Source organism: Cysteiniphilum marinum (assembly GCF_014857925.1).
GTDB lineage: Bacteria > Pseudomonadota > Gammaproteobacteria > Francisellales > Francisellaceae > Caedibacter > Caedibacter marinus.
On the sequence record NZ_JACYVZ010000003.1, the window covers coordinates 1 to 57,671 of the forward strand.

At 38.7% G+C, this 57,671-nt stretch carries 49 protein-coding genes (1 of these 49 running past the window's edge); 33 read left to right on the forward strand and 16 right to left on the reverse strand.

What is annotated here, in order from left to right:
* Both IE867_RS02595 and IE867_RS02600 read left to right on the forward strand, forming a co-directional pair.
* Window positions 1-806: transposase (locus IE867_RS02595; RefSeq protein ID WP_192483226.1), on the forward strand; the 806-nt coding region annotated here is incomplete at its 5' end.
* A gap of 343 nt (window positions 807-1,149) precedes the next feature.
* Window positions 1,150-2,682, forward strand: a complete 1,533-nt coding sequence (locus IE867_RS02600; RefSeq protein WP_192483227.1) for an SGNH/GDSL hydrolase family protein — start codon at window positions 1,150-1,152, stop codon at window positions 2,680-2,682.
* A gap of 187 nt (window positions 2,683-2,869) precedes the next feature.
* Here IE867_RS02600 and IE867_RS02605 read toward each other — a convergent pair whose 3' ends face one another.
* Complete coding sequence (locus IE867_RS02605) at window positions 2,870-3,700, reverse strand: helix-turn-helix transcriptional regulator (RefSeq protein WP_192483228.1); 831 nt, start codon at window positions 3,698-3,700, stop codon at window positions 2,870-2,872.
* A 93-nt stretch (window positions 3,701-3,793) separates the two neighbouring features.
* Window positions 3,794-4,816 (reverse strand): helix-turn-helix transcriptional regulator, encoded by a 1,023-nt coding sequence (locus IE867_RS02610; RefSeq protein WP_192483229.1) that lies wholly within the window; start codon window positions 4,814-4,816, stop codon window positions 3,794-3,796.
* Between the two features lie 227 nt (window positions 4,817-5,043).
* Between IE867_RS02610 and IE867_RS02615 the strand changes: the two genes are divergently transcribed.
* Window positions 5,044-5,727: a 2OG-Fe dioxygenase family protein gene (locus tag IE867_RS02615; RefSeq protein WP_192483230.1), complete on the forward strand. Its 684-nt coding sequence runs from the start codon at window positions 5,044-5,046 to the stop codon at window positions 5,725-5,727.
* A gap of 15 nt (window positions 5,728-5,742) precedes the next feature.
* On the forward strand, window positions 5,743-7,008 hold the full coding sequence (locus IE867_RS02620) for a cysteine desulfurase-like protein (protein WP_192483231.1): 1,266 nt from the start codon (window positions 5,743-5,745) through the stop codon (window positions 7,006-7,008).
* Window positions 7,009-7,436: 428 nt separating this feature from the next.
* Here IE867_RS02620 and purN read toward each other — a convergent pair whose 3' ends face one another.
* Entirely contained in the window at window positions 7,437-8,054 is a 618-nt protein-coding gene (gene purN, locus IE867_RS02625; protein WP_192483232.1) for a phosphoribosylglycinamide formyltransferase, read from the reverse strand.
* The gene (purM, locus tag IE867_RS02630) at window positions 8,044-9,090 is read right to left on the reverse strand and encodes a phosphoribosylformylglycinamidine cyclo-ligase (RefSeq protein ID WP_192483233.1); all 1,047 of its coding nucleotides are present in this window, start codon (window positions 9,088-9,090) and stop codon (window positions 8,044-8,046) included. The genes purN and purM overlap by 11 nt, the downstream gene beginning before the upstream one ends.
* A 286-nt stretch (window positions 9,091-9,376) precedes the next feature.
* Between purM and IE867_RS02635 the strand changes: the two genes are divergently transcribed.
* Window positions 9,377-9,646: a hypothetical protein gene (locus IE867_RS02635; protein ID WP_192483234.1), complete on the forward strand. Its 270-nt coding sequence runs from the start codon at window positions 9,377-9,379 to the stop codon at window positions 9,644-9,646.
* Between the two features lie 14 nt (window positions 9,647-9,660).
* Here IE867_RS02635 and rsfS read toward each other — a convergent pair whose 3' ends face one another.
* Window positions 9,661-10,005, reverse strand: a complete 345-nt coding sequence (gene rsfS, locus IE867_RS02640) for a ribosome silencing factor (protein WP_192483235.1) — start codon at window positions 10,003-10,005, stop codon at window positions 9,661-9,663.
* A gap of 173 nt (window positions 10,006-10,178) precedes the next feature.
* Between rsfS and IE867_RS02645 the strand changes: the two genes are divergently transcribed.
* The 4 genes from IE867_RS02645 (at window position 10,179) to IE867_RS02660 (ending at window position 14,375) form a co-directional block, all read left to right on the forward strand.
* Window positions 10,179-10,523 (forward strand): hypothetical protein, encoded by a 345-nt coding sequence (locus IE867_RS02645; RefSeq protein ID WP_192483236.1) that lies wholly within the window; start codon window positions 10,179-10,181, stop codon window positions 10,521-10,523.
* A gap of 3 nt (window positions 10,524-10,526) precedes the next feature.
* Window positions 10,527-12,617: an ATP-dependent helicase gene (locus tag IE867_RS02650; protein ID WP_192483237.1), complete on the forward strand. Its 2,091-nt coding sequence runs from the start codon at window positions 10,527-10,529 to the stop codon at window positions 12,615-12,617.
* 85 nt (window positions 12,618-12,702) lie between these two features.
* Window positions 12,703-13,380 carry a helix-turn-helix domain-containing protein gene (locus tag IE867_RS02655; protein WP_192483238.1) on the forward strand — a complete coding sequence of 226 codons (678 nt, stop codon included), beginning with the start codon at window positions 12,703-12,705 and terminating at the stop codon, window positions 13,378-13,380.
* Window positions 13,377-14,375 (forward strand): queuosine precursor transporter, encoded by a 999-nt coding sequence (locus IE867_RS02660; protein ID WP_192483239.1) that lies wholly within the window; start codon window positions 13,377-13,379, stop codon window positions 14,373-14,375. Before IE867_RS02655 ends, IE867_RS02660 begins: the two co-directional genes overlap by 4 nt.
* Here IE867_RS02660 and IE867_RS02665 read toward each other — a convergent pair.
* The gene (locus IE867_RS02665; protein WP_192483240.1) at window positions 14,361-15,182 is read right to left on the reverse strand and encodes a class I SAM-dependent methyltransferase; all 822 of its coding nucleotides are present in this window, start codon (window positions 15,180-15,182) and stop codon (window positions 14,361-14,363) included. The two genes, IE867_RS02660 and IE867_RS02665, sit on opposite strands and share 15 nt — an antisense overlap.
* A gap of 349 nt (window positions 15,183-15,531) precedes the next feature.
* On the opposite strand from IE867_RS02665, the gene metH reads away from it, so the two are divergent.
* The gene (gene metH, locus IE867_RS02670) at window positions 15,532-19,179 is read left to right on the forward strand and encodes a methionine synthase (protein WP_192483241.1); all 3,648 of its coding nucleotides are present in this window, start codon (window positions 15,532-15,534) and stop codon (window positions 19,177-19,179) included.
* On the opposite strand, the gene IE867_RS02675 is transcribed toward metH, so the two are convergent.
* The gene (locus IE867_RS02675; protein ID WP_192483242.1) at window positions 19,171-19,533 is read right to left on the reverse strand and encodes a DUF4870 family protein; all 363 of its coding nucleotides are present in this window, start codon (window positions 19,531-19,533) and stop codon (window positions 19,171-19,173) included. The two genes, metH and IE867_RS02675, sit on opposite strands and share 9 nt — an antisense overlap.
* Before the next feature lie 454 nt (window positions 19,534-19,987).
* Between IE867_RS02675 and IE867_RS02680 the strand changes: the two genes are divergently transcribed.
* From IE867_RS02680 to IE867_RS02700, 5 genes are all read left to right on the forward strand, one after another.
* Window positions 19,988-22,090 carry a helix-hairpin-helix domain-containing protein gene (locus IE867_RS02680; RefSeq protein WP_192483243.1) on the forward strand — a complete coding sequence of 701 codons (2,103 nt, stop codon included), beginning with the start codon at window positions 19,988-19,990 and terminating at the stop codon, window positions 22,088-22,090.
* A 44-nt stretch (window positions 22,091-22,134) separates the two neighbouring features.
* Window positions 22,135-23,337, forward strand: coding sequence for a trans-sulfuration enzyme family protein (locus tag IE867_RS02685; protein WP_192483244.1), 1,203 nt, complete (start codon window positions 22,135-22,137; stop codon window positions 23,335-23,337).
* Window positions 23,255-23,989, forward strand: a complete 735-nt coding sequence (locus IE867_RS02690; protein WP_192483245.1) for a BON domain-containing protein — start codon at window positions 23,255-23,257, stop codon at window positions 23,987-23,989. The genes IE867_RS02685 and IE867_RS02690 overlap by 83 nt, the downstream gene beginning before the upstream one ends.
* Window positions 23,986-25,095: a bifunctional nicotinamide-nucleotide adenylyltransferase/Nudix hydroxylase gene (locus tag IE867_RS02695; RefSeq protein WP_225629938.1), complete on the forward strand. Its 1,110-nt coding sequence runs from the start codon at window positions 23,986-23,988 to the stop codon at window positions 25,093-25,095. The genes IE867_RS02690 and IE867_RS02695 overlap by 4 nt, the downstream gene beginning before the upstream one ends.
* A 106-nt stretch (window positions 25,096-25,201) precedes the next feature.
* Window positions 25,202-25,384, forward strand: coding sequence for a hypothetical protein (locus IE867_RS02700; protein WP_192483246.1), 183 nt, complete (start codon window positions 25,202-25,204; stop codon window positions 25,382-25,384).
* A 375-nt stretch (window positions 25,385-25,759) separates the two neighbouring features.
* Here the strand turns inward: IE867_RS02700 and IE867_RS02705 are convergent, their stop codons facing one another.
* On the reverse strand, window positions 25,760-26,356 hold the full coding sequence (locus IE867_RS02705; protein WP_192483247.1) for a hypothetical protein: 597 nt from the start codon (window positions 26,354-26,356) through the stop codon (window positions 25,760-25,762).
* A 271-nt stretch (window positions 26,357-26,627) separates the two neighbouring features.
* On the opposite strand from IE867_RS02705, the gene IE867_RS14625 reads away from it, so the two are divergent.
* The 4 genes from IE867_RS14625 (at window position 26,628) to dnaJ (ending at window position 31,596) form a co-directional block, all read left to right on the forward strand.
* Window positions 26,628-27,458 carry a hypothetical protein gene (locus IE867_RS14625; protein WP_203249623.1) on the forward strand — a complete coding sequence of 277 codons (831 nt, stop codon included), beginning with the start codon at window positions 26,628-26,630 and terminating at the stop codon, window positions 27,456-27,458.
* Window positions 27,459-27,646: 188 nt separating this feature from the next.
* Window positions 27,647-28,234 carry a nucleotide exchange factor GrpE gene (gene grpE / locus IE867_RS02715; protein ID WP_192483248.1) on the forward strand — a complete coding sequence of 196 codons (588 nt, stop codon included), beginning with the start codon at window positions 27,647-27,649 and terminating at the stop codon, window positions 28,232-28,234.
* Between the two features lie 194 nt (window positions 28,235-28,428).
* Window positions 28,429-30,369, forward strand: a complete 1,941-nt coding sequence (gene dnaK / locus IE867_RS02720) for a molecular chaperone DnaK (protein WP_192483249.1) — start codon at window positions 28,429-28,431, stop codon at window positions 30,367-30,369.
* Between the two features lie 96 nt (window positions 30,370-30,465).
* Window positions 30,466-31,596 carry a molecular chaperone DnaJ gene (dnaJ, locus tag IE867_RS02725; protein ID WP_192483250.1) on the forward strand — a complete coding sequence of 377 codons (1,131 nt, stop codon included), beginning with the start codon at window positions 30,466-30,468 and terminating at the stop codon, window positions 31,594-31,596.
* Window positions 31,597-31,617: 21 nt separating this feature from the next.
* Here dnaJ and IE867_RS02730 read toward each other — a convergent pair whose 3' ends face one another.
* Together IE867_RS02730 and lepA are read right to left on the reverse strand one after the other, a co-directional pair.
* A complete protein-coding gene (locus tag IE867_RS02730) occupies window positions 31,618-32,580 on the reverse strand; it encodes a YheT family hydrolase (protein WP_192483251.1) in 963 nt (320 codons plus the stop codon).
* A 46-nt stretch (window positions 32,581-32,626) separates the two neighbouring features.
* Entirely contained in the window at window positions 32,627-34,414 is a 1,788-nt protein-coding gene (lepA, locus tag IE867_RS02735; protein ID WP_192483252.1) for a translation elongation factor 4, read from the reverse strand.
* A 249-nt stretch (window positions 34,415-34,663) separates the two neighbouring features.
* On the opposite strand from lepA, the gene hfq reads away from it, so the two are divergent.
* The 6 genes from hfq (at window position 34,664) to IE867_RS02765 (ending at window position 41,062) form a co-directional block, all read left to right on the forward strand.
* Window positions 34,664-35,032, forward strand: a complete 369-nt coding sequence (gene hfq / locus IE867_RS02740; RefSeq protein WP_192483253.1) for an RNA chaperone Hfq — start codon at window positions 34,664-34,666, stop codon at window positions 35,030-35,032.
* 35 nt (window positions 35,033-35,067) lie between these two features.
* Window positions 35,068-36,366 (forward strand): ribosome rescue GTPase HflX, encoded by a 1,299-nt coding sequence (hflX, locus tag IE867_RS02745; RefSeq protein WP_192483254.1) that lies wholly within the window; start codon window positions 35,068-35,070, stop codon window positions 36,364-36,366.
* 33 nt (window positions 36,367-36,399) lie between these two features.
* Complete coding sequence (gene hflK / locus IE867_RS02750; protein WP_192483255.1) at window positions 36,400-37,539, forward strand: FtsH protease activity modulator HflK; 1,140 nt, start codon at window positions 36,400-36,402, stop codon at window positions 37,537-37,539.
* Window positions 37,536-38,468: a protease modulator HflC gene (gene hflC / locus IE867_RS02755; RefSeq protein WP_192483256.1), complete on the forward strand. Its 933-nt coding sequence runs from the start codon at window positions 37,536-37,538 to the stop codon at window positions 38,466-38,468. The genes hflK and hflC overlap by 4 nt, the downstream gene beginning before the upstream one ends.
* Before the next feature lie 490 nt (window positions 38,469-38,958).
* Window positions 38,959-40,206 (forward strand): hypothetical protein, encoded by a 1,248-nt coding sequence (locus IE867_RS02760; RefSeq protein ID WP_192483257.1) that lies wholly within the window; start codon window positions 38,959-38,961, stop codon window positions 40,204-40,206.
* A 283-nt stretch (window positions 40,207-40,489) separates the two neighbouring features.
* Window positions 40,490-41,062: a hypothetical protein gene (locus IE867_RS02765; protein WP_192483258.1), complete on the forward strand. Its 573-nt coding sequence runs from the start codon at window positions 40,490-40,492 to the stop codon at window positions 41,060-41,062.
* A gap of 318 nt (window positions 41,063-41,380) precedes the next feature.
* Here the strand turns inward: IE867_RS02765 and rplY are convergent, their stop codons facing one another.
* The 4 genes from rplY to ttcA all read right to left on the reverse strand — a co-directional run bounded on the left by rplY (window position 41,381) and on the right by ttcA (window position 45,136).
* Window positions 41,381-41,671 (reverse strand): 50S ribosomal protein L25, encoded by a 291-nt coding sequence (gene rplY, locus IE867_RS02770; protein WP_192483259.1) that lies wholly within the window; start codon window positions 41,669-41,671, stop codon window positions 41,381-41,383.
* 118 nt (window positions 41,672-41,789) lie between these two features.
* Entirely contained in the window at window positions 41,790-42,740 is a 951-nt protein-coding gene (locus IE867_RS02775) for a ribose-phosphate pyrophosphokinase (RefSeq protein WP_192483260.1), read from the reverse strand.
* A 140-nt stretch (window positions 42,741-42,880) separates the two neighbouring features.
* Window positions 42,881-44,083 carry a sensor histidine kinase gene (locus IE867_RS02780; RefSeq protein ID WP_192483261.1) on the reverse strand — a complete coding sequence of 401 codons (1,203 nt, stop codon included), beginning with the start codon at window positions 44,081-44,083 and terminating at the stop codon, window positions 42,881-42,883.
* 237 nt (window positions 44,084-44,320) lie between these two features.
* On the reverse strand, window positions 44,321-45,136 hold the full coding sequence (gene ttcA / locus IE867_RS02785; RefSeq protein WP_192483262.1) for a tRNA 2-thiocytidine(32) synthetase TtcA: 816 nt from the start codon (window positions 45,134-45,136) through the stop codon (window positions 44,321-44,323).
* Between the two features lie 132 nt (window positions 45,137-45,268).
* Here ttcA and IE867_RS02790 point away from each other — a divergent pair, with 132 nt between their 5' ends.
* A complete protein-coding gene (locus IE867_RS02790) occupies window positions 45,269-45,736 on the forward strand; it encodes an RCC1 domain-containing protein (RefSeq protein ID WP_192483263.1) in 468 nt (155 codons plus the stop codon).
* A gap of 185 nt (window positions 45,737-45,921) precedes the next feature.
* Here IE867_RS02790 and IE867_RS02795 read toward each other — a convergent pair whose 3' ends face one another.
* Together IE867_RS02795 and IE867_RS02800 are read right to left on the reverse strand one after the other, a co-directional pair.
* On the reverse strand, window positions 45,922-47,496 hold the full coding sequence (locus IE867_RS02795) for an ATP-binding protein (RefSeq protein ID WP_192483264.1): 1,575 nt from the start codon (window positions 47,494-47,496) through the stop codon (window positions 45,922-45,924).
* Window positions 47,497-47,610: 114 nt separating this feature from the next.
* The gene (locus IE867_RS02800; protein WP_192483265.1) at window positions 47,611-48,222 is read right to left on the reverse strand and encodes an outer membrane protein; all 612 of its coding nucleotides are present in this window, start codon (window positions 48,220-48,222) and stop codon (window positions 47,611-47,613) included.
* A 38-nt stretch (window positions 48,223-48,260) separates the two neighbouring features.
* Between IE867_RS02800 and IE867_RS02805 the strand changes: the two genes are divergently transcribed.
* The 7 genes from IE867_RS02805 to polA all read left to right on the forward strand — a co-directional run.
* Window positions 48,261-48,515 (forward strand): hypothetical protein, encoded by a 255-nt coding sequence (locus IE867_RS02805; RefSeq protein ID WP_192483266.1) that lies wholly within the window; start codon window positions 48,261-48,263, stop codon window positions 48,513-48,515.
* A gap of 282 nt (window positions 48,516-48,797) precedes the next feature.
* On the forward strand, window positions 48,798-49,706 hold the full coding sequence (locus tag IE867_RS02810) for a D-alanine--D-alanine ligase (RefSeq protein ID WP_192483267.1): 909 nt from the start codon (window positions 48,798-48,800) through the stop codon (window positions 49,704-49,706).
* Entirely contained in the window at window positions 49,703-50,422 is a 720-nt protein-coding gene (locus IE867_RS02815) for a cell division protein FtsQ/DivIB (RefSeq protein ID WP_192483268.1), read from the forward strand. The genes IE867_RS02810 and IE867_RS02815 overlap by 4 nt, the downstream gene beginning before the upstream one ends.
* Before the next feature lie 216 nt (window positions 50,423-50,638).
* Window positions 50,639-51,874 (forward strand): cell division protein FtsA, encoded by a 1,236-nt coding sequence (gene ftsA, locus IE867_RS02820; protein WP_192483269.1) that lies wholly within the window; start codon window positions 50,639-50,641, stop codon window positions 51,872-51,874.
* 75 nt (window positions 51,875-51,949) lie between these two features.
* Window positions 51,950-53,140, forward strand: coding sequence for a cell division protein FtsZ (gene ftsZ, locus IE867_RS02825; protein ID WP_192483270.1), 1,191 nt, complete (start codon window positions 51,950-51,952; stop codon window positions 53,138-53,140).
* Between the two features lie 164 nt (window positions 53,141-53,304).
* Complete coding sequence (locus tag IE867_RS02830; RefSeq protein WP_192483271.1) at window positions 53,305-57,159, forward strand: RCC1 domain-containing protein; 3,855 nt, start codon at window positions 53,305-53,307, stop codon at window positions 57,157-57,159.
* A gap of 98 nt (window positions 57,160-57,257) precedes the next feature.
* Window positions 57,258-57,671, forward strand: the beginning of a protein-coding gene (gene polA / locus IE867_RS02835) for a DNA polymerase I (protein WP_192483272.1). The gene runs 2,307 nt beyond the window's last position; the window shows 414 of its 2,721 coding nt (coding positions 1-414); its start codon is at window positions 57,258-57,260; its stop codon lies off the right edge, out of view.

The window sequence follows — 57,671 nt, forward strand, 5'->3', positions numbered from 1 at the left end:
AACACGCACTTTTAAGGCAAATCAAGGGTAGTATTCGTAAAGATGATATTGTGATGGGAGATCGCTATTTTCCTTGTTTTTTTGTGATGGCTGATCTGCAGTCAATCGGTGCTGATGGCATTTTTAAAGCACAATCACAGAGGAAGTATGACTTCCGCAAAGGCAAGCGCTTGGGTGCCAAAGATCACCTGGTTAGTTGGGTGAAACCACGTAAACCCCAATGGATGGAGCAAGCGACATATGATAATTATCCCGATCAAATAATCATAAGAGAATTCAAAGTCAAGGGGGAGATTTATGTAACAACTTTCCGAGATCATAAACGATATCACAAGATGGAATTGGCAAAGCATTACAAACAAAGATGGCAGGTTGAAGTCAATTTCAACAGTTTGAAAACCATTATGTCAATGGACCATTTGAGAAGCAAGACGCCTGATATGGTGCATAAAGAAATTGCTGTACATTTTTTAGCATACAACCTGATCAGAACGCTTATTGCGGAAGCTTGTCGTAAAAGTGAATGCCTGCCTGTACAAGTTAGTTTCAAAGGGACAATGCAATTGTTTAACAGTTTTGTATCATGGTTAAGTTTCGCAGCAAACTCAGATAAAGCTCATGACATATTGCTGCAGGCGATCATAAAAAACAAGGTGGGGAATAGACCAGGACGGATTGAGCCTCGAGCTGTTAAAAAGCACCCCAAAGCATTTAGGCGACTTAATAAAAGCAGGGAGTTGGAAAGAGCTGAAATAATTAACAGGATGCAGAAAAATGCCAATAAAAAAGATTCATCTGCCGCTTAAGGTAGTGCCATTAGGTTAATACCCCTCACCCGCACTGCAAATGCAGTGCGAGCGATCCCGCAAGGGGAGAGGTTAAAAATATGCAAATACTTTCCAAGCAATAATACTGTTCGTCCCCTTAGCAAAGTCGAAGCGATGCACTGAGCATCAGTCGAAGTGGGTATACTTGTGTAATTATGGCTTCGACTAACGCTCAGCCAACGGCTGCATGGAAGAAAGGTAAAAAGGGAAAAAAAGCAAAAAATAGCAAAAAATAGCAAATAGGGTAGTCATTACCCTATGCACAAGCTGTGGATTTATGGATATTGTATTGTGTGAAAATAATCCAATATAAGGTTTTATTATGCTAGGAAGTAGGAAAGTAAAATATGCAATGATATGTGGGCTTGCAAGCTTAAGTGGCATGGGGTTTGCAAGTAGTGAGACGATTTTAGGCAATAATCCTAATATCATGTATTTAGGGCGCAGTAATCACGAGCTTATTGATGATAGAGTTGCAATGAACTGGTCAGGAAGCACGGTATCTTTTAATATTAAAGCGCTTAAGCATGACGCCAATATAGTGATAAAGCTTGCCAAAGTTACCCCAAGTAATAGCAATGAAACATGGTTTAATGTCTATGTTGATAATAAGCTAGCGAACATTGCACGCACCTCGATAGTAGGAGCACCTGCTAGCGCTATTAAGCTTGATAATACATTAACGACGGATGTGGATATTGATTTAAGTCTAGATCCAACACTAGATTTATCCAAAACGCATAATATCAAGTTGGTGCAATTAAATGAGTCAGATGCAAAGCAGGCGCCATTTTTCTACTCACCGTTTTATGTGCAATCGATGATGCTGAATGATACCGAGTTAGTTGAGAAATATAGTGATTTAAAGAAAATTGTATTTTATGGTGACTCGATCACCGCAGGACTACAAGATGGCAATAATGATGGTGGAGCAAGTGGCAATATTGGCTATGCTAATATTGCGATCTCTTATGCCTTTCAAAGTGTTGAGCGATTAAATGCGCAAGATTGGCACATTGACCCAAGCTTTATTGCGCTATCAGGAATATCGTTAACACCCGGCTCATATTGGGGTAGTTCGACCATGTTCACATACTATGACAGTAGTAGCTATAACACGGATCAACACAATCAGCCAATAATGAGTGAAAACGCCGATATTGTGGTGATTAACCTTGGCACCAATGATACCTTTATTGCCAATCAAAGCACATATCAGCAAGCGTTGCAGAAATTTGTTGATAAAGTGCAAGTATTAAATCCAAAGGCTAAAATCGTTTTGGATTTATGGGGTTTTCGTCCTGATTATGTGCCAATGTATCAGCGGTATTGGCAAGCAGAGGAAAATATCGCAGGCCAGGTGTGTGCTACATCACAAAATCCACACTTTAACGGCAATACAGTAAGCTGCTTCGTTGATGCACGCTTGCCAAGTGATAGCTCAGGTAGCGGGCATCCAACCAAGGCTTATGCTTATCAACATGCACAAGCCTTAGAAGATTATCTAAACAATATTCTTAAGGCTGAAAAACCTGTGGATGTATCGCTTAAATATAACTGTCCGCACTCTTTGCATATTGGGGCTTATATTCTTGATCATAATAGTAAGCCATATATGGGGTGGGGTGCCTATCTTGGTGGACTTGCTGTCAGCAAAAAGGCGCTATCTTGTAGCACTACAGCAAAAGAAGGTGTCAAAGCATGTATTGCTAGTGATCTAACTTATCCAAAATTGGTATGTTATGATCAGATTCATGATACCTACTATCAGGCGGCAGGCTATTTAAACAAAAGTTGTAGCGCTGATCAAAATGGCTTATCAGGCGATAACTGTATACTAAACTACGCTCAATGACGGTTAGTAATGATGTATAAATAAGTTGCATTAGCTATCACCTCGCCCCTTGTGGGATTGCTCGTGCAGCTTAAGCTGCACGGGTGAGGGGAAATTAAGGCTCAATTATTCCTAGCTCATTACTTGGTCTTTATGGTTGTATGCTTTCGAGAAAACTATGTTATCGGACTAACAAAAGTGCGTAATCTCAGCGAGTTATACACTCTGAAGTCAAGTTGATGTAATAACATTGTAGCAATGTGCACAGCTCATGCTTTGAGTGTAAATTGAGCTTTAGTTTGATGGCATCAATTACTTTTTCAACTGTGCGTTCAGAGCGACATAAATGCGTCGCAATGCGCTTACTTTCCCAAGAAAACACTAAATATTTCAGATATTGCCCTTGTGTGGGTGTTAGATCGTGCATGGCAATGAAGTCGTGGAAAAGATCATCCTGCCTAAGCTCTGTCATTGTACTTCGGGTATCATAGCTTGGGAAGTTTGGTGTGAGCTGTGGCGAATAAAAGTTGTAAAATGCGATAACCATCTGCAGAAACGTTGCAAACCATGCCCCAGTAATAAAGTCCTTATTGCTAGGGTTGGCAATTTGAAAGCAAAACGCATCTTTATAGAAATCCAGATCATGCTCAATAACAACAGGTGTTGATAACTCGTTTGGTGAGGTCAGTTGAATAAATGCCTTCTGGTAAGCGGGGCTCATTAATTCAACACGGTTATAGAATGGATTGATGCGGTTGCGATCGAGCATATGATCGTCAATATGTAAGTTTTGACGGTAAAACTTTAGTGCCAACATCGGCTCTAATGTGACGATATTACGCTTTAAATCATTATGTGTGCGAATAAATGTAAAATTTAGAAGTTGCTCATTAGGCAATGTTAAATGAAACATACGTTTAATCGGTTGGCTATACTTAACCGAAAGCTGACCGATTTCTTTAAATGTTTTTGCCTCAGTAATCCATTTTTCAAAGTTTTTAATCAGGGGTGTATTCCGACTGGCGCTAAACAAAGTCATTTTTTCATCTAATCACAGCGGTTAATAGCAATGATATTAATCATACCTTTGATTGATCGGTTTATAAATAAGTTCAGTCTGATAAATAGTAATTTAATAGAAAAAAGAGGGTGGCTTGCCATGCGTGAATTTCTTAAAGGTGCTAATAAAAGCGCTATCACTATCATAACCTAATGCTCGGGCAACGACGGATGTGCTTTGATGTTGTGGTAACAGTACCAAAGCATAGAGCATTTTGTATTGCTGTAGCCAATAGGAGAATGACAGTCCCGTTTCTTTCTTGAAAATACGTGATAAGTGGCGAGCACTCAGATGTGCTTTTTGAGCAATGACCTCGATGGATACTGGTTGTGATAGCTGATGATTAATATAAGTGATTAAGTCACGTAGCAAAGGATGTGTTGGAAAGCTTAAAGCGTAGTTAGACTCAGATTTATCATCATGCATTGCTTGCAATAGTGCCTGGGTAAAAACAGCTGGCACCTGTTGATCTTGCTGATGGATTTTTAGTATCAATTGCTTGATTAACTCGTCTGGCTTACTAATAGTAACCGCAGTGGGTAATAGCGGCAGATTTTGGTCAAAGTACAGCATGATGCCATCAAAATCCTGTCCGCATTCAATGCCATGTGTGATCTTTGGTGGGATATAAATCGCAAAGCCCGCGGGCACGATATAGACTTTATGGGCGACGATCACCTTTAGCACGCCTTTTTGTATATAGCTTAATTGAGCTTCATCATGCTCATGTAATTTAGCCGTTGGAAAATGGCTAATATCAATGCTTAAAAGGTGAGAAAGATCTTTATCAATCGCAGCAACAAGTAAGATATTGGCAAGATTAAAAACAATACCACCAATAAGCGCAAGCAGAATCATACTGGTATTTGCTTGCGCTAGATCTGTAAAAAATCCACGTCCAATGTCACCGGTGTTACCCAAAGTGATGGCAAGAATAAAGCTAATCAAAAGCACGCCAATGGCATAATCCCAATAGAAATATTGAAATGCCCATTGTTTGCCTGTTGCTTTTTGAATATTTGCCCAAGATCCCCAGCAGAGCATTGTGATAATACAAAATAAAATCGCCAGTCCATAAGATTGCGCGAAAAACATAAGAAAACTCCTGTTAAATGATTGCTAAAACGCGCCAATGGTAGAAAAAATTAAATTAAAAAGATAGTGTTCTGTAAATTAAATACTGAAATGCTTGCACTTGGTATCAAAAAAAGGTGTAGTAAGTAACGACGTTTGGTAAAGCACAGAGTTTTGCTTTATTTATATACCGTTCGAAAAATAGTTTATGGGCGGTATAATATATAACTAGGTTAAGGAGGGTTTAGATGTATCAAGTGGAATTAGATATGCCAAAAGGATCAAATAGAAAAGTCAAAGAAATGTTGTATCAGATTGCACTGATTGGTGACTTAAAACCGATATTTGCTCAGTCTTTTAATAAGCTCAAGCGCGACCCAAATATGAAATCAGGGGACAATTATCGCCATCGTGCGTTTGCTGTGGGTGATATTTTGCAGGGTGAGATTAGTGTGAGTCCGCATAGCGAAGTGTTTCACCAGTCAAAGAAGCTTAATAAATACCAAGGCGGGATTGACCGAAGTTTCCCATTGATCGAGATGAATGTCGCCAAGAAAGTGGCTAGCGACATTATTATGGCGCATATCTATCCTAAATTGCCAGCACATGACTATCATTTTGGTATTCATCAGATTCGCATATATACCAATGATGAGGTAACAGGAAAGCCAGCTCCTGAGGGAGTGCATCAAGATGGCTTTGATTATGTCACTGTGGTTTGTGTTGATATGCAAAATATCACAGGTGGCAATTCGCTATTGGTTGATATTAATAATCATCAACATATTCACGTTAATCAAGTGCTACAAGAGGGCGAGATGTTTCTTTTTAATGATCGCAAATATGCGCATTATGCTTCACCAATTGTTCCTTTGTTACCAGGCTCGGGATATCGCGATGTATTTGTGATTACTATGCAGATTAAAATATAAGAGGATAAGTTGTTTATGTTTGATGTAGATAAAATACGTCAAGGCTTTCCAGCGTTGATTAAACTTAATCCGGCGGTTTATTTTGATGGACCAGGCGGCACACAGGTAAGTTTTGAAGCAATAAGAGCAATGACAGAGTTTATGGCAGATGGTGTTGCTAATTTAGGTGGCTTTTATCAAAGTAGCATTAGCGCACAACAGCAAATGGATCGGGCTCGAGAGGCAATGGCAGCCCTCATTAATGCAAAGCATGCTAAAGAGATCAGCTTTGGGCAAAACATGACAACGATTACATGGGCATTATCACATGCAATTGCTAATACTTGGCTGCCTAAGGATAACATTATTGTTAGTGCGCTTGATCATGAGGCAAATATCAGCCCTTGGCTTATCAAGGCACAGGAGAAGGGAGTTAATGCTGAGATATTACCATTGAATCAAGATAGTTATACACTTGATCTTGATCGACTTGAAGAGATATTGAAACAAGGACGGACAAAACTCATTGCGATAACGTTGGCATCTAATATTTGCGGCAGTATTACTGATATTGCGCGTGTTTGTGATTTGGCAAAACAATATCAGGTCAAGCTGTTTGTTGATGCAGTGCATTTTATTGCTCATCATAAGGTTGACGTGCAAGAGATTGATTGTGATTGGTTGGTATGCTCAGGTTATAAGTTCTCAGCACCTCATATCGGTATTTTGTATAGTAAATTACAAACAATGGCATCCATTAAACCCTATAAAATAGCGCCAGTACCCGATATTTTGCCTTATGCACTAGAGACTGGAACACAAAACTTTGAAGCATTGGCAGGCTTAGAGGCAGCTATTTATCACAAGGCAACTTTGGTCGATGAGCAAATAGCAAAAACGGATTTAAAGGCAGCTTTGAAATTAAGTATGTCAGCAATAGAGGCCCATGAATTAATGCTTAAATCTCACTTTCTGAAAAAACTTGAGGCATATCCGTACATCACGGTGCATGGTATAGCTTCTCAGGATAAGCTAAGCAAGCGTACGCCAACATTTGCAATAACTATTGACGGTATTAATAACAGAGATTTAGCACAAGCTTTGGCCCAACATAATATTTGTGTCGGGTTTGGACATTTTTATGTGCCGCGATTTATTGAAAAACTAGGTTTGGATAGAAGTGATGGTGTGTTGCGCATCGGTTTTGCTTATTATAATACGGTAGCTGAAATTGATTATTTATTTAATGTTTTAGCTGAGGAGATTAAGTTCAAATCAAGTAATGCAATTGCTTTGAAGTGATTTACGAGCGGTATATAAGGCTGTACTATAACTTTGTGAGATATCTGCCATAGAGAAAACAGTAATATCTTAAGTAAATTTCAGAGATCACCCCTATCTTACAGCCAGAGTATTTGAGAGAATAATTTTCGTGGCAGGACGCTACGACTCAATAACACTCCCTCCCCTTTGTTACTAAGAGTTAATCACAAGGATGTAAAACCCCAGGGATATTTCAATAAGTAATAAGCTTTATTGATATATAAGAGATCTTTATTCTTAGCGATAGATTTTTTACATTGATGTTTAATATTTGCAGTAAGTAATAATGCACAAATAAGTTGAGTTTCAATTTCCCCTCACCCGCACAGCTTAAGCTGCACGACCTCTCCCGCAAGGGGAGAGGTATTAGTTGGCGCAACTTATTCTTGATTCATTACTAAGTCGACTTAATTATCTTTATTTGCAGGTGTTAAGCTAGCGTCGTTACGCGCCTTAGCAACAAGCTTATGAATCGTTGCTGGATAAAAAACATGTTCAAGCGATTTGATGGCTTGTTCTAGAGTTTCAGCTGTGTCAAAAGGTAAAACATCGATGCGCTTTTGTGCGATGATTTTGCCACCATCAAGATGTTCATTAACGTAGTGGATGGTGGTGCCATGGGTTTTATCTTTGGCATCGATTACACGTTGATGGGTATTTAAGCCTTTGTGTTTAGGCAGTAGTGATGGGTGGATATTAATGATTTGTTGCGGAAACTTTTGGATAAAGTCAGGTGATAGAATACGCATAAACCCCGCTAAAATGATCAAGTCAGGACTAAAGGGTTTAAGTAGCTCAGAAAGTAGCTGATCATATTCCTCGCGCGTTTGATATTGCTGCTTTGGCAGATATAAACAGGGAATATTGTGATTAAGTGCGCGTGTGATGGATTCAGACACTTTATCGGAAATGATTGCACTGATCTTTATATCATCTTCATTATGTAGCTGATCAATGATCGCTTGTAAGTTTGAGCCGTATCCTGACGATAGAACGACAAGTTTAAATATCGATTTATTTGCCATGGAAGTAGCTAACATGTGCTTGTTGTTGCTGTGACTGGCTTAAGTGACCAATTTCCCAAGCAGTTTCACCAAGTGCTTTAAGTGTATCAAGGATTGCTTCTTTATCACTTTGTGCTACTGCCATTACAAGGCCTGCACCACAGTTAAATGTTTTAAGCATCTCGCTTTGGCTAATATTGCCATTTTGTTGTAACCACTGGAAGATTGCAGGAAATTGCCAGCTATCTAAGTTGATATTTGCACACGTGAAATCTGGTAATACGCGTGGAATGTTCTCAGTAAAACCACCACCGGTAATATGGCTGATCGCATGAACGTCATATTGCTCAAGCAGTTTTAAGATCGTTTTGACATAAATGCGCGTTGGCGTTAATAACGTTTTGCCTAACGTAGTTTGTTCAAAAGGCATATTTAAGTCAGCATTGACATGCTCAATGATCTTACGCACCAATGAGTAACCATTGGAATGCACACCTGATGAAGCGATTGCAATTAATGCATCATCGGCTTTGACCTTGTCACTTGAAATGATTTTATCTTTTTCAACAATACCAACACAGAATCCCGCAAGATCATACTCTTCACCTTGGTACATGCCAGGCATTTCAGCAGTTTCCCCTCCAACAAGCGCAGCCCCCGATTGGCGACAACCCTCAGCAATGCCTGATATTACATCAGCTGCTTGATGCGCATTAAGCTTACCAGTGGCATAATAATCAAGGAAAAACAATGGCTCCGCACCGCCAACAATGAGATCATTAACACACATCGCAACCAAATCAATACCAATGGCTGTGTGATCGTTTAATTCAAAAGCAAGTTTCAATTTGGTGCCAACACCATCTGTACCTGAGACTAATACGGGTTTTTGGTAACGATCCAAGGGGATTTCAAACAAAGCACCAAAACCACCTAAGCCGCCTAATACTTCTTTGCGCATGGTTGATTTAGCTAAAGGTTTGATTTTCTCGACAAGCAAGTTGCCTTCATCGATGCTCACTCCAGCATCCTGATAACTTAATGATTGATCACTCATGACTATGCGTAACTATTAACCGCTGCAGTGGGCAAAGTATATACTGATCAAGATTTATTTTATAGGATTTTTTGCTGTGCATTTTGCGTTTGAATTAAACCTTTTGCTGCTCTTAGATCACTGTTGTCAGCAGATGATCTTCTTTGCTACGATTACTCTAGAAAGCATTGTGTGTTTATCATTCATAATTTCAGTGATTAATTTGCTGATAAATCTTGAAAATTTAAAAGCTTCAAGCCATTATTTAAACGGATATAAACTCTCAAGGATCAAGTAAGGAGTCAGAATGTTAAAAGGAAAATTTTTATTCACTTTTGATTGGGTTGTTAATTATTTTAAATCATTCAATCAAGCTGAAACCAAAGATAAAAAGACCCTTGAACGTTTGCGTTATATTATGAAGTTAGCAGCAGAACGAGGATGCAAATCAAGTGCCATGTTTTTAGACAGACTATGCCATACGGTGTTACCAGTGGCGGAGATTCGCAAAGGTGCCAAGCGTCTAGCGGGTTTTGTTTCACCAGAGGAGATGAAACTGTTACTTAGCAGTGTGTAACTTAACAATAGAGCTTAAACTGCTTTAGGTGAGTTTGGTTTGATATCCCATAACTTTTCTAACTGATAGAACTCTCTGGTTTCTGCTTTCATAATATGAACAACAATATCTGCAAGATCGACAAGAACCCAGTCGCTCTTAGCTTCACCTTCGATACCCAAAATAGTGACATTATTTTTCTTAGCAGTCATCTCAAGATTGTTGGCTAAGGCTTTGGCATGTGTGCCTGAGTTTGCTGTACAAACGACAACATAGCTCATTAGTTCAGTTAAGTGCTCTACATTCATAACAGTGATGTCTTCAGCTTTGACATCTTCTAAAGCGTTAACAGCTAGATCTAGAATTTCTTTTGTTTCCATGATTTTGATAGGATATTTTGTCTATTTTCAAAGCATAGCAGTTTAGTCGAAGTTGAAAAGACAAGCAAGGAGTATATATCCATCACAAACACCGTAAAATGATTTACAATGGGTATATCTCATTGCTAAAAACTTAGCTACAATGTAAGCCTTTGTTGTTAGGAGCTCCATCTGTGACCATTGTTAAGAATGTAGTTGTTTTACTGATATTGTTGGCGATTACATATTTATGCTATATCTATATGGGGGCATATCGTATTGCATTTGCTTATTTTATCAGTTGGGCTTTAGCTATCTTTGTTTTTTGTCTCATGTTGTATGCTATGCGCTCTTTTGTAAAAGAGCAAAAAACCTTAACGTTAGCAAGTTATTTGGGCTGTTTACTCAATGATATTTCTATGGCAATAAAACATATCGTTGCATTCTTGTTGATATCATTTAAGGCCTTTGCTTTCTTAATAACAGGTAAGTTGATTAGCAAAAATAGCGTGAAAGATAACAAGCGAAAGAAGTACTAACTAATGAACAAGACGGCAACCATTTGCTATACCCCTGAACAACAAGCGATTATTGAGCATAACTTATCTCAGCATGCATTAGTCTCTGCCGTTGCAGGTAGTGGTAAAACACAAACCTTAATTGCTCGAATTGAGTTTTTACTAAAAAATGCGGTGAATCCAAGTGAGATTTTGGTGTTGATGTTTAACAAATCTGCAGCGAATGACTTCACGCGAAGATTAAGCGCGCTCAACATTAATGCAGTAATAGATACTAAGACCTTTCATGCATTGGGTCTTAAAACAGTGAGTTTCTTAGAGAAGAAAGGACTATTGCCAGCAGCGCAATTAATCGACAGGAAAAGTACACTTGAAAAGTTAGTGCGCGAAGCACTACAAAAAACCAATCAGCTACTTAATGAAAAGGAACCAATAACGCCGGAGGTTATTGATCGTTATCAACAATATATCGGGCTTCTGAAATCAAGCTTGGATCTTAAAAAGGTGCTTAAGCAGATAGAGCAGTCTGAGCAAGGTAAAGTGGAAAGCTTTTTTCGTTTCTATGAACAGCTAAGAGCGCATTATCGCGGGCGGACATTTGATGATTTACTATATGAGCCTATGAAAGTCTTGAGTGCTAATAAAATGCTAGCGGCGCGCTTTGGTAACCGCTACCGTTATGTCATAGTTGACGAATATCAAGATATTAATGATGTGCAGCAATCATTGCTTAAATTGATTTCAAATAATGCGCAATCGGTAATGGCAGTTGGTGATATCGATCAAACAATTTATGAATGGCGTGGTTCGCGACCCTTTTATATGCTTAAGGGTTTTGCGCAAGATTTTAAACATGCTAAAACATATACTTTGTCATTAACCTTTCGTTATGGGCACTTGTTGTCAGTGATGGCAAATGAAGTGATTCAACACAATAAACAACGGTTAAAAACATTATGCTTCTCAGCACCTGAAGCGGCGAAGAAAACCGATGTAAATATCATCAGTAAAAATAAATTGAAGTTACTGATTCAAGAGGTTGCAAAAAGCATTCGTGATGGTGAATATCAGCTGCAAGATATTACGGTTTTAGTCAGAAAATATAGCTCAGGCGTGCTGCTAGAGCTATCTTGTTTGCAAGAAGGTTTAGATTACCATATTGCTGGTGGTCAAAGCGTGTTTAAACTACCATTAACACAATCGATTTTTGGCTATTTATCTTTAGTGGATAAGGGGAAATATTTTCAGCAATTGCCGGAGCAGGTACGCAAAGACAAGATTATGCAAATGCTATCGTTTCCAAGTCTGTATCTAAATATCTCGCAACTGGAGTGTTTAAGTGAGTTACTTAGTGTAAATGCATTAAAACCAATGGTCGCATTGCAAAGCTTCAAACAACAATATGATCTGCCGTTTTATCAAGTATCGCGCATTAAAGAGCGTCTTGAGCTTTGGCAAAGCATGCTTGATGTTAAGCCAAAAACGCCAGCATCGACGGTGGTTAAGATGCTATATACATTACTGGATCTTTCAACCTACTTGGCAAAAAAAGCGGCAGTGAGTCCTGTCTATACTGATAGCGATGTTGCCGATGCGTGGCTTAATTTTAGCTTGGAAGCCAAGCAGACAATCACTGAATTCTTAGATCATTTTAATGCCTTACAGATGCAGGCAAATCTATCAAAGCATGATAAAAATGGATTGCTTATAAGCTCAATTCATAAAGCAAAAGGTTTGCAATGGCAGCATGTCATTCTATGTGACATGACAGAGCAAAGCTTTTTTAGTAATGCTAAAGACAAGCCGCCTACAAACGATGAAATAGAAAGTGAACGTCGTTTGTTTTATGTGGCAATCACGCGTGCGATTTCAAAGCTTAGTATTGTCGCGGGCAATGATGTTGCTAAACTTAATAAATGGTTTGTTGAAGGCATCAGTGGCGCACCACAGGGTTTGCGTAAAACCAATTCAGTACGCTTTTTATATGAGAGTCATCTGCATCAATGTGAGATGTTGCTAAAAGCGCATTTAGATCAAGATGAAATCGCATTAAAACAAAAATCAAAACACAGCACCCCAATGGCAAATTATCTTAAGAAATTAGCGACAGTGTAAAGTTGTGGTTATTTCTAAATGCGAGGTTCTTTGCTACACTTCTCAACTGTAATTGTAGAGAATGATATAACAGACGGGGCAATAAATGTTTTTTTTGGGAGAGTATTTCTTAAAGCGCAAGGTATTAGAAAATGCGTCAAAAGAGGATGACTTAGGTACTTTAGGTGGACGCCTAAAATATGCATTACAATTAAAAGCGCTTAGGCAGGTTGATATTGCTCAAAACCTAAATATCCCAGCACAAACCATACAAGCCATTTGCTCGGGGAAAATTAAAAAATCAAAGTATACGCTAGAAATTGCGGCAGTTTTAGATATTAATCCAGTATGGCTATCAACAGGCAAGGGATCGATGCTATTAAAAGATGGTATTAGTAACGAGAGCTGCATTGAGTTGCCTATTTTAACTATGACGCAGATCGAGGCTTATCTTAACAATGGTGAGTGTGTAGTCGATCGTTACTTAAGCTTGCCGTTTAATATTAACAATCATATCAAGCAGCCGTTTGTTATTCAGATTACTGATAAAGAAGAGCGCTTTGGCTTTGTACAAGGTAGTATTTTGATTTTTTCTGAACTGCAGACATATGATCAAAGTGCATATTATCTCTTTAACTTGCATGATACCTTAACATTAGGAAAGTTAGCTTTGAGGGATGGTGAGTTCTGTTATCAGCTAAATATAAATAAGCATGTAATTAGGGCGTCCGAGATAAAGGGTCAGTTAATTGAGGCGCGTTTAAATTATGGAGAGTCAGTATGAGCTGGATAAAATCATTGTCTAATCATTTACTAGGTCTTTTCTCAGCCATTACTGAATTGTATGGTAATCGCTTTAGTTACATTTTTCATGAGGTGATTTACAAAGCAGATGAATATTATGTTGCATATTCAGTCAGAGGGAATAGGAAAATTTTCCATCGCAAGTTTGTTGATATTTTGAGCAATGATGAGGAAATTAAAAAATATTCACCAACTTGTGTAAAACAAATGCTTTTATGTTATAGCAACTTATCAGATACCCCGCTAGTAACTGATGTGGATCAAAGAGCTACAGCTACCCGCAATATCAAAAGAGCGAATGTAACGACGAATACCTGCCTAATTCCTTTGTGCTGTATTTACGTCGCATTTTTGATTACAGCAATTTATTTGTCTCCGAATATTATTAAGCTGGGCGATTTTATTGAACCACGTGGTATTTTGATTTTTCCAGCAACGTATATTATTGCAGATATTATTTCCGAGGTTTACCGGATTAAGTATGTAATGCGTTTAATATATACCACTATGTTTATTCTAGTGACGCTTGCAATTGCTATTTGGTTTTCAATGCAATTGACTCCAGTTGTTAATGGTTCGCAAACGGCTGCCTACCACCAAGTGTTTGATAATATCCCCAAGCTGTTATTTGCAAATATTATTGCGATTTTGCTGTCGGATTTTATTAACGCTAAGCTGTTTGATAAAATTCGCAAGATAACAAACTCGCAGTATTTATGGCTACGTGTGTTGGGGGCATCAACTGTTGCTGAGTTGATTTTTACATACACATGGGTGTTTATGTTTTTTTATTTTATGGGCGGAGGTTCAAACCAATCCATTTGGCAGTTGTCTATATTTGCATTGAATAATTTTGCATTTAAGATGTTTTATGGCGTTTTCTCCATTCCGATTACTTACTTGGTGGTGCCATTAGTTAAGCGCGTAGATGCATATTTTGATAGACCGCGTAAGCTTCGCCTATCTACACAGTAGTAAATAACCGCGATTAAAAGCAATATCTAATGTATCGCTTCCTGTTTGATTAATACCATTTGAGATTTCCTCTTCAAGGATAATTAAAAAATTATTCTTAAAGTTATCCGGCAGCTTAATGGTGTAGTTATCGGGATTAAAGTAAGCTGCAGCAGCCCCTGAGTTAAACATCCGTAAAAGATCCGTTAAAGTACGGCCTTCGTGCATATAACAAATATCCTCTTGATAGACTAAATCATAGCTTAAAGCAAGGATGTCGTTATAAAGTTCAATGCTGCTTTCTTTGTGAAACCAAGGGTTTTGATAATGTTTCATTATCTTATTTAGCAAATCGTGCTCTATTGTATTGTTAATGCATCTGGTTAAAAAGGGGCACCAGTCTTTGAGTGGAGTTTGGATTGCTAGAACACCATTTTTCACTAAATGATCTGCTAACTTCTGAAAGGTTTGTGTAGGTTGTTTAAACCAATGAATAACCGAGTTGCAAAGCATCAAATGGAATGATTGCCTTAAGGAGTATTGTTCAATATCACCTAAGATAAACTCAATATTTTGCGCTTTATAGTTGTCGTAAGCTGTCTTAATCATATTTTCTGAAGCATCAATTGCGGTTATTTGACCATCAAAAACTTCTTGAATAAGTTGGGTGTTTTTGCCATTGCCGCAGCCAATATCTAAAGCGTGTCCTTTAAGTGCTTCAGGGGAATGTGTCTGGATTAATACAAGAAGCTGCAAAAAACCTTGATATTGTGAGAATGCATTCTGCTGATAATTAATGTAAGAGCTTGTCGTGTCATAAAAGTTCATTAAAAACGCCATGGGATATGATGATGGTGGTTAGTTTAGCTGAAGCGGTTACTATTAAGATATGAAAATTTAGAGTATTCCAATTGACGAAAAGATAAAAACAATTTAAATTGTTTACTGTTTTCAAAATTGAACATTTTAAATTTTATTTTAGTGTTTCGTGGGGGCGGCAACCAATCAGTGACTGTAAGGTTAAGTTACTGATTGTTTGCAATTTTCTGTGCCATTTTGAATATAAAAATCTATGGTGATGCCATATCAAAAAATCTTGGCGAAATAGCCTACTCATCCCTAAGCAATCGTGTTACTTTTATTCATTACCGATTACTTAAACAAAGAACCTTTATTTATGTCTATTTACGAGCGGTTACAATCGTTATTGAAAACGCGCATTTTACTTCTTGATGGTGCGATGGGCACGATGATTCAAGCCTATGATTTAACTGAAATGGACTATAGAGGGCGAATGTTTAAGGAAGTGGCATCAGAGCAAAAGGGTAATAATGATTTATTAAACTTAACGCAACCTGAGATTATTCAAACGATTCATGAAAAGTACTTGGCAGCTGGCGCTGATATTATTGAAACCAATACGTTTAATAGTACATCTATTTCTATGGCGGATTACGTGCTTGAAGATCATGTCTATGAGATTGCCAAAGCCGGTGCCGAAATCGCTAAAAAAGCGACACTAAAATACACGACAACAGATAAGCCACGGTTTGTTGCCGGTGTGTTGGGGCCAACAAATCGTACTTTATCTATCTCGCCAGATGTTAGTGACCCAGGCTTTAGAAACATTACTTTTATGCAATTGGTGAGCGCCTATCAAGAGAATTTGCGCGGTGTGATTGATGGGGGTGCCGATATTATCTTGGTTGAGACGATCTTTGATACCCTAAATGCTAAAGCGGCGATTTATGCAATTGAAGATTATTTTGAGATACACAATATATCTATGCCTGTGATGCTGTCAGGAACCATTACCGATCAAAGTGGGCGAACCTTATCTGGGCAAACGGTGGATGCTTTCTACTATAGTTTACAACATGCCAAAGCCTTATCGATTGGGCTTAATTGTGCTTTGGGGGCAGATGATTTATACCCACATATTGAGGCCTTGGCAAAGACTGCCGAAGGGTTTGTTAGCATGCATCCAAATGCAGGATTGCCTAATGCCTTTGGTGGTTATGATGAAACGCCTGAGATTATGGCAGAGAAACTTAAGCCATTTGTTGAGCACCGTTTGGTTAATATTTTAGGGGGGTGCTGTGGCACAACACCTGAGCATATTGAGGCGATGGCAAAGCTTATTGAAAATGTAGCGCCAAGAGAGATTAAACAAAAAGCTAAAACACTCTGTTTATCAGGTTTAGAAAGTTTAGTGGTGACACCTGAGAGTAACTTTATCAATATCGGTGAGCGCACCAATGTTTCAGGGTCGTTAAAGTTTGCCAAACTCATTCGTGATCAGGACTTTGAAGCAGCCCTTCATGTCGCACAAGAGCAAGTTGAAAATGGCGCGCAAATCGTTGATGTCAATATGGATGATGGCATGCTAGATGCACGAGCTTGTATGGAGCGCTTCTTAAAGCTTATTGCCACTGAACCTGACATCTCCAAAGTGCCGATGATGATAGATTCCTCTAAATGGGAGGTGATTGAAACGGGCTTGCAACAGATTCAAGGCAAGGGGGTGATTAACTCCATTAGTCTTAAAGAAGGAGAAGACGAATTTATCAAGCATGCTAAGCTTGCCATGCGCTATGGTGCCGCGATTGTTGTGATGGCGTTTGATGAACAAGGACAAGCAGACACTTTACAAAAGAGAGTAGATATTTGCCAACGAGCATATGATCTTTTAGTGCAAAAGATAGGGTTTCCGCCTGAGGATATTATTTTTGACCCGAATATCTTTGCTGTTGCTACAGGTATTGAGGCGCATCACAGTTATGGTATTGATTTTATTGAAGCAACAAGAGAGATTAAAAAGCGCTGTCCACATGCGCGCATCTCTGGCGGGGTTAGCAATGTCTCATTTTCATTTCGTGGCAATAATTTGGTGCGTGAAGCTATTCATTCGATCTTTTTATATCATGCGATTAAAGCCGGTATGGATATGGGGATTGTTAATGCTGGACAAATTACGATTTATGAAGATATTGATCCCAAACTTAAACAGCTTATTGAAGAGGTGATTCTAAATACACGTAAAGCCGCGGCTGACGAGCTTGTCGAATATGCGCAAACCTTATCTGGCACAAAAACAGACAAAAAAGAAGATCTTTCTTGGCGCAAGCAGCCGGTGACTGAGCGTTTAAGCTATGCCTTAGTGAAGGGTATTAATCAATATATTATCGAAGATACTGAAGCAGCAAGAGTGGAACTTGGTAATCCCCTAAGTGTGATTGAAGGCCCTTTGATGCAGGGCATGGATACCGTTGGTGATTTGTTTGGTTCAGGTAAGATGTTTCTGCCACAAGTGGTCAAATCAGCACGTGTCATGAAGCAGGCAGTTGCTTATCTTGAGCCATTTTTGCAACAAGAGAAATCTCAAGCGCAAAAAGCCAAAGGTAAAATCGTGCTAGCAACAGTCAAAGGCGATGTGCATGATATCGGTAAGAATATTGTGGGTGTGGTGCTGCAATGTAATAACTATGAAGTCATTGACTTGGGTGTGATGACACCCTATCAGAAAATTATTGAGACTGCCAAAAAAGAAAATGCCGATATGATTGGTCTAAGTGGGCTGATTACGCCATCACTGGATGAGATGATTACGGTTGCCAGTGAGATGAAGGCGCAAAATGTCCATTTGCCCCTTTTAATCGGTGGTGCGACCACGTCAAAGATCCATACTGCCATGAAGATATTGCCAAAACACGACTGGCCAACGGTGCATGTATTGGATGCATCGCGTGCGGTGTCAACGATGGCGAATCTTTTGGGTGATAATAAAGACGTGTATTATCAAAAGATCAAGACTGAATATGAATACTTGGTCGAGCATTACCAAAAGAGCAAACAAGCGCGTGAAATTTATGCTTATGAGAAGTGCAATAATCAAAATTTAAAGTTGGTATTTGATCAACAGACGATTCAAAAGCCCAAGCAGTTAGGGCGATTTGTATTAAAGGATTATCCATTGCAAAAGTTGGTTGATCGGATTGACTGGAGTCCATTTTTTCATGCGTGGGAGCTAAAGGGTAGTTATCCTAAGATTTTGCATGATCCGCACAAGGGGCAAGAAGCGCAGAAACTGTTTAATGATGCTAAAGAGATGCTAAAGCAAATTATTAATGGGAAATGGCTTAAGGCCAATGCCGTGTATGGCTTGTATCAGGCCAATCGTGTTGATAATGATATTGAAGTGTATGATATAAATGGTTCAACCTTAGCAAGATTTCAGACATTGCGTCAGCAAACGGGTAATCCAAATAAAGCGTTTGTTGCATTAAGTGATTATATCGCGCCAAAAGACCTTGATATCGATGATTATATTGGGGCATTTGCTGTCACCACAGGGATTGAAACCTCTGATCAACTTAAAACATTTGAGGAAAATCATGATCAGTATAATGCGATTATGTTTAAAGTATTAGCTGATCGCTTGGCTGAGAGCTTTGCTGAGCACTTACATGAGCGTATTCGTAAAGAGTTCTGGGGGTATGCTTCAGATGAGTCTTTTGATAATGAGGCACTGATCAAAGGTAAATATCGTGGCATTCGTCCAGCATTTGGCTATCCGGCTTGTCCAGATCACACTGAAAAAGAAACGCTATTTAAGTTATTAAATGCGCCTGAAATGGGGATGCATTTGACTGAGTCAATGGCAGTAACACCTGCGGCAAGTGTTAGTGGGCTTTATTTTGCTCATCCTGAGAGTAAGTATTTTGGTGTAGGTAAGATTGCCGAAGATCAACTTCAAGATTATGCCAAGCGTAAAGGTATGAGTGTTACTGAAGCTGAGAAATGGTTACGTCCTAATTTATTTTGAGATGCTAAGATTAAACTCACCTAATCCCCAAAACCCATCTTTACCTGTGACGGCTTTGTCACTATCTAATGCCATAAAGCCTTTGATGGTGCGCACGACAAGCCAAATCACCCACCAGATATACAAAAGATAGCCAACGATAACCAAAGCCAAAACAATCGATAGAATCAGATAAATCAGACCATACCAAAAGGTTTTAATCTGAAAATCAAAATGCGTCTTAAGCGCGGGTGTTACATCATGCTCATTTCTTTTGACATACGCCATGATGAGTCCAATTAGCGCGGTAATACCGGTAAATAGGCCGACGATATAGAGGATATAGATTATTTTGGCATAGGTTTCGTTTTTCATAGATGTCCTTGTTTTCTTTACTGTATGTAATCAATAAGAATTAAGTTGAGTTTTAATTATTCCCCTCACCCGCGCAGCTCAAGCTGCACGAACTCTCCCGTAGGGGGAGAGGTGAGAAATAACGTAACTTATTTCTTCATCATTACTCTATTGTTGACGACAGCTTGCCTTAAGCTTGCTAAATCTGCAAGTGTGTCAGTGTGATCAGGTATAGCTATACCCATTGTAAATCATTTTGCGGTGTTTAATGTTGAGGAAGTTTTTGATGATTTTGGGTGGTTGGATTGAAGGTAATAGCTAGGACTATTAGCAAAAGCCAATCACCCAAAAGTGCGAGAAATTCAATAGCAGAAATACTGTAAGATGGTTTGTGATGGGTATATAACAATAATGATGGACATTGGCAATGAAATCGCTGAAGATAGCAAGCATAATTAGCATGCCTTAATGTTCCATGAATTTACAGCAACTTGCGACACAAAGTGGATTGTCAGTTAAAGCCACTGAGAATATTGTTTCACTGTTAAGTGAAGGGGCAACCATCCCTTTTATCGCGCGTTATCGCAAAGAAATGACAGGAGGAGCAAGTGATACAGACCTTCGAAATTTTTATGAGCATTATCAATATTTACAAAAGTTTAACACGCGCAAAGAGGAGATTATTAACACCTTAACCGAGCGTGGTGTATATGATGAGTCATTAAAAAAAGCGCTTAATGAAGCCAATACATTAAATGATTTAGAAGATGTCTATCAACCCTTTAAGCAAAAACGTAATACGCGAGCGCAAGTAGCGATTGAGAAAGGACTGCAACCGTTAGCAGATATTCTACTTAAAGCCTATGATAGTGAGACTGCATTTTATGATCGTGCTAAGTCATTTGTCAGAAATGGTATAAAAACCGTTGACGAAGCAGTGCAAGGTGCGATGGATATTGTCGCTGAAATTTATGCTGATAATGCCAAAGAGCGCGCCTATGTGCGCGATCAGGTATCGCGTTTTGGTAGCTTACAGGTCAAAGCAAGCAAAACATGCAATGCCCAAGGTAACTTTGCGCAGTTTGATCAATATCAATCTAATGTTAATAAAATACCTGGGCATCGCTTGTTAGCGATCTTTCGTGGCGTGGCTGAGAAAGAGCTTAGTATCAAGATTGAGATAGACCATGAGCGTTATAAAGAAACGATCACACGTTTTAAACTGCCAAGACACGCTGTGGGCGTGTCATCGTTGTTGATAGATGCTTACTATGATGGTTACAAGCGGTTGTTATATCCATCAATTGAACGTGAGGTAATCAATACTTTAAAAGAAAAAGCAGAAAGCTCAGCAATACATGTTTTTGCTGATAACTTGAGCCATTTACTTATGGTGCCACCGGTTAAAGCGCATGCTGTGTTGGGTGTTGATCCTGGCTTTAAAACGGGTGCTAAGTTAGCAGTCATTGATGAAAAGGGCATGTACTTGGCGGAAGCCGTTATATATCCAGCTCCACCGCATAACAAAACAATAGAGGCTAAAAAGATCGTTAATGACTTAGTCAAAAAATACCACATTGATACTGTGGCAATTGGCAATGGTACGGCATCGCGTGAGTTACAAGATTTCTTTGCTGATTATAATAAACAAACAGAACATCAGCTGCGCTATACCGTTGTCTCTGAAGCTGGCGCTTCGGTTTATTCAGCCTCTAAAGTGGCTGATGAGGAGTATCCGCAGTTAGATGTTACGGTAAGAGGGGCGATTTCAATTGCGCAACGCTTACAAAATCCGATGGCAGCATTGGTGAAAATTGACCCTAAAGCATTAGGTGTTGGTCAATATCAGCATGATGTGGATCAAAAGAAACTGGTGCAAAAATTAAGTGATGTTACCGAAGCGGTTGTGAATAATGTTGGTGTTAATGTAAATACCGCCTCAGCGCAGTTATTGGCATATGTTGCAGGCTTAAGTCCACGCTTAGCAAAAGAAGTCGTAGCATATCGCAATAAAGTGGGTGGTTTTAAAAAAATAGCGGAGCTTAAGAAAGTCAAGGGTTTGGGAGATAAGGCCTTTGAGCAGTGCTCAGGCTTTATGCGTATTCCTGAGGCACATGATCTTTTGGATAATACCGGTGTGCATCCTGATCATTATGCGATTGCCAGAGGACTATTAACAAAATCAACTGATGAGCTAAAGCAGATCGATATTGTAAGTTTTGCCAGAATGTATAAGATTGGCGAGCCAACCTTAAGAGATATTATCAAAGAGCTGCAAAAGCCTGGGTTTGATCCACGTGATGAATTGCCCAAGGTGAGCTTTAGTGCTGAAGCCTTAGATATAGATTCGCTTAAAGTCGGTATGGTGGTTTCAGGTGTTGTGCGCAACATCACAGATTTTGGGGTTTTTGTCGATATAGGCTTAAAAAATGATGGTATGATTCATATTTCTAAATTAAGCACTAAGCGCGTCAGTCATCCCAATGAAGTGGTCAGTTTGAATGAGCAATTGCCACAGATTAAAGTCATTAGTATTGACCTTGAACGCCAACGAGTTGGATTGAGTCTTGTCGGCTAATATAAAAAACATAAAGAATATAAAAAATAAATGATTTAGAAATTATGAGTAATAGTAGAATAACGCGCTTATTGCACCTTGAAAATGATGATGCATATCACGCGATGAGCATGCCAATTTATCAAGTCAGCACTTTTGATCAACACAATAGTAATGCATTTGAATACTCACGCGTACAGAATCCAACACGTCGCTATTTAGAAGCGCAGCTGGCTATATTGGATGAAGCGCATGCGGCATTTGCGGTTAGCAGTGGTTTGTCAGCACTTAATATTGTCTTGAAGATGTTAAAAGCAGGTGATGAGCTTATTGTTGGTTGTGATTTTTACGCAGGGTTATCGTTTATCTTGGAAGAGATGTGTGAAGATCGTGGTATTGTGATTACGCAGATTGACTTACAAGAGCCTGATCATTTGGTTAAAGCAATAAGTGCAAAAACCAAGATGGTGTTATGCGAGACGATGTCTAATCCATTGCAAAAAATAACCCCTGTTGCTGATTTGGCAAAGATCACCAAAGAGCACAATATTTGTTTAGTGATTGATAACTCATTGATGTCATCATACGGTTTTATGCCGCTTAAGTTTGGTGCGGATATTGCTTTGCAATCATCTACTAAGTATCTCGTAGGGCATGCTGATGTTACCTCGGGAGTAATTGCGACCAATACACGGTTTAAAGATAAAATTGCGAAGATTATCCGTCAAACAGGCTATGCACTGGATCCATTTCAAGCGTGGCTGTTATCAAGAAGTCTAAAAACAGTGCATCTGCGCATGGCTGAGATTACTAAAAATGCAGCAGCTGTTTATACACTATTAAAAGCAAGTAAATGCTTTAAAAGTATTTATTATGTTGGTGATTTGGCGCAAAAACATGCACGTTGGCTTAATGAAAATTGTGAGTCTTTAGGTGGACTGTTAGCGGTTGAGTGTGTTGATCAAGCTCAGTTTGAGCAGTTTTATCAGAAATTAAAATCCTATTTTCCAAAAACAGTGAGCTTTGGTGCGGTACACTCCTCTTTAAGTCATCCAGCAAGCATGTCACATAAAGATGTTCAAAAACTGCAACAAATTCAATTACAAGTTTCACCATGGTTGTTAAGATTATCCATCGGTTGTGAGGTGTTAGCAGATACACTCACGATATTTCAGGAGTTTATCGATGAATATAATCAGGCAACAAAAACAGAAGAAACAGCAAAAGCAGAAAACACAAAAAACACAAAAAACGCAAAAAGAGCTTGAAAGAAAAGCATTAGTTAATATTAAAGTCATATCCTCTGTTATTTTAGGTATTAGTCTATCTGCTTTGTTAAGTGCTTGTGCACCAGTTGTAATCGCAGGTGCCGGCGCTGCTGTTGTTGGTAGCAATGTTGCCGGCAGTAGCGTTGATGGTAAAACCAATGCCTCGGATAAATCGATTCAATTTAAAGCGATTTCATTATTAAATGATTATCCTGCACTTAAAGGCAATTCTAATGTCGAGCCGGTAGTCTTTAACCATATTATGCTGCTATTGGGGCAAGTCCCAAGTGAGATGCTTAAAACAGAGCTTGCCAATCGCATGGCTAAAATTCCCGGCGTTAAGGTGGTCTATAATCAGCTAACCATTGGTGATCCCGTTGATATAGGCGACTATTTGTCGGATGGCTGGATTACCTCTAAAGTGGTTTCATCGATGGTTTCAAGTGGTATCAATAGCTTGAAGTTTAAAGTGGTTACTGAGAAAGGTGTGGTTTATCTCATGGGTGTTGTAACTCAGAAAGAGGGTAATCAAGCGTCAAGTATTGCCGCGAATGTTTCTGGGGTGAAGAAAGTCATTGAGGTATATGATTATGTCTCTTATCCAGTTGAAGCACCAAAAACAGATAAACAAGCAATAGGAAAAGAAGGATGATTCGTCTAATGCAAGAAAATGATGGGATAAAGACAGAAGAAGCTAAGGGAAAGAACAAGGCTTGCTATGACTATGGTGTGTTTATCGGGCGTTTTCAGCCATTTCATGTTGGACACCTGCACAATATACGCTACGGATTGTTGCATGCAAAAAAAATTATTATTTTAATTGGCTCAGCTTTTAGAGCGCCAAGTATAAAAAACCCTTTCTCTTATGAAGAGCGTCGCGCAATGATTCTATCAGATTTGCAAGCTTCGGGTATTGATCTAAAGCGTATTATTATCGAACCTGTCAATGATTGGTTTTATAACGAAGCAGGTTGGCGCAATGAAGCACAAGAGCGAGTTGAGCAATACGCAGATAAAGATAGTCACATCGCGATTATAGGTCATCAAAAAGATGCCAGTAGTTATTACTTGAAATGCTTCCCAACATGGCATCATATTGATGTTACTAATTTCAATGACTTTAATGCCACAGATTTTCGTGTGAAGCTATTTAAAGATCATATATTAGATTCAGATTATCTTATTGACAATGAGGATGACAAGGGTAGTTTAAAAACCTTGCAAGGGTATATGCAAACAGCCAGTTATCAAGCATTGTGTGATGAATTTAACTATATCACGAATTATAAAGCTTCTTGGCAGGATGCTCCATTTAAGCCAGTCTTTGTCACCACTGATGCCATGGTGCTGTGCAACAAGCATTTATTGCTTATTCAACGAAAACAAGCACCGGGCAAAAATCTATGGGCATTACCTGGCGGTTTTCTAGATCAAGATGAGCGTGTTGTCGATGGTATACTGCGTGAATTAGAAGAGGAAACAACGCTATCCATCTCTCCAGAAAAAACACCTCAAACACTTATAGAACAAGAGGTTTTCGATCATCCGGATCGCTCATTACGCGGGCGTGTTATCACGCATTTGGGGTTGATTATGTTGCAACAAAAAGCGTTGCCACAGGTTACTGCGCAAGATGATGCCAAGGCGGTAAAATGGGTTAAGTTAGATGATGTGCTTGAGAAAATGTCCGATTGCCTTATGGATGATCACTATCAGATTATTAAGTTTATGACATCTAAGTATAAGCTGATCACCTGATTAGTGTGCGATATTGCTGGTTTTTAGATCAAGCATTTTATTTTTTGAAATCTCTTACTAGACTTGAAACTGACTAAGATGTGTTTGAACCTAAAGGAGATTAGTTATGAAAAAGATGCTATCAATTATCGTTATGGGAATGTTTTTAAGTGGTAATATGGCTTTTGCAGCAGGTACCGACTTCACCTCTAATTCGGTCATGGGTAATAAAATGATGAATAAAGATTTCAAGTCGACATCTGTTCAGCGCCAAAATGCAACCGTGTATTTTCAAGAAACCGATCTATAAATCTTATAATGCATGAGATGTTTCTCCTCGTAGTTGCTTGGGTGTGTAGTGACAGAGTGGTTCTTCAGCTAAATAATCGCCCTTCATAAAATGCGCCCGAGCTCTGCAGCCTCCGCAGATTTTAATGTACTCACAATTACCATATTTCCCTTTGTACTTTTTAAAGTCGCGTAAATTCTTGAAGATCTCAGAATTCTGCCAAATATCTTGTAGTGATGATTCAAAAATATTCTCGGGTGGTCTCCCATGCGATCCATTTGGGTTCAAAGTTCATAAATAGCTCAGAATAAAAAGTTTGTCGTATGGTAAACGAAGCTTACTCAAGATTCCTTGAGATAGATCAATTTTTGATGCGTTAAGTCAGCCTTAAGTGCCTTATTGTATTGTTAATGCATTGCTACAACCTTCAAACTGCCAGTATATAAAAGGGAAATTACTGGGGTTTTCATTTTGGCTTTGAGTACTTTTTTGCTTAGCACTGGCTTGTAGAATACGTGGGTAGGAAGAGTTATTGACTGTATATGGCGTGAGTATAATTGTACCTTTTGGGTTGTCCAAAGTAATGCTTAAAGGGGTATATACGACTGTAGCGTTAAATGTCATTGAAAAATCAGATGAAATGAATTGCTTACCGTTATGATCATCATCTGTGGCACTTTGAAAACAAATTTTTCCACTACTGCAATCTTCTTGACCATTGTTATAAACACCTTCTATGGCATTTGAGTGAATGCTTTCCATAATTGCTTTTGACTGGCTAATATCAAGATAGAGTGTCGCCTGTGAAACATCAAAGCTAATACTACCATTTTTAGCATTTCCTGGATCAAGGGTTGTGCTTTTCCAAATCGATACTTGATTGTCTGCACATAAACTTACGATGCCTCCTTGTGCTTCTGCGTTAGCATGATTTATTTGGATAAAGGCTAAGCAAATCAGTGATAAAGGGGTGAATTTTGTTGTTATAGCCATAGATATATTCCTTTGAGTTAGTTGATCATTGTTAGGTATAGCAAAGGACGATGGATATATCAAATATCATGCAACTATGTGCCGATTGATCCCTGCTGTAACGAAACTAAGTGAAGTGATAGTGCGATTGAAAATAATGTTTTTGTTCAAAATTTATTTAAGTTTTATTTGACTGAATGTGTTTTATGCGTTAATTTGTTGCGCGAAAATAAGACAAATTATTTTCAGCATCTCCCCCTGGATAATCAAATAAATAGGAAAAAATGTATTTATGACATTCCATAAAAAAGCAATTTTTAAAACACTTCCATTATTAAGCATATCTGTTGCGGCCTTGGCACTAACTGCTTGTGGTGGTGGCGGCTCTGATGCTGGCACCGGTGGTTCTGCTGCTTCTGTTACCCCTTTAACTATAAATCTAGATGCGGCATTGGCGCCTGGTGAGTCAGGACAAATTAGTCTGCAAACTTCATCTGATGTGTCAAAAGTTGGTGTTAATTATCAGCCTGTGAATATCGCACAAGTTATATCAAGCATCAAAACCTTAGCAGGCTCGGACTTTACGCATCACTTTACAATTAGTAATGGTAATTGTGGTACTGAATTGCAAGCACAAGGTGGTCAGTGTCAATTGCAAATTACAAGAAATAATATTCCTAATAAAGACATTAACAGATATGAGAGCGCTAGTACAATTACCATAGATGGTGTTAAGCAAAGCGTGAGTGTTAAATATGCATTAATTGATACGCGGTTTAGCATTGAAGGTGGTAATAATCTAACAGTGAAACCTTATATCAACTTAGAGCAAGCAAATACCCCGATGTATTTTGCAGTAAATAATACGACAACACAGCTGACTTTATCACAAGGAAGTCAATCTTTTTGTTCATTGTCAAATGTAAGTCAATCAGGTAACCCTGTATACAAGCTGGTTAATAATGCGCAGGATTTTTCGTTGTGTACTGTAGTAGTAACAAATGCACCAAATGGCACACACATGCAAGCGTATTGGCAGTATCAAAATAACACGCCAACCAGTCCAGTGGTTAATGGCAAGTTTGTCATCAACAATAATGTCTTAACACAAGAGACAAATTAAGCTTTCTCTCGCAAAAATACCATGGATAAATCAGGATATGGATGTCTATACCGTTTGTAAAATGGTTTGTGAGCGGTATATCAATCGTTAGATGATAATTTATTAAAATAATCTCTTGAAAAGCACAAAAGCGCCCGCAATTGTTACGCCGTAATAAAAAACTTAAAAAGATAATTTAAGGTGTATCAATGTCACATAAACATCCAAAACAGCACGAAGAAGATTTTGAGTTGATGGCAGGGGAAGCTGCTGATCAGGAAGACACTGAATCTCAAGATATGATTGATGAAGTTATTGCACTTCGCAAAGAAAATGAGTCGCTTAAAACAACGATTGACAATATGCAAGATACCGTTGCCACTGCTGATGATAAAGTATTACGTGCTCATGCCGAGATGGAAAATATTCGTCGCCGCGCCCAAAAAGACGTTGAGAATGCACATAAGTTTGCTTTGGAAAAGTTCGCTAATGCACTATTACCCGTGCTTGACAGCATGGAAAAGGCTGCTGAAGTCTCAGCTGAGTCTGAGGAAGCTAAAGCGATGTCTGAAGGTGTCATTTTAACAATGAAGATGTTAGTCGATACACTTGAGAAATTTGGTGTGACACAGCTTGATCCAGAGGGTGAGGTCTTTGATCCAAATAAACATGAAGCGATGGCAATGTCACCTAATCCTGAGATGGATGATAATATGGTGATGAATGTCTTTCAGAAGGGGTATGAGCTTAATAATCGTGTTATTCGTCCGGCGCGCGTTTTGGTTGTTAAAAACTAAGGTTTTATATTTTTTTATCATTTTGCAGATGGTATCGATGTAGGGGCGTATTGTATACGCCCAGATGTGGCAAGTCGTTAAATATAAAAACTAGGCTGATAGAACGAGAAAGTTAAAGAAATAAATAAAATAAAAACTTGAAAAATAAAAACGCGTCAACATATTTTGGAGCGTTGAAATAAAAGGAGATCATAATGGGTAAAATTATTGGTATAGATTTAGGTACAACCAACTCTTGCGTTGCGGTAATGGATGGCAAAACTGCTCGTGTTATCGAAAATGCAGAAGGTGCGCGTACAACGCCTTCAATCGTAGCATATACTGAAGGTGGTGAGATTTTAGTAGGGCAAGCAGCTAAGCGCCAAGCAGTAACGAATCCACATAATACATTATTTGCGGTTAAGCGTTTAATCGGTCGCAAATTTGATGAGAAAGTCGTTCAAGACGATATCGTTAAAAAAGTTCCTTACAAGGTGATCAAAGCAGACAATGGTGATGCTTGGGTTGAAGTATTAAAAGATAAAAAAATGGCGCCACCGCAAGTATCTGCTGAAGTATTGCGTAAAATGAAAAAAACCGCAGAAGATTTCTTAGGTGAAACGGTAACAGAAGCGGTAATTACTGTTCCTGCTTATTTTAATGATGCGCAACGTCAAGCAACAAAAGACGCAGGTCGTATTGCTGGCTTAGATGTTAAGCGTATTATTAACGAGCCAACAGCAGCAGCACTTGCTTATGGTATGGATAAGCAAAAAGCAGATCAAACGATTGCTGTTTATGACTTAGGTGGTGGTACATTTGACGTATCTATCATTGAGATTGCTAACGTTGATGGCGATAGCCAAATCGAAGTATTAGCAACTAATGGTGATACTTTCCTAGGTGGTGAAGATTTTGACGTCGCGTTAATGAACTATTTAATTGATGAGTTCAAGAAAGAAAGTGGTATTGATTTACATAATGATGCGTTAGCACTGCAGCGTTTACGTGAAGCAGCTGAGAAAGCGAAGATTGAATTGTCATCAGCACAACAAACAGATGTTAACTTGCCATATATCACAGCTGATGCAACTGGTCCTAAGCATTTAAATATCAAAGTAACGCGTGCTAAATTTGAATCATTGGTTGAAGATCTAGTCAAGCGCTCAATTGAGCCATGTAAAAAAGCCTTACAAGATGCCGGTCTTAAAGTCTCTGAAATCACTGATGTATTATTGGTTGGTGGTCAAACACGTATGCCTAAAGTGCAAGAAGAAGTTAAAGCATTCTTTAATAAAGAGCCACGTCGTGATGTAAACCCTGATGAAGCGGTTGCAATGGGTGCAGCTATCCAAGGTGGTGTATTAGCAGGTGATGTGAAAGATGTGTTACTTCTTGATGTAACACCATTATCTCTTGGTATTGAAACAATGGGTGGTGTGATGACTAAGTTGATCGAGCGTAATACCACGATCCCAACAAAGAAATCACAAATTTTCTCAACAGCAGAAGATAATCAGCCAGCAGTGACGATCCATGTGCTACAAGGTGAGCGTGAAATGGCGTCTGCAAATAAATCACTGGGTCGATTCGATTTATCAGACATCCCACCAGCTCAACGTGGTATGCCGCAAATTGAAGTAACTTTTGATATTGATGCTAATGGTATTTTGAATGTATCAGCAAAAGATAAAGCAACTGGCAAAGAGCAAAATATTGTGATTAAAGCATCAAGTGGTTTATCTGAAGATGATATTAACAACATGGTTCAAGATGCCGAAGCCAATGCTGAAACAGATAAGAAATTCCATGAGCTAGTTTCAGCACGTAACACAGGTGATAATTTGTTACACAGTGCGCGTAAGTCATTAAAAGACTTAGAAGGTAAAGTCTCTGAAGATGAGAAAGCAAAAGTTGAAGCCGCATGTACTGATTTAGAAGTTGTATTAAAGACAGATAATAAAGATGACATCGAAGCAAAAACTAAAGCTTTAGAAGAAGCGTTTGCACCGATTGCACAGAAAGCTTACGAGCAAGCACAAGGTCAAGCGAATGCTGAAGCAGGTGCTTCAGCTGAAGAACCTCAGCAACAAAAAGCAGATGATAATGTGGTTGATGCTGAGTTTGAAGAAGTTAAAGATGACGACAAAAAATAGTTAATCTCAATAAACTATAACTTTTAACTTGAAAAATGCGGGCATGTCCCGCATTTTTTATAGCGTTTTGAATTGAACTAGAATAATGGTAGCACTATGCCTAGAGATTATTATGAAATATTAGGGGTATCTAAAAGCGCAACAGAGCAAGAGCTTAAGCGTTCATATCGTAAATTGGCGATGAAGTATCACCCAGATAGAAACCCTAATGATAAGGATGCCGAAGCAAAGTTTAAGGAAGCGTCTGAAGCTTATGAGATTTTAAGTGATGCACAAAAACGTGCCGCTTATGATCAGTTTGGTCATGCAGGTGTCAATCAAGGTGCTGGACATGGCGGCTTTGGTGGTGGACAACAAGGCTTTGGCGATATTTTTGGTGACATATTTGGTGATATTTTTGGCGGCGGAGGCGGTCAAAGGTCATCAGGGCGTTCATCACGTGCGCAAAGCAGGCGTGGTAATGATTTACAATACAATCTGGAAATCACGCTTGAAGAAGCTGTACACGGCACAACCAAGAAGATCAAAGTGCCAACCTATGTTTCATGTGATAGCTGTCATGGCTCAGGAGGTTCTGGTAAACAAACATGTGGCACATGTCATGGCGCGGGTGCTGTGCGTATGTCACAAGGCTTCTTTTCCGTTGAGCAGACCTGTCCGACATGTCATGGTAGTGGCCATACTATTAAAGACCCATGTCGCGCTTGTCATGGACAAGGGCGTAAGCAAGATGTCAAATCACTTTCTGTCAAAATTCCAGCGGGCGTTGATACCGGTGATAGAATCCGACTATCAGGCGAGGGTGAAGCCGGTGAAAATGGCGCGCCAGCGGGTGATTTGTATGTGCAAGTACATGTCAAAGAACATGCAATCTTTGAGCGTAATGGTTCGGATCTATATTGTGAAGTACCAATTAGCATTATGACAGCATGCTTGGGTGGCGAGCTTGATGTGCCGACGATTGATGGCAAAGTGAAGCTTAAGATCCCTGCTGAAACACAAACAGGCAAAATGTTTAGATTAAGAGGCAAGGGTGTTAAAGCCTTGCGTGGCAGTAGCATGGGAGATTTGATGTGTAAGGTCACAGTTGAAACGCCGATTAATCTTAATAGTAAACAGCGTGAACTGTTAGAGGCATTTGGTGATTCAATTGGTGAGCATCAAACACATTCACCAAAATCAAAATCTTGGTTTGATAATGTTAAAGAGTTTTTTGCTGGCAGCTAATGGCTTTGTATTTTCTGTTTTTTAGCTTTCAATAAGTGAAATAATTTTTTTATCAAGCCAAAATTCAAAGGGGCGCCAGCCCTTACATCTTGATAAATAACCCATATGACCTCCCTTGTGAGTCCATTGAATATCAATATTCGTATGTGAAAGTCCAATGGCGAAACGATTATCCACGAATGGATCATCATGATCGCAGACGATGGTAGTTTGACATGTTATTTTGGCAAGATAGTTTTTGGCACTTGAGTGAGTATAATACGCATGTGCGGTAACAAATCCCGCCTCCTTTGCTGTAAAGGTCTCATCGATTTCATAGACGCCATAGTTTTTAGGCAACGTAGCGGCTTTTTCTTGAAACATTTGATAATGGTCATGCGTAATGGCGCGATGCTTGAAGAGCTTATATAAGCGTTTGGCAAAGTGTCGATTAAAGATGGCATTATTTTTTTGAGAAAGTTTTGCCATGCTGGCTAATAAATCCATTGGTGGGGCGATTGCAATTGCGTGTTTAATTGATAAATCATTATTACTATGTTCAGCTAATGCTTTTAGTAGCATATTGCCCGAGATCGAAAAACCAATTGGGATGAGTTGAGTTTGTTTATCTACCGTTGCAAGGAGTTCTAAGACGGCATAAATATCATCACTCTTGCCGGCATGATAAATGCCTCTTGCTAGAGGCAATAAATGTTTGTTGGCACCACGATGATTTACACGGACAACATGATAGCCTAAATTAAGTAGCTTTTTTGCAATGCGCACCATATATGAAGAGTTTTCATCACCAGAAAGACCATGAAACAGTACAACGGTAATGTTTTGTGTCGTGGTGTCAGCGTAAGAGATAGATAGCTTGAGTTGATCACCATCTTTAAGTTTGAGATATTGCGTTTGCGTATTTAATGGCTGTGCGCGTTCTCCAATAATGCTACTAATAATGGTTTGCCATTTGGCAGAGAGTTTAATGGGTTTAAAATCCATGGTTTGAAACACTTAATAATTAGGAGTGATCGTAGTAATTGACTTATTAATTCTTTTTAAGTACCGATAAGAATGCTTCTTGTGGTACTTCAACGTTGCCAACTTGTTTCATGCGCTTTTTACCAGCTTTTTGTTTTTCAAGAAGCTTACGCTTACGTGATACATCACCACCATAACATTTAGCAAGAACGTTCTTACGCATCGCTTTTACAGTACTTCGAGCAACGATAGCGCCACCAATTGCCGCTTGAATAGCCACTTCAAACATCTGTCTTGGAATAAGCTCTTTTAGGCGTTCAACAAGCTCACGCCCTTTGTAAACAGATTGATCCTTGTGGACGATACTGGCAAGGGCATCAACTTTCTCGCCATTAATAAGAATATCTAAGAGCACCATGTTCGCTCCTTCATAACGCTGCAGTTCATAATCAAGCGAGGCATAGCCGCGACTAACAGATTTCAAACGATCAAAGAAATCAGAAACCACCTCAATCATTGGAATGTCATAAATGATAGATACTTGACGACCTAAATAGTTCATATCGACTTGTGTGCCACGTTTTTCAACACAAAGTGTGATAATCGCACCGACATAATCTTGCGGCACTAAAATAGACGCGCGAACAATTGGTTCACGTACCTCAGCGATGGCAGAAGGTTCTGGTAGCTTTGAGGGGTTATCAACTTCAACCTCTTCACCATTTTTTAGGGTTACTTTGTAAATAACGGTTGGTGCCGAGGTGATTAAATCAAGATTGTATTCACGCTCTAAGCGCTCTTGAATAATTTCCATATGCAGAAGTCCCAAAAAACCGCAACGAAAACCAAAGCCTAGCGCCTGTGATACTTCAGGTTCAAAGAAAAGAGAAGCATCATTTAAGCTTAGTTTTTCTAATGCCTCACGAAATGCTTCAAAATCATCAGCACTAATAGGAAACATGCCGGCATAGACTTGTGGTTGCACGCGTTTAAATCCAGGAACAGGTTTATCCGTTGGGTTTTTGGCTAAGGTTAATGTGTCCCCTACAGGCGCGCCATGAATATCTTTAATGCCTGCAACAATGAATCCAACTTCACCTGCCTTTAATGTTTGCTGCTTGTGCATCTTTGGTGTGAATACACCTAGTTGATCGACTTGATGTGTTTGCCCTGATGACATTACCTTGATCTTATCTCCTACCTGCAATTGTCCATTGCGAATACGCACAAGGGATACCACACCAAGATATGGGTCAAACCATGAGTCAATAATAAGTGCTTGCAATGGTGCGTTTAGATCACCAACAGGTGGTGGGATTTTGGCAATAATCGTCTCTAGAACCTCTTCAACACCCAAGCCAGTTTTAGCGCTACAAGTTGTTGCCCCCACAGCTTCAATGCCAATAATATCTTCAATCTCAGCACACACACGCTCAGGCTCGGCAGATGGCAGGTCAATTTTATTAAGCACGGGAATAACTTCTAAGTTTTGTTCAATCGCGGTATAGCAGTTGGCAACTGTTTGTGCTTCAACGCCTTGAGCCGCATCAACAACTAATAATGCACCTTCACAAGCAGCTAACGAACGTGATACCTCGTATGAGAAGTCAACATGTCCTGGGGTATCAATAAAATTCAGCTGATAGGTTTGCCCATCTTTGGCGGTATAGTTTAAGGTCACACTTTGTGCTTTGATGGTAATGCCACGTTCGCGTTCAATATCCATTGAATCAAGAACTTGCTCTTTCATCTCGCGATCAGTCAACCCTTGGCAGACCTGAATAAAACGATCAGAAAGCGTTGATTTGCCATGATCAATATGCGCAATAATAGAAAAGTTTCGGATGTGTTGCATATGCTTGTGTAGTAGATATTTTATTATGGTGAGCATTATGCCGAAAAAATGATATAAAAGGAATCACCAGTTGTGTGAGGAATTGTTTTGGCTTCATCAAAAATGCGGCTTATGCATAAAAATCCCGCTATTGTCCTTTGTTATGGTTAAGGATAGTGATAGAATGCCTGCCAGCAGCTTAAGCTGCGAGGTAAATAACCTTAACTAAAATTATTATAACTATTAAAGAACAATAAAGAGGATATTACTATGTCTAGAATCGCATCTTTGCAAGATCCGTTTTTAAATGCGTTAAGAAAAGAGAAAATCTCTGTTTCAATTTACTTGGTAAACGGCATTAAGTTGCAGGGCGTTATTGAAGCGTTTGATTCGTTTTCTATCGTATTACGCAACAGTGTTAACCAAATGGTTTATAAGCATGCGATCTCAACAGTAGTTCCTGCCAAAGCAGTGCGTTTGGTCTATAGCAATTACAATCCAAATCATGGCCAACAAAACCATAATTCAGAGCAAGAAGATGGTTTTGAGTCTATGGATGAGACTTCATTTGAAGAGTCATATGATGAAGCAAATAATGCAGATGATCATTACAATCAACAGTCTGCGCAGCAACAATAATATTTATCTATAACATACATTAAGAGGATCTTTCTTTGGAGATCTTTCAAGAACATAAGGTAGGCGAAAATTGCCTACTCATCGATATTGATTTTTCATCTAAACCAGAATTAAATGCTGAGCTTTCTGAGCTCAATGGGCTTGTACATGCTGCTAATTGGCAGATTGTACAGACTATTACATCGCGTCGCTCACAGCCTGATCCTAAATACTTTTGTGGTAAAGGCAAGCTTGAAGAGATTAAAGCGATCATTGAAGAGCATAAGATTGATCTGGTGGTTTTTAATCATAGCATTACACCTTCACAAGAGCGCAATATCGAAAAAGCATTACATTGCAAAGTCATTGATCGTACGCGTTTGATCTTAGAGATATTTTCACAACGTGCGCAAACTCATGAAGGTAAACTTCAGGTTGAGTTGGCACAATTGAATTATGCAGCCACGCGATTAGTGCGCGGTTGGACACATTTGGAACGACAAAAGGGTGGTATTGGGGTGCGTGGTGGACCCGGTGAGACTCAGCTTGAGCTTGATCGACGTCTATTACGCCAACGAATTGCCCAGATTGAAAAACGACTTGAAAAAGTCAAAAAACAACGTGGGCTAAGTCGCGCGTCACGTCAGAAAAATGATGTGCCGACAATCGCTTTTGTTGGTTATACTAATGCTGGTAAATCAACGTTGTTTAATCACTTAAGTGGTGCAAGCGTTTTAGCTAAAGATCAATTGTTTGCGACGTTAGATCCAACCTTGCGTAAAATCGAGGTGCCTAAACTAGGTGAAGTTGTATTATCCGATACTGTAGGCTTTATCCGTAATCTACCACATGACTTGGTTGAGGCATTTTGCGCAACGCTTGAAGAAGCGATTGAAGCAGACCTGTTAGTGCATGTGATTGATTATGCCGATGAGCATCATCGCGCGTATATCGAGCAAGTTAAACTGGTGCTACAGCAGATTGAGGCGGGTGATAAGCCGGTACTTAATGTCTATAACAAAATTGACCGTTTAGATAATTTAACATCTCATATTGTCTATCATGAAGATCGTCCTGCAGATGTATATCTCTCAGCACAAACTGGAGATGGGATTGAATATTTATATGAATCAATTGCTAAGCACTTTAACCAAGAATGGCTCAAAGGTGTATTGACCTTAATGCCGAATGAAGGCAAAGTTCGTGCAGCATTTTATCAACTAGGCGTGGTTGAAAAAGAACAGATAACGGATATAGGTGAATATCAATTAACAATACACATTGCGAAAAATGATTTTGATGCAATATGTCGAAATAATAAGCTTGAGTTAATAGCAAAATTTAGTCACCATTAGGGGCACTGAAAGAGTAAATCAAAAGTAGTATCTATGGCATTAAAATTTTTGTCACGACACAAAGTATTTAATCAAGGGCCACCTGATTTAGAAGAGGCGATCCGTCGATTTCTAGGCAAAGGACGTAAGCAAGATAATAATTCATCGAGCAATAATGGGAATAATGGCAATAACCACGGTGGTGACCATAATAACAATGGTAACAACAATAATGAACCACCGCGAAAAGATGATAGTCAGCGCAAAAGTATCTACTCACGTAGTGCCGATCAAAAGCCATTACCAGTGAAGAAAATCGCGATTGGCGTAGTTGCTGCGGCTGTTATTATTTGGGCGGGCATGGGTGTTTATGTTGTGCAACCAGCGCAACAGGCTGCCGTATTGACCTTCGGCAAGTTCTCAAGTATAGAAGGACCAGGAATGCATTGGCATGCGCCTGGTTTTGTCAGTGTCATCAAAAAAGATGTTGAAGTGCTAAATACCATTAAGCTTGATAAACAAATGCTGACTTCTGAAGAGAATATTGTGCATGTGTCATTCTCAGTGCAGTATCGTATTGGTAATTTAGAAGATTATTTATTTGCTACTAATAACCCTGAGCTTATCTTGCGTCAAGCGCTTGAAAGTGCGGTGCGCCAAGTGGTTGGTGAAAATAAACTAGAGAAGATTCTAACGACCTCAAGAACACAAATTACCTTAGAAGTGCAAAAAGAATTAGAGAAGCTTTTGAATAAGTACAAAACGGGTATTTTGGTTAATGAAGTGATCATGCAGCCAGCGCAAGCACCTGCTGAGGTTAAAAGTGCCTTTGATGATGTGATTAAGGCGCGTGAAGATCGTGAGCGCGTGCAAAACGAGGCGCAAAGCTATGCCAACAAGGTTGTACCAGTAGCAAAAGGGCGTGCGCAACGAATTATGGATGAAGCGCGAGCTTATCAGTCAAAAGTTGTGTTAGACGCACAGGGTAATATCGCCAACTTCAGTCAGTTACTACCTGTATATCAGCAAAATCCAAGCATTATTGAGAATCAGCTATATTATCAAACCATGGAAAATATCTTTAAAAACAACAAGCTCTATATCGTTGATGGCGATGGAGCTAAAAATTTATTCTATGGTGATAAATTATCACCGCTGGCAGTATCTTCAACGGTTCAAGGAGGTCAGCAATGAGCAATAAACTAATGGGACTAATCGTCGTTGTCATTGTGGCATTATTGTTGATATTCAGTTCAATGTTTCGTGTTAACCAAGGCAATGAAGCCGTGATTTTAAAATTGGGTGAGTTAAATCAAACCAGTGATGGTCAAGTTAAGGTTTACACACCAGGATTGCATTTTAAAATTCCACTGGTTGAACAGGTGAAAACTTATGATATGCGTTTACGGACGTTGACAGTTGACTCATCACGCGTGGTGACCAATGAGCAAAAAGATGTGATCATTGATGCGTATCTCGAGTGGAAGATTAATAATATCTCACAATTCTATCGTAGTGTTTCAGGCAATGATTCACGTGCTGAATTATTATTAAGACAGTTCTTAGAAGCGTCATTACGTGCTGAAGTTGGTAAGATTGATATTCAAGGTCTGATTAACAATGAGCGTGATCAATTGATGCAGACATTAACAAAGAGTGTACAGGATCAAGCGAAGAAAATTGGTATTGATGTTGTTGATGTGCGTATTAAACAGATTGATTTACCCGAAACGGTGACTGAATCGATTTACCAAAGAATGCGTTCAGAACGCCAAAAAGTGGCCGCATCGATTCGAGCACAAGGTGAGCAGATGTCAGAATCTATTCGTGCAGATGCTGATGCGACAGTGACAATCACTTTGGCGCAAGCTGATCGTGATGCCAAAGAAGTCAAAGCCAAAGCGGATGCAAAAGCGGCTGAAATTTATATAGATGCGTATGGCAAATCAGAGAGCTTCTATAATTTTTGGCGCAGTATGCAGGCTTATCAAGCAAGCTTTAGCGGTAAAAAAGATGATGTGTTTATCTTAAAGCCAGAAGGCAAATTCTTTAATTACTTCAATTCATCTAACGCACCTAATTCGCCTGTGTCAGCGAAAGCGGGCGTAAGCTCAGTAAAATAATAGTTCTTACTCCCGATTGCTTAAGCAGTTGGATTTCTCGTTGTATAAAAATATCTTATATTATTGTGCTATATCGCTGATTTTTATTCTTCTTTAAGCTTGCAAACTATACAGCGACATTAAAATTATGGATAATAGATTAATATGTTTGAATTTTAGTTTTTAAGTGCATTTGTATTGCATTAAGTCATGGGGCTTAAGATAGATGTGTTGTATTGCTATGACTAGATTACATTACGAATATGTAGGTTGTGACTAAGCTGTATTACGGAACCGTGGACTGAGCGTAAGTCGAAGTCCGTGATTGTTTTTGAGTTACCCTGTGACTTCGCTCAGGGTGCGATTTAGAAAAAAACTATGACTTTATTCCCCTCTTTGCAAGAGAAGTGCTGAACTTGCGAGGCGGGGTGTTGAAATAGAGAAAGTGAGTAACCTCAGTTACTAAGTAAAAAAGAATGATAATAATAAAAATGGGGTGAGGGAAAGAGAAATGGGTGTAGAGAAATTAAATTGGGCAGATGCGCGTATATTAATGCATAAAGCCAATCCAGAGTTTGTGGCATTGCTAGATACTGTAGATGGCATTGAAAAATATGAGTTTACAAAGTACAGCTATCGCTATGGCGATTTGATTTGTGATGCTGATTATTTCTATGATCCGGATGGCAATATTGTTGCAGATAATATTCCTTTTGGCATGGTTGTTGAAAAATCAATGCAGTTTTTTATGGAGCTGGAAGGATATATTATTCCTGGAGCAGTTAGATCTATCGGTGAAATGGCTTATATAAGTTACTTTAGTCTTTCAGATAGGTCTGCACTTAATGCAAGTTGGAGTGTTAGTTCAGGAGCTAGAAACCCTGTAATAATCCCAACTTATAAGCAAAGGGCAAAATATTTGCAAATGCAAATTGACTTAGGAATGGTGCACACTGTTGATTATAGTAGTGATTTTACTGTTTTAAGAGACGTTGCATTTAACATAAATAGTGGTTGGCGTTGTGAGTACTTAGGCTTTCCAATTGAGCTTATGGAGTATATGAAGTATTCGCCAAAAACCTGGCATATTAGAGAGTTTTTACTCAGAGAGATTATGAGCTTAGGCTATGCTAATAACTCAAAAAACTTAATTCAAGATATGATTTTAGATTACATTAAGGTGCATAAATCAAATGTGAAAAATTCATTTTACCTAAGCAGTGTAGCTAATCATATTTTTGATAGCATTTCTGGGCAAGCAATGTTGCATAAATTGGCAACAAATGAAAATGAGTTGCCATTATTTGATATACAAAAAGCTTATGAGGATTGTTATAAACCTAAGCATCCGCCCATGATATTGGTTCCGTCAAACTTTAGGGAGAATTCCGCTGAAGAGCATTTTTTTAGTATTCAGCACCATACAGTGATGTATAAGCCAAATCATATTGCTAATATTGTCGAGTTATGTGTGGCTATCCGTGATTTAATGGGTTTATATACTAAATGTTTAACGGAGATTGAAATAGTTCCTAATAACAATTTGTTGCGATTTCTTAATAGTACAGCTATCTCCATAATTAGCGATAGGGAAAGTGCGTTTAACGAAACTGCAGGAGTATGCTTATTTGACCAATTGTGCAATATAGCACAACCTATAAATAATCAATTCAGCGATTTTAAAAAGAAAAATGAATCGTATGAATTTCCATCTCGATCAAGCTTTTTCTCGGGATGCATTATGCTAAAAAAGAATTAAAGCTCAGATAGAAAAAAATTAGTTTCTGTAGTGTTTGTTAAAGAAGTAAAAGTCATAATAAAGCCCCTTATTTTAATTTTTAAACGAAACGTTGCAACAAATACAACACGCTGACGATTGTACTATATATGAAGAAATAATTTGAGCTTATAAATTTCCAATCTATCCATATTTTATATTTTTATCATATATATACATGATTAATTTTAAATTAGGGGCACTTACATCGCAAATTATAAACTATACTTAGCATATGGAACATAAAACGGCTAAGGATTAACCAATGAAATGGCGGCTGGTTATAATATATTGTGCGATCGCAGCATTTTTGTCTGGATGCAGTTTCTTATTGCCATCGAAAAAAGTTGAGCGCAATGATCATTGGCAGACATTTAATAGTATCCAGAGTGTTTATGATGAGGTCTCGCCAAATAAAACAACTTTACCTGAGCTTAACCATATGGGCTTTGACCCCTATGTTGCTAATAACGTCAAGATTGAGAGCTACTTGGATATTCGCATTCGGTTTGACCCGTTAAGCACAGGTAAGAACATCCCAGAGCCTGTTGGTGAATGTTTGAGTTTATTTAAACGTTGTCAGGCGTATGTGGTCGATGTGGAGTATGAATATGAAGATCGCATTGGCAATGCATTTTTAGATTTAACAGGGTTTCGTCGAGAGGTTCTCAAAGAAGGATGGCGTTTTCAAGCGGTTTTTATTATCCAAGATCATTTGATTGTTTATAAGCTGTGGTCAGGTGAGCCAAAACGCAAAGCCTATATTGATGAGATTAGACCACTTGGTCCTTTGCAAAGTCTGGATGATTTAATTACAGGACCTGCGATTTCATTTTGATTTTTGAAGAAAAGGAAAAGTCTAACTACATTAAAGTGTTATACCCATTACAAATCATTTTGCGGTGTTTAGTTGCAAAGCAGTTTGTGAAGGTTTTGGCAAGTTGGATTGCAGGTAATAGCTAGGACTATTGCCAAAATTCAACTTGGTAAAAGCACGGGAAATGCAAAGCAAGAAATTCTGTAAAATGGTTTGTGATGGGTATATAGTACCCTGAGCATGAGCCGAAGGGTCTTTAAGCGTTGAATTAACAATAAAATAAGGCATTTGGCTTCAACTTACGCTTAGCCAACGTTGTTGTAAGAATATTCGCTTTAATTACGCACGAACAAAGTCAGCGTGAAGAATTTTTGGCTTAAATGGATGACGTTGTAATGCTTTGATTTTAACGCTTTCAGTTTTACCATTGATATCGATAGTAACAGTTGCTGTATAGAAAGCTTTGTTTTCAGTAGCATGCAAGATCTTATTGTGATCAAGAATGATAGCTGTTGCTTCAGAACCGTTGCCATAGATAATTGCAGGAACTTTTCCTGCTTTACGTAGGCGGCGGCTCGCACCTGTACCTGTTTCAGTTTTTAATTCCGCGTGTAGCGTAAAATCTGTCATTTTAATTTCCTTAAAACATATATTTAAAGTTGAATTTTATATTAAAAAACTTTCTTATCATGCGACCCTGACGAGAAAGCTCGTGGATTCTAACAAAAAAGCTAAGGAAAGTTAAGATTTAAATCAAATCACAAAACATTAAGCTAATAGATTCTTCATTATTGGTGCGACGAATCGCCTCTGAAAGCATAGGTGCTAATGATAGTGTTTTGATTTTTTTGCACTTAAGGGCAGCATTATGAAGTGGAATAGAGTTAGTAACGACTAGTTCTTCAAGAACAGAGCCTTCGATATTTTCAATCGCTTTACCAGATAACACAGGGTGAACGCAGTATGCGGAGACTTTCTTCGCACCATGATCAATAAGCGCTTGTGCGGCTTTACAAAGTGTCCCTGCAGTATCAACAATATCATCAACAATCAAACAATGACGTCCGCTAATGTCACCAATAATATTCATCACTTCAGATTCATTGGCCTTTTGGCGACGCTTATCAATAATCGCTAAATCAGTGTTAAGTGCTTTTGCCATGGCGCGCGCGCGGACTACACCGCCGACATCAGGAGATACAACAATTGGATTTTCTAAACGGCATGAGCGAATATAATCTAATAAAATCGGTGTGCCATAAACATTATCTAAAGGAATATTAAAAAAGCCTTGAATCTGTTCAGCATGAATATCAACGGTTAATAAACGATCGATGCCGACACCGGTTAACATATCAGCCACAACACGTGCTGAAATCGGTACACGTGATGAGCGTACACGGCGATCTTGGCGGGCATAACCAAAGTAAGGAATTACTGCTGTGATGCGTCCAGCAGATGAGCGACGCAATGCATCGGTTAAAAACATCAACTCCATAATATGATCATTGGTTGGCGGGCAAGTTGATTGTACGATAAAGACATCACGGCCTCTGACGTTATCAATAATCTCAATATGAGATTCGCCATCGCTAAAGCTAGAAACCGTAGCGCGTCCTACTTGTACACCTAAAAAATGAGAGATTTCTTCAGTTAATGCGCTGCTTGCGCGGCCACTAAAAAGCATCAGATCTGACATGGAGTTATCCTAAAATTTGATTGCTGAAATTTGCTTAGAGAATATACCCAATTTTGAAAAAATATAAAGGTTTTTTTAGTCATCATCATGAAATCCAAGCTGACACTTTATATAAATGATAGAAGATGCTGTTATTTCCTTTATAAAGGTGGGGTATTTTCTTCAGTGGCAATTAATTTCACCATAATGCACAAGCCTTGCTCATTAGAGCTTGCTGAGATTTCTCCTTTGTGTAGTTCAATAATCTTCTTGCAAATAGCGAGTCCCAAACCATGACCTTGACTGTTTTGTGTGTTGTGCAAATTTTTGTGGTGTGCAAGAAATAGCTTGTCAATTTTATCTTGAGGGACGCCAGGACCTGTGTCTTGAAAGCGTATAATTAATTTGTGTTGTTCTATACTGCAGTCAATGCTGCAATGCATTGCATATTTAATTGCGTTATTGGTGATATTGCTAAAGGCACGATAGAGTAGCGTCTCATTGCCGTGCACCATATAATCTTGTGTTGAGTTAATACTTATTTTATCAGGGTGTTGCTGTTTAAGGCGGGCAAAAGTCGTATTAATCTTAAAGCTTGTATCTTGGGTACTCTCTTGATAATAACTTACTGTAGCCTTAATAAGCTCATCAATTTCATCTAAATCAGCCAGTACTTGATCAAGCTCATATTCGGTTTGAAGGCGCACTTTAGCGCGCGCTAGAGGTGTCTTAATATCATGAAAAAGTGTGGCAAGAATCATGGTTCGCTCAGCGATAAGATCTTTGACTTTTTGTTCTAAGGCATGCTTGGTTTTGCCAAGGAATGATCTGTTGTTATTGCCATTACCCAGCTCATAAATGGATTGTCTAAATAGCTTTAAACCACTATAAATAATCAAATAAATGACCATGAACATAAAAATGAAGCGTAATATAACGGCAATAATAACGAGTGGATCCAACCACGGATTCTGTGGTTTGAAGCTGAAAAATACCCATTGATCGGCATTTGGATAGTATTGATCAAAAGATATTTGCTTGTGTATTTTGAAATACTCAATCATCTGATCATAGGTGTGCAGCTCTGGGTGGTCACTGGTATGCGAATGTATTTCAATAGATATGGAATGTCGCGTAATTTGCTCATAAGTTTGAATAGCAAGATCAAGTTCACTGACATCTAGCTTTGCCATAGCGTCGCGGATAGCAATAAGATCCTTAATAACGCGATAATGATGTTTCTGATCGATAGCATCTTTATATAGATTCCTTACCATCAGTGAACTTTGAATAACTAAGATTATGCAAGCACCTATAAAAACACATAGCATCCAGATTGAGTAGCGTTGCTTTGGATTTGACATCAGGCTTCCTTGTGATCGTGTTATAAGTGATTGCTCAAGTCTAGCAGGCTTTAACGCAGATGGGATTAATATATGTAAACAAATCGTTACATAAAAGGGCTATTCATGCATGAATGCGAAGTGCTAATATGCTCAAGTGAAAGCGCAGGGGGTGTGGTGTGTGAGGTTGTTACTTGGCCTTGCGCACCACAGGTGGGTCATATACCGTCTATAAAGTATCTAACACCGCAAAATGATTTACGAGCGGGATAGGAATTTAAAATCAAATAGCGTATGATCAAGTAGTTGAGATGGGGCAACCTTCTGTAGTGATGAGAAAATCACTTCTTTGCGTCCGGGTGTTTGTATTTCCATATCACTTAGCATTTCTTTGATTTTTTTGCGTTGTAGATTCTCTTGTGATCCACATAGATTACAAGGAATAATTGGGAAACTCATGTGTTGTGCGTAAGCTATGATCTCATTTTCTGCAACATAAGCTAATGGGCGAATGACAATATTACGCTCATCATCACTTTTAAGTTTAGCGGGCATTGCCTTGATTTGACCATTATAAAAGAGGTTTAAAAAGAAGGTCTCAATAATATCATCTTTGTGATGTCCCAGTGCGATTTTAGTGACTTTATGTTCATGCGCGAAATCATACAAAATTCCACGACGCATACGCGAACATAAGCCACAAGTTGTCTTGCCCTCAGGGATCACGCGCTTAACCACACTGTAGGTGTCGCGCTCGATAATATGGTATTCAATGCCAAGCTTGCTTAGATATTCAGGTAATACCTCCTGTGGGAAGCCAGGCTGTTTTTGATCAAGGTTCACCGCAATAATATCAAAGTCAATAGGCGCTTTCTTTTGTAGGGTCAATAACAGTTGAAGTAAGGTATAAGAGTCCTTACCACCTGATAAACAGACCATAACTTTATCATTGGCTTCGATCATATTAAAGTCTTCAATCGCATGTCCAACTTTACGCAAAAGGCGTTTTTCAAGCTTGTTTAATGGCAGCTCATCGGGTGTCGTATGAGGTTTTGGAATAGCTATTTCAATCATTGTTTTGGGTAAGTATTAAAAGTTTGGCATAGTATATATTTGATTGCTTGATAATGTCATCAAGCTTTTCAATTTCATAAAACAAAATGGATTGGTTATATTCTGCCCTCGCAATCAGCCATTGAAATACCAGTGACTGGCAATCGCACCTATAACTTGGCACTGACAAATAATGAGCCAGATATGCAATGGCAGCCATCGAATAGTCCAAGTGAATATGTCTCTACAGACCAAAGTTATGAAGTGGATTTAAATGATGCACCGATGCAGTTTATAGGTGGTAATAGCTGTACTTTATCGTATAACGGTATAGATAATAGTTGCCATATTTCAATTCAAGTTAATGATGATGTGCAAACCTCAGAGTATATTTTACATATCGATCCTATCGTAGGTACTACGTTACCGATTGCCCAAGGGGAGGATACAAAGCGTGTTTTAACTAAGTTATTTCGATTTCATAGTGTGAGCTTTGGTTCTAGGCATGCATGCGCAATGGATGATAATGCTATGCTATATTGTTGGGGGTATAATGCATATTATACAATAGCTGAAAATCCCATACGTGACATTAATATCCCTGTACAATTATTTCCTTGAGGTTATTGGCTTCCCTAGGAAATATTATGTGCCATGATATGAGTATCAATTATCTCAATTTCTAATTCTGCGTATCTTCGGTTAATTTTCATTCTTTAAGTTATCCTTTAAAGAAGAATAAAAATAGTAGTCTACGCTACTGTAACCTATGTGGATACAGAGCTTCTGAAAAACGGCAAAATCATCTACAACAAATATGCCTCAACTTCAAAGCCATTGATTGAGCGTGTGTTTTGATCAAAGGAAATGCCCACTTGATAAATGGGCAAACCTAGATTCAAAAATTTATGGGCATATTTTCTATCAATAATTTGCTGCAAAGCTTCTTTTGATACATCTTTGTCATTAGCCACTTTAAGCTCAAGAATAATGACCTTGTAATCGGGGATCACAATTGATATATCAATGCGTCCAATGGCAGTTGAGTCTTCGGCAACCACATCATAGCCAAGTCCAGTTAAGTAGCTATAGATGACCGTGCAATAAAAGCCTTCATAGTCTTGAATCGGGTTGTTGCGATACCATTCATTAGGGATAGAGGCATATAAGGCGACCATACAGTCATAAAACGCTTGCCAATCATCACTTAGCAAGCTGTTACTTAAGCGCGTCGTATTGACGGCATTGGCATGTGAGTTCGTGCCAATTAATGAGACACAGCTATTAAAAGACGCTTTAACCTCTAAATTAGGATACTTCAGGCGATAGCCAATTTGCATGCCAATATTAATCTTTTCTTTGACCGTCAAGTATCCTGCTTGAAATAGTAATGCTTCAAGTGGGATATTTTTCACATCGATATTATCGATAAAGCGTGCTTGCACCTGATAGTTTTCAAAATCAGGCACACGGTAGCGATTTTTTTGTAATAACTGGATTAAAAATGCAGGTGTACCAGTTTGAAACCAGTAATCACGATACTCATAATGATTGCGAATAAACAGTAGAATGTCATAAGGATTATAAACCTTTTGTGCTTCAAGGCCGGCAAAATTATAACCGTTATACCATTTTTTAAGCTTATCTTTGTCAACATCAATCAAGTAGTCTTGAAATGATGATTCAAGGTCATTTTGCGTATAACCACAAACATCAGCGTAGGTTTGCATTAAGCTGATATCTTCGAGATTATTAAGGCCAGAGAATAAGCTGACTTTAGAAAAACGGGTCACTCCAGTAAGAAAAACAAACCTTAAGCACTCATCATTGTCTTTGATAACACTATAAAGTCCTTTTAATATCTCACGATTGCGTGTTGCTTTGTGCTCATCAGTGATCACATCTAAAATCGGTTTGTCGTATTCGTCTGTTAAAAGGATAATTTGCGTTTTGTATTTTTCTTTTATTTGCCATATGAGGTTATGAAAGCGCACAGCGATACTTTTTCCGCTGACATCAACCGCATATATTTTGGCTATTTCAGTAATCTGGTTATGTATAATTTCAATAAGTGTTTCTTCTGAATTAAACGCACTCGAACTACCAAAACTCAAATGAATAACAGGGTAAGTGACCTCCCAATTCCAATTGCTTTCGGCAAAGGTGTCTTTAAATAACGCCTTATTCCCTAGAAATAGTTGCTTTAGGGTGTCAACAGTTAAGCTTTTGCCAAAGCGTCTAGGACGTGATAAAAAGAAATAGGTTCCCGAGTTGATCATTCGTATTAAATAATGTGTTTTATCGATATAAATGGCATTATTAGATCTTATTTTACTAAGACTAGCGTAGCCAATCGGAAGGTTTTTGCGCTGTATTGTCATCTATTGGTACCAATCGCCTAAGTCTGTATGAGCGTTTAGCAAAGTATATATTACCGTCACAAATCATTCTACAGAATTTCTACTACTATACTCCCCATATTTGATTGTTATTGATTAGAACGTGTACGTTAAACCCAATGTAATCGCATCAATTTTAGATGAGTAACCAGTACCTTGAGTGCCGTTAATTGTTACGTCATCTTTTCCAAAGATATGCATATATTGTGCAAAAACACCGATTGAGTCAAAGTTATAACCCAATCCAGCCGCTGCGGTAAAATTCCAATCACTTTTCCAGTCTACCGTATAGCTTGAGCCTGACTTACTTGCTGAAGGATCAACATAAGAGATCCCGCCTTTAACAAATACATCAAAACCTTTGAGAAAGTATAATTTAGCTGTTCCTAATACCGGAACAATTAGGTTGCTTACCTTGTCAGTATCTCCTGACGAGCTAATCTTAGATAAGTTCCTACTGTAGAAGACACCAACTTCAGCGCCCAATGATAAATTTGGCATCAATGCAAAGTCATATCCTAAATTTGCACCATAATACAGATTTCCTTTACTTACATCTGCACTGCCTACATTCTTCCAGTCTACATTTGGTTCAGCATAACCAATTTGACCACCTAAAACCAGACCAGTTTTAGCGTTTGCCAAAGCTGTTGTTGATACTGCTGATAGTGATAACAGCGAGCAGATTACCAGTGTCTTTCTTTTCATAAACTTACCTCCTGAGTTATTTATCTGGATACAAAGACTTGAATTCTTTTAGTACTTTATTTTCTTCTTTTTTATTATCGAAGACTATTGATTTATTATCAGATAAATATGTCACGACTTTAGGGTTGTTAACGGTAAGGTATTATCAATTAAATTATTTGCCACTGCCATATCACACACATGAAGAGCCGTTGTTAATGTCCTATCCATTTCATTTAAAGCGTCAACCGAAAAATAGATGGTTGCGTAAGGTGGTGAAGGAAGTGTGTAATGCATCTGTCAAGTATAATTAACCAGTTGTTAGACTAAGACTAAATATTCACCCACAAGTGCTCACCGTACCCTGAGCATCAGTCGAAGTGGGTGATCACACTTCATAGAGGCTTCGACTTACGTTCAGTCAATGCTTAAACAATCAAAGTGCTCGGGAATATGATCATAGCCAGTTATTACTTTCTTAATTTGTATTTAATTCAACTCACAACAACATTTGCTGCCAGATTGCGCTAGATAAACTAGGCAAATCTGACTAACATATTTGCCATTTATATGATTTGCTGTTTTAGGAGTTTTGCTTGTCACATTTAGGGCGTATATTTGGCAAAGTTGGGGTGTTGTATGGTGGAAGCTCTGCTGAGCGCGAAGTCTCATTACGTTCAGGTGCTGCGGTAATCGCGTCATTAAAGACGCTTGGTGTTGATGTCGTTGCAATCGATGCTTCAGGCAAAGAGTTAGTGCATCAAATTGTCAATGCTTCTTTAGATCGTTGTTTGATTATGCTTCATGGTGGTGATGGTGAGGATGGGCATGTCCAAGCCTTGTTGCATCAACTTGAGATCCCTTATACTGGTTCAGATACACTAGGTTGTGCTTTAGCAATGGATAAAATGCGCACTAAAAAGCTGTGGCAAACAGAAGGTTTATTAACGCCTAAATCAAAAATAATCGATGCATCATTGGATGTATCAGGTTTAAGATTTCCATTAGCGGTTAAACCGATCACACAGGGCTCAAGTGTCGGGATTCATAAAGTGTTGTCAATGGATGCCTTAGCGAAAGCTTATGAGGATGCTGCGCAATATGGTGAGGTAATGGCAGAAGAGTGGGTTGAAGGCAAAGAGCTTACCGTGTCCATTGTCGATCAGACTGCATTGCCATCGATTTGGATTGAGCCAAAGCTTGAATTTTATACCTATGAAGCAAAGTATACCAAGGAAGCTGCGACTTGCTATCATTGTCCAAGTGGCATTACGCCAGAGATGGAACAAAATATCAACGATATAGCGCTTAGAGCATTTGCAACGATAGGATGCAGTGGTTGGGGGCGTGTTGATTTTATGCTGTCAAAAGACAATGAGCTGTACTTGATTGAGGTAAATACAGTACCGGGAATGACTAACCTAAGTTTGGTGCCGCAAGCAGCTAAGGTACATGGTTGGGATTTTGAAACCCTTGTACTTAAAATACTAGAAAGCTCATTATGAAATTAAAGCTATATATTAAGTCAGCCTGTTTTGTTTTAATTGTTGTTGCACTCTTGTTGGGTGTGCGTTATATGTTTAAGGAAAGTAGTGCACATTTGCAGAAAGTGGCGATTGTAACAAAAGGCGAGCTTGATTATATCTCAAAGCCACAGATTGTTGATTTGATCAAACCATTTCAACAAGACACGTGGTGGGAGCTTGATGTTGATGATGTTACACAAGCGATTAAACAATACCCTGGTATTAAAGAGATTAAAGTGCAGAAACAGTGGCCAGACCAGTTGATTGTTAAGTTAGCAGAGTATCAACCGAAAGCTTATTGGAATTCACGTGATCAAATATTGCTTGAAGATAAAGAGATCATAGTGCCGAAGTATTTCTCAGGATCGATAAATCTACCTGTTTTTTATGGTGACAAAAACAATATTGATACGATAGAGAATGGTTATGAGCGTTTGCAAAAGGTAGCGCGAGACAATGGTTTTAGTATTCGCAATATTAGTTTTAAAGGGAATCAATGGCAAGTGACATTAAATACGGATGTTGCGGTGTGGCTAGGTTCAAGTCGGATTGAGCAAAAGCTATTACAGTTATTACAAAACTATAAAAGTATAGAAATTCCTAAGGGGCAGAAATTAGCTACTGTTGATATGCGTTATCATAGTGGTTTTGCTGTTGGCTTCAAAGCGGCGGATGATGATGCTCAAAAAGGTTAAAATTTGCAAAAAATCGTAAGTTTACCGTATAAGCAAGATTCAGTTTTGCCGAATTTATGTTAGAGTATACAGCAATTTATTTGAAACCCTTAGCTTAGGTTGATTTGCCCTTGTTTTTGGTCAAAAATGATACGTAAATATCATTGAGGGTCAGGGTAGGTAACAAAAGAATGCGACGTAAGTTAAAACACTAAAACTGGAATGAGTATCTAGAATATGTCTGAAATCGTGGAAAAGAAGATATTATGTGCCATTGATATCGGAACGTCAAAAGTTGTGGCTTTGGTGGCAGAGTTAAATGAAGATGAACAGATCAATATCATTGGGATTGGTACACAGCCTTCAAAAGGCCTTAAAAAAGGCGTGATTGTCAATATTGATGCAACGGTCAAAGCGATTCAAAAAGCCGTGCAAGAAGCGGAAGATGTTTGCGGCTTTAGCATTAAAGAAGCTTATATTGGTATTGCTGGTAGTCATATTCGCAGCTTTGACTCACATGGAGTTGTTGCTATTGAGAGTGCCGAAGTATCGCAACGTGATTTAGATCGTGTTATCGAGTCAGCAAAAGCCGTACCGATGCCGGCAGATCAAGAGATTTTGCATATTCTCTATCAAGATTTTATGATTGATAATCATAATGGGATCAAAGAGCCCTTGGGTATGTCTGGTGTGCGTTTAGAAGCTAAGGTTCATATGGTGACCGCCTCTTCAAGTGCTGTACAGAATATTAAGAAATGTGTTAACCGTTGTGGGATTAAAGTGCAAGATATTGTGCTTGAACAGCTTGCTTCAAGCTATGCCGTTTTAACTGATGATGAAAAAGAATTAGGTGTTTGTTTAATTGATATTGGTGCAGGTACAACCGATGTGGCTGTATTTATCGAAGGTGCCATTAAATACACTTCAGTTATTCCAATTGCAGGTAGTCAGATCACCAGTGATATAGCACATGCTTTGCGTGTGGCGACAGATACTGCTGAGCGGATCAAGATTCAATATGGTTGTTCAATGAGTAATTTGGTGAAATCGGATGATGCAATTGAGATTCCGGGTCTTGCGGATCGTTTGGCGCGACGCGTGCCTTTGCAAACGCTTGCAGGTGTCATTGAAGCAAGAACGGAAGAGTTATTTGGTATTGTGTATGAGGCGCTAGATAAGAATAACTTATTAGAAGCAATCTCAGCTGGTATCGTATTAACCGGTGGTGCTGCTAAGATGCGAGGTATCGCGCCATTAGCGGAAGAAATCTTTAAAGTGCCAGTACGTATTGGTGGTCCTACAAACATCACGGGTGTTCAAGATGTACTGCATAATCCCGTGCATTCAACAGGTGTAGGCTTGATTAAATACAGTCATATGCAGATGGAAGAAGGGCAACTAGCATACGAAGAAGATGCCGATAACTCTGGTGTTTGGGGCAAAATGAAAGGTTGGTTTGGTAAGCATTTTTAGTATTTTAAAAAATATAAGAATTAAAATTTAAAATTTAAAATTTAAAATAATAGTTTTATAAAAGGAGTCCATTACATGTTTGAAATTTCAGAATCGTTGACAGACAATGCCGTTATTAAAGTAATTGGTGTTGGTGGCGGTGGCGGCAATGCTGTGGAGCATATGTTGATACAAAATATTGAAGGTGTTGAGTTTATTTGTGCTAACACTGATTCACAAGCGCTTAAAAACTCAAGTGCGCGTCATGCGATTCAAATTGGTAATGAGTTGACAAAAGGTCTAGGGGCAGGTGCTAATCCTGAAGTCGGTAAACGCGCAGCGCAAGAAGATCGTGCGCGTATTCAGCAAGCACTAGAAGGTGCTGATATGGTATTTATTACTGCCGGTATGGGTGGTGGTACCGGTACGGGAGCCGCTCCCGTGATCGCTGAGGTTGCCAAAGAAATGGGTATTTTAACCGTAGCAGTTGTGACTAAGCCATTCCCGTTTGAAGGGCGTCGCAGAATGCAATTGGCTGAGTATGGTATTAGCGAGTTATCACAAAGCGTTGATTCATTGATTACAATCCCTAATGCGAAACTACTGAGTGTATTGGGTAAAAACATTAGCTTATTAGACGCATTTAAAGCAGCTAATGGTGTATTACAAGGTGCAGTACAAGGTATTGCTGAATTGATCACACGTCCTGGCTTGATCAACGTCGACTTTGCGGATGTGAGAACGGTGATGTCAGCAATGGGTGTGGCAATGATGGGGACAGCAACGGCAGCAGGCGAAAATCGTGCGCGTGAAGCAGCGGAAGCCGCTGTGGCAAGTCCGTTATTAGAAGATGTGAATTTAGCGGGCGCTAAAGGTGTGCTTGTTAATATCACGGCTGGCATGGATATGTCTATTGGTGAGTTTGAAGAAGTGGGTGATGTGATTAAAGCGTTTACTTCAGACCAAGCAACTGTTGTTGTTGGTACGGTGATTGATCCAGATATGTCAGATGAGTTGCGTGTAACTATCGTTGTGACTGGTCTTGATACAGCTGATGAGCATGCGAAGTTTGTCAGTGGTACGGCAGGTCAAAAATCAGCAAGCCCTTATGGTCGTCAAAATGTATCATTTAAATCATCAGAAAATGGTGTTAATACAAATAATACGTTAAGACGTCAAGCGCCTTCAGTTGAAGCGCAAGAAGTTGAAAAAGAGCAAAAAGTGGCGGCTGAAGGTGATAATGAATATTTAGATATTCCTACTTTCTTACGTCGCAAGGCGGATTAATTTTTATCTATCGACGGATTGTATTAATTCTTCTAAAGCAGGTCAGGTTTATGGGTGATTGAGTTTTGTCAATGGTGAATATTCTGAGCTGTCATTGAAAAACCTATGCCTGTACACTATAATGCTAGCATAGTCAATTTTTTGTGCATTTTTGGATCACTTATATGTATCGCCTTGCTTGCTTTTGCGTATTAATTTTACTTGTCAGCTGTAGTAATAATCAGCAAAGCAAACAGTCTCAGGAAATAGACATTTCTATTCCTCAGACGATTACTGCAGGAACAACACAAACAGCCAGTATTGAACTCAAACAAGTCAATCAATTCAGTGGTACATCAAATAGTACAAATGTTGGTATGCACATCAGTGATATTTCAAATTGTCAAAATAAACTTATAATTACACCCAGTGAGCTTATATTACAGCCAAATGTTCAACAAAGTATTAAAATAACAGCGCCAAATGCAACGAACTGCAAGCATGTTATTGAATTTAAAAGTAATGAAGTGAATCATTTTTTACATGATTACACTGTGGGTATTGTCGCAGTACCTGTTGCCAGAGTATCCATAACAGACACAGAAGGATTACCCAGTAATTATGTAACCCAAGGTAGTACTGCGTATGTGCAGTTTTCTTCACCTGATAACTGGCAAGGTGTTACAACAAATCAAAGTTACATAATATCTCCAAATCAGAACTCAAGCTATTTTAGCTATACAACAACAGCAAATACAAAATCTAAAGCAACATGCATCTTAAATCCAGGTAAACCAAAACAAAACTGTATTATCGCAATAAATACCGATGCAAAACTTGTAAAAGGTGATTATGAATTTACAATAAAACAAGCTGCACATACGTCTATTTTACCATCGATTTCACATTTTACTCTGCATGTGGATGGTTTGCGTCGGGCAAGTTTAACGATTGACGTACCAAATACCATTTTGCAAGACAGTAATGCAGAAGGTATTTTAAGCTTTGATTATGACAATAATCAGACTCCTGCAGACACAAGCTTCTCCAGAAAAATCAATTTTCAAGATATTTCAAACTGCAAAAACAAACTTATGGTTTCACCTAACCCAATTAATATTGATGAGAGTATCACTACCTATACGTTTGCAATTAATACACCCAATGCACCTTGCACACATCAATTACAAATTAGCAGTGACAGTCCTTTGGATCCAGTTCAACCGGTCACAATTAATGTCGTTGACACGCCAATTGCCAATATTAGCATCTTAAATCTTGATGGCCAACAGCGTAATACCTTCAAACAATCCGATCAGTTTGAAATTCGCATTACACCGCCTAACGATTGGGCAAACATTCAAAAGCTACAGCATTACACGATACAATCAAATACGTCACAAATTACCTTATTTAATGATTCTGGAGAAGCCAGTACCCACTGTACTTTATCACCAGACAAACCATCACAGCCATGTATATTAAAAGGAAAAATATCTGACAAAGCAGAAAACAGTCAATATACCATCGCGCTCCACCCATCTGCCGGTGCTCAATTACTGCTTTCAAGCAACGATTTACAATTAAATGTTGATGGTAAGGAAAAAGTCCATGGTGTTCTTGATTTACCGGATATGCAACGCCTAGGTGCACAATCTCAAGCCACGATTTCTCTTAGCTACAATAACGTTGCTGCAACCTCAACATCTGATATTCGCACAATTAGCATGCATGATGTGTCAAATTGTCCAACACCACTTAAAATTACGCCAAGCACAATCACTGTGCCTGTTGATCACAGTCAAGCTGCTTTCAATATTACAAATATTGATAAGGATGAATGTTTGCATACAATTCACTTTGAGTCATCAGGTCCCTTTGAAGAAATTGTTGATCATCCACTGCAAAGTCTTGAAACACCAGTTGTAGATGTCAGCATATTACCTTCAATCCATCATAATATGACATTTAACCGGCAAGAACAGCTTAAGGTGATCTTTAGTTCGCCTGACAACTGGAAAAATATCAAGCATGATCAAAGTTATAACGTTAAGATCACCGGTATCCATGGTGTACAAGATGTAGTGCCAGGCAATTTTAAATGCACTTTAAACTATTTATTCCCTAATAAAGATTGCACAGTTGTCATTACGTTGCCTGACAATCTATTAAATGACGATTATAAAATCGTGATTGAACCTGAAGATGGTACAATCATGCCAATAAGTGATAATGCTATCCCTTTTGCGATAGATGGCGAATATATGGCACAAGTACAGGCGCAATGGCCAAATAAGATGTATATTGATGAAACAATGACAATGCCCTTATCATTGAGCTATTCAAGTAATGTTCCCTTATCAAACCTAGATATTAGAAGCATTACGATTCAAGATACTTCAAAATGTCCTAATAAACTCATCATATCACCACAACCTTTACTTATCCCTGTTAATGGTATGACCCATAATATTACGATTTCATCACAGAAAAAAGATACTGCCTGTTTACATCATCTTCAGGTTCAAGTCTCAGGCTTGGCCACCACCGTAGATAGCATACCCATTCAAACAATAAATCTACCACTGATTCAGGCACAAGTTACTAACGTCTCAGGAGAGCCTATTAATAGCGTTGATGCAGGGACAAATTTTAATGTTGTATTTAGCTGGTCAAGCCATTTTCCTAAACCGGTATCTGATCAAATTATTAATGTAAATACCAGCTTGGTAAATGTTCGCTATAGTACTACAGCAAATGGAGTTAAACCAAATCAATGCCTACTCAATGATCGGCACACTACATGCACAGTTACCATACATACACAAGAAAATAAACTTGAGCAGTTTCAAGTGACCTTAGACATGGACAAAGGTGCCATTGCACAGCTAGGTACAGATTTTTTCAATCTGAAATTGTATCATGATCAATGGCAAAAAATGTCTTCATCGATAAGTTATCACAATATGTGTGCAATTAGTGATGCTGGAAAAGCCTTTTGCTGGGGAGAAAATCACCATGGTCAATTAGGCGGTGGTAGCCATGTAAATGGCGATTTTCCTGTCCCTGTTGACACATCGGGTGCGTTATATGGTTTAGATATCATTGATATTGCCGTAGGTAATAATTTTGCTTGTGCTATTGCAAATAACCAAAAGGCTTATTGTTGGGGTGACAATGCCAACGGTCAATTAGGTACAGAAAAAACAGGTGGCATTGCGATAAGCCCTGTTGCTGTTCAAATGCAAGAACAAAGAGCAGTGAATATCTATGTTGGCGATAAATCTGCATGTTTTTTAACGACAACACATGACTTATATTGCTGGGGTAACAATAAATATGGTCAATTAGGAAACGGTACGTTGGAAAATACCAATATCCCTGTCAAAGTAGATTTTGGTGGTCTATTGCAAAATAATGAATATATAACTAAAGCCTCCTTACAAGGTAGCACTGCATGTGCAATTTCAAACTTAGGAAAGCTCTATTGTTGGGGATGGAATAATTATACCATTGACTGGAGCACAGCTGACAAAACAAAGCCTTCTTATGTCTTTAATACACCAAGTGGCTTTATTCATAACCTTTCTATTAAAGCTGTCAATGTAACCCGACAAATGATTTGTGCAGTTACCAGTGATGGTCAGACGTATTGTTGGGGTGGTTATCTATATCCTCTTATCAATGGATATATGGGGTTTGAAAATGTTCAAGCAGTTGCCAAGGATCAAAAGACACAAAATATTTCGTTATATGCTAATACATTATGTGCGATCAGTAACACAGGGAAAATATATTGCCAAGGCGGAAATACTTATGGACAAACAGGTGTTGGTAGCAAAGAGAGTATTATTTATACACCAACTCAGATTAATCATAAAAATATTGATACAGATATAGACTTCAAGCAACTAACTGTTGGTGAGCGTGCGGCGTGTGCAATCGATGATAATCAACATCTTTATTGCTGGGGTTATGCTAGACTATTAGCAAATGGCTTTAGCAATAATAGCAATATCCCTGTTGAATTAGGTAAGTAGCACACCATTAGAAAAAGTAAGAGATAAGTAGAAGCTACTACATCTTTAAAGTCTGATCAGGTATGATAGATTATCTTTTTATAAATCAGATTAGCTTTATGTCAAACACTCAAAAAATCGTTCTTGTTGATGGATCATCTTATCTTTTTCGTGCTTTTCACGCCTTACCACAATTAACCAATCGCCAGGGTGAACCAACAGGTGCGATCTTCGGTGTGATTAATATGTTAAAGAAATTACCCAAACAGCTAAATACCGATCATATTGCTGTGGTTTTTGATGCTAAGGGTAAGAATTTTAGACATGATTTATATCCAGAATATAAAGCCAATCGTAAGGCAATGGCAGATGAGCTTAGAGTGCAAATATCTCCTGTGCATGAGATGGTGCAAAAGCTCGGCTTTCCACTGATTGTCATCGATGCGGTTGAAGCCGATGATGTTATTGGTACATTGGCTAAGCGCTTTGCTAAAGAAGGATATGAAGTCGTTATTTCAACGGGTGACAAAGAT

Coding starts and splice junctions, on each gene's coding strand:
- IE867_RS02600 (WP_192483227.1), top strand. CDS start 1,150: ATGCTAGGAAGTAGGAAAGTAAAATATGCAATGATATGTGGGCTTGCA.
- IE867_RS02605 (WP_192483228.1), bottom strand. CDS start 3,700: ATGACTTTGTTTAGCGCCAGTCGGAATACACCCCTGATTAAAAACTTT.
- IE867_RS02610 (WP_192483229.1), bottom strand. CDS start 4,816: ATGTTTTTCGCGCAATCTTATGGACTGGCGATTTTATTTTGTATTATC.
- IE867_RS02615 (WP_192483230.1), top strand. CDS start 5,044: ATGTATCAAGTGGAATTAGATATGCCAAAAGGATCAAATAGAAAAGTC.
- IE867_RS02620 (WP_192483231.1), top strand. CDS start 5,743: ATGTTTGATGTAGATAAAATACGTCAAGGCTTTCCAGCGTTGATTAAA.
- purN (WP_192483232.1), bottom strand. CDS start 8,054: ATGGCAAATAAATCGATATTTAAACTTGTCGTTCTATCGTCAGGATAC.
- purM (WP_192483233.1), bottom strand. CDS start 9,090: ATGAGTGATCAATCATTAAGTTATCAGGATGCTGGAGTGAGCATCGAT.
- IE867_RS02635 (WP_192483234.1), top strand. CDS start 9,377: ATGTTAAAAGGAAAATTTTTATTCACTTTTGATTGGGTTGTTAATTAT.
- rsfS (WP_192483235.1), bottom strand. CDS start 10,005: ATGGAAACAAAAGAAATTCTAGATCTAGCTGTTAACGCTTTAGAAGAT.
- IE867_RS02650 (WP_192483237.1), top strand. CDS start 10,527: ATGAACAAGACGGCAACCATTTGCTATACCCCTGAACAACAAGCGATT.
- IE867_RS02655 (WP_192483238.1), top strand. CDS start 12,703: ATGTTTTTTTTGGGAGAGTATTTCTTAAAGCGCAAGGTATTAGAAAAT.
- IE867_RS02660 (WP_192483239.1), top strand. CDS start 13,377: ATGAGCTGGATAAAATCATTGTCTAATCATTTACTAGGTCTTTTCTCA.
- IE867_RS02665 (WP_192483240.1), bottom strand. CDS start 15,182: ATGAACTTTTATGACACGACAAGCTCTTACATTAATTATCAGCAGAAT.
- metH (WP_192483241.1), top strand. CDS start 15,532: ATGTCTATTTACGAGCGGTTACAATCGTTATTGAAAACGCGCATTTTA.
- IE867_RS02675 (WP_192483242.1), bottom strand. CDS start 19,533: ATGAAAAACGAAACCTATGCCAAAATAATCTATATCCTCTATATCGTC.
- IE867_RS02680 (WP_192483243.1), top strand. CDS start 19,988: ATGAATTTACAGCAACTTGCGACACAAAGTGGATTGTCAGTTAAAGCC.
- IE867_RS02685 (WP_192483244.1), top strand. CDS start 22,135: ATGAGTAATAGTAGAATAACGCGCTTATTGCACCTTGAAAATGATGAT.
- IE867_RS02690 (WP_192483245.1), top strand. CDS start 23,255: ATGAATATAATCAGGCAACAAAAACAGAAGAAACAGCAAAAGCAGAAA.
- IE867_RS02695 (WP_225629938.1), top strand. CDS start 23,986: ATGATTCGTCTAATGCAAGAAAATGATGGGATAAAGACAGAAGAAGCT.
- IE867_RS02700 (WP_192483246.1), top strand. CDS start 25,202: ATGAAAAAGATGCTATCAATTATCGTTATGGGAATGTTTTTAAGTGGT.
- IE867_RS02705 (WP_192483247.1), bottom strand. CDS start 26,356: ATGGCTATAACAACAAAATTCACCCCTTTATCACTGATTTGCTTAGCC.
- IE867_RS14625 (WP_203249623.1), top strand. CDS start 26,628: ATGACATTCCATAAAAAAGCAATTTTTAAAACACTTCCATTATTAAGC.
- grpE (WP_192483248.1), top strand. CDS start 27,647: ATGTCACATAAACATCCAAAACAGCACGAAGAAGATTTTGAGTTGATG.
- dnaK (WP_192483249.1), top strand. CDS start 28,429: ATGGGTAAAATTATTGGTATAGATTTAGGTACAACCAACTCTTGCGTT.
- dnaJ (WP_192483250.1), top strand. CDS start 30,466: ATGCCTAGAGATTATTATGAAATATTAGGGGTATCTAAAAGCGCAACA.
- IE867_RS02730 (WP_192483251.1), bottom strand. CDS start 32,580: ATGGATTTTAAACCCATTAAACTCTCTGCCAAATGGCAAACCATTATT.
- lepA (WP_192483252.1), bottom strand. CDS start 34,414: ATGCAACACATCCGAAACTTTTCTATTATTGCGCATATTGATCATGGC.
- hfq (WP_192483253.1), top strand. CDS start 34,664: ATGTCTAGAATCGCATCTTTGCAAGATCCGTTTTTAAATGCGTTAAGA.
- hflK (WP_192483255.1), top strand. CDS start 36,400: ATGGCATTAAAATTTTTGTCACGACACAAAGTATTTAATCAAGGGCCA.
- hflC (WP_192483256.1), top strand. CDS start 37,536: ATGAGCAATAAACTAATGGGACTAATCGTCGTTGTCATTGTGGCATTA.
- IE867_RS02760 (WP_192483257.1), top strand. CDS start 38,959: ATGGGTGTAGAGAAATTAAATTGGGCAGATGCGCGTATATTAATGCAT.
- IE867_RS02765 (WP_192483258.1), top strand. CDS start 40,490: ATGAAATGGCGGCTGGTTATAATATATTGTGCGATCGCAGCATTTTTG.
- rplY (WP_192483259.1), bottom strand. CDS start 41,671: ATGACAGATTTTACGCTACACGCGGAATTAAAAACTGAAACAGGTACA.
- IE867_RS02775 (WP_192483260.1), bottom strand. CDS start 42,740: ATGTCAGATCTGATGCTTTTTAGTGGCCGCGCAAGCAGCGCATTAACT.
- IE867_RS02780 (WP_192483261.1), bottom strand. CDS start 44,083: ATGTCAAATCCAAAGCAACGCTACTCAATCTGGATGCTATGTGTTTTT.
- ttcA (WP_192483262.1), bottom strand. CDS start 45,136: ATGATTGAAATAGCTATTCCAAAACCTCATACGACACCCGATGAGCTG.
- IE867_RS02795 (WP_192483264.1), bottom strand. CDS start 47,496: ATGACAATACAGCGCAAAAACCTTCCGATTGGCTACGCTAGTCTTAGT.
- IE867_RS02800 (WP_192483265.1), bottom strand. CDS start 48,222: ATGAAAAGAAAGACACTGGTAATCTGCTCGCTGTTATCACTATCAGCA.
- IE867_RS02815 (WP_192483268.1), top strand. CDS start 49,703: ATGAAATTAAAGCTATATATTAAGTCAGCCTGTTTTGTTTTAATTGTT.
- ftsA (WP_192483269.1), top strand. CDS start 50,639: ATGTCTGAAATCGTGGAAAAGAAGATATTATGTGCCATTGATATCGGA.
- ftsZ (WP_192483270.1), top strand. CDS start 51,950: ATGTTTGAAATTTCAGAATCGTTGACAGACAATGCCGTTATTAAAGTA.
- IE867_RS02830 (WP_192483271.1), top strand. CDS start 53,305: ATGTATCGCCTTGCTTGCTTTTGCGTATTAATTTTACTTGTCAGCTGT.